Consider the following 57,671-nt stretch of genomic DNA (forward strand, 5'->3'; position numbering starts at 1 on the left):
TTACACAGTTATGCGGCTGTTGAGCAGGAGTGCGCTGATGCGTGGAAAGCGTTTTGGCTGAGCGGAGCGGCAGTAGACTTTGCCGGAAGTACTGATCCACGGGCGGCAGAGCTGGAACGGAGGGTCGTACTCTCCCAGTACCTCACCAAGGTGCAGTGTGGAGGCAGCAATCCACCGCAGGAAACTGGTCTGACATTTAACAGCTGGTATGGTAAGCCGCATACGGAAATGCATTGGTGGCACGGCGTGCATTATGCTTTGTGGGGGCGGTCTGAGATTATGGAGAACACGTTGGAATATTACTTTAAAACGTTCGAAAAAGCTAAAGCTTTGGCTGTAAGGCAGGGTTACAAGGGAGTGCGTTGGATCAAAATGTCGGACAACGACGGAAATGAAAGTCCCTCTTCCGTGGCAGCCTTCCTCATCTGGCAACAGCCACATGTAATCTACATGGCCGAACTGGCTTACCGGAATAGCAAGGACAAAGGCATTTTAGAGAAGTACAAAAAGCTTGTCTTCGCGACGGCCGAATTTATGGCCGATTACGCTTACTATGATAAGGAAAAAGACCGCTACAACCTAGGGCTGGGGGTTATACCCGCGCAGGAGGTGTTCCGTGCAGCGGAGACGCGGAATCCTACTTACGAAGTGGCTTATTGGGACTGGGCGTTGCGTATGGCCCAGACCTGGAAAGAGCGCCTCGGCGAGGAGCGGGATCCACACTGGGATCAAGTGATCGATAAACTAGCCCCTCTTCCGGTACAAGACGGGGTCTACCTGGCGACGGAAACAGCCACGGATTCTTATACGTTTCCGAAGTGGATGACGGATCACCCGGCTGTGTTAGGGGCACTAGGCATGGTCCCGGAGTCGGCCAAACTAGATAAGGCAATCATGAAGAACACGCTCGATACCGTGTGGAAGAAATGGTCGTGGGGCGACACGTGGGGCTGGGATTTTCCTATGACAGCGATGAATGCGGCGAGACTCAACTTGCCTGAGAGAGCACTGGACGCTCTATTTATGGATATACAGACCAACACCTATCTGAAGAACGGACACAACTATCAAGATGGTCGGTTGCGTATTTATCTACCCGGAAATGGGGGTGTGCTGACAGCGGTGGCCATGATGCTAGAAGGGTGGGATACCTCCACCGGCGATTGTCCCGGCTTTCCCAAAGATGGATCATGGAAGATAAAGAAAGAAGGATTTAAAAAAATGCCGTAATGCCATGAGAATTATAACTTTTATAGTGTGTGTGTTTTACGCTGTTGGCACCCTGCATGGACAACATTTTACAACGACAGGCGAAGTACTGGAACGTTTACGTCTGGCTAACGAATATTTTATGCGAAAATGGCCCGATCCAGGAAAAACGATCATCACGAACAAAGAGCGCCGCGCTAACATCTGGACACGGGGCGTTTACTACGAAGGGCTAATGGCGCTTTATGCCATTGACCCGCAAAAGCAATATTATGATTACGCGGTCGAATGGGCGGAAAAACACCACTGGAAGCCCGTACGGGGGGAGATCTACACGCGTCATGCCGACAACCAGAACTGCGGTATGACCTACATCGATTTATACCGCATAGATCCCCAGCCGGTACGGATAGCGGCGATCAAGGCAAATATTGATTCGGTTATCCGAAGCGGCCGCTTTGACGATTGGACATGGATTGACGCCATACAGATGGCTATGCCCATTTACGTCAAGCTGGGCGTCACCATGAAGGACAAGAAATATTTTGACTATATGTACAAGATGTATCATCATATCAAATATGTAGAAGGTGGACATGGATTGTACAACCCAGTAGACGGGTTATGGTGGCGCGATAAGGATTTTATTCCACCTTATAAAGAGCCCAATGGGGAAGATTGTTACTGGTCCAGGGGTAACGGCTGGGTGCTTGCAGCACTGGCGCTGGTGCTGCAGGAGCTTCCGCGGGAAGATCCGCATTATACGGAATATCTGGAGGATTATAGAAGCCTGGCAAACGCATTGCCCCCTCTGCAACGTGCCGACGGATTTTGGAACGTCAGCTTGCATGATCCTAACCATTTCGGAGGTAAAGAGGCCTCAGGTACGGCCCTGTTCGTTTATGGACTCACATGGGGCGTGAATAACGGACTGCTCGACCAACGAACTTTTTTGCCGACCATAAAAAAAGGTTGGGAAGCGATCAGCAAAGAAGCGATTCAACCTAACGGCTTTCTCGGGTACATACAGTCAACCGGAAAAGAACCCAAAGACGGACAGCCCGTAACGGCGGATAGAGTGCCCGATTTTGAGGACTACGGGTTAGGCTGCGTTTTACTGGCCGGCAGTGAAATTTATAAACTCGTTAAATAAAAATAGCTAACTGCTAAGGCAACCAACGTATTGCTTTAATTATAAACCAAATACTATGTTTACAATGGACGTATACAAAAAGGTAGGACGAACGAGCCTCGTCGCCTTATTATTTCTTGTCGCGATGATACCCCTGGCACGGGGACAGGCGCAGACAGTCAGAGGAAAGGTACTGGATGAAACCTCCAAGCCCATAAACGGCGCGAGCGTGCAGGTTAAAGGACAGCAGAAGAGTACCACGACTGACCAGCATGGCGACTTTTCAATAGAAGCGCAGCGTGGAGATGTACTGCAGATCAGTTTCGTAGGTTATCGTACGAGCGAACAGGAGGTCGTGGGAACACAACCTTTAACCATCGCGCTGGCAACGGCCAATAACGATTTGGACGAGGTTGTCGTGATCGGGTATGGAACGACGCGGAAGCGGGATCTGACCGGTGCCGTGGGGTCTGTAAAAGGTGCAGATATCCGCAATATTCCCGTGACAACGGCAGCGCAGGCGATTACCGGAAGGGTGGCAGGGGTAAATGTTGTTACACAAAGTGGAGCGCCGGGTGCAGGTGTAAATATTCTGGTACGCGGAGGGACTTCCATTACGGGATCCACCGCTCCACTTTATGTTGTAGACGGCTTTGTGATGGAGGATGCTTTAATGAAGATCGATATCAATGATATAGAGAATATCGACATCCTAAAGGATGCTTCGGCGACAGCCATATATGGTGCCCGGGGCGCGAATGGTGTCGTGTTGATTACGACCAAATCTGGCAAGGCCGGCCGGGCAACGGTAGACTATAACGCTTACGTGAGTTTCGAAAGATTGGGCCGTAAGCTCGATTTACTGCCGGTCGAAGAGTACGTAAAATACCAATACGAATTTCAGACACTCGCAGGCCGGTTGAACGATTTTGCGGGTATGTACGGTGGTAATCCGTCGGATCCCAACTTCTCGTCAGGAGCGTTCGCCCGGATCAATGCAGACTACGGAAGCCGCCCGGGTATCGATTGGCAGGGCGAAGTCTTCGGAGGGCAAGCTGTACTACAAAATCATAATGTTAACGTCTCGGGAGGAAGCGATAAGACAAAGATTATGCTGGCCTATAATAATACTAACCAGGACGGTATTTTGGCAAAATCGGGATTCCGGCGGAACTCCGTTCGCGCAAAGGTTAACCACGAACTGGCCAAGGGCATAAACGTCGACTTTAACTCCTTGTTTCAAGATGCTAATACGCAAGGTGGCGGTTCGTTGAACGGTATGCTCAAAATGGCCATCCTGCAACCGGCCACGGGGGGTGCCCGCTTTACAGATGAAGAGCTGCTGCACACGGATATTGCCGAAGAGCTTCAGGCTATCAATTCCCAGTACGATATTTACAATCCCATCATCATGAACGATGCGTTGAACCGTAGCAGGGCAGCACGGCTGGCAAATGTTAACCTGGGCCTTACCGCCAGGTTTTTGGACGACTTCACCTTTAGAACATCGGGATCGTATCAATGGGGCCAGACACGTACGGACTTTTGGGACGACGGACGTACGGTAAACGCCAGGAACAACCGCGGCCCCTATGGATCAATAAAAAATGCAGAGGGCTTTGAATGGCAATGGACCAACACTTTGTCCTGGATGAAACAGCTGGGACAGCACAATCTTAACCTCCTTGCAGGACACGAAGTACGCTATGAAGAAAGCCAGGGTCTAAGCCACGGTTACTACGAGTTTCCGGCGAGCAATTTCGGATTGAAGGACGTGAGCCTCGCGGGACGGACAGAACGAGGCGAATCCGAAGCCAACCGGTACGGGCTTGTGTCCGCCTTTTTTAGAGGGATATATAATTACGACGACCGTTATCTGTTGACCGCTACTATGCGTGCAGACGGAGTTTCCACGTTTCGTCAAGGAAACAAGTGGGGAGGTTTCCCATCAGCGTCGGCTGCATGGAACATACACAATGAGGGCTTTATGGAAGGTGTCCGTTTTGTCGACCAGCTAAAGCTTCGCGTCGGATATGGAACAACAGGGAACGACCGTATAGGAAGCACACGCTATGCAACATTATACGGTTCGACCGTTGTAGCGGTCGATAATAGCACGGTCGTTGGTGTGAAGCCGAGCTCTACGCTCGGAAATCCGGCGCTCGTTTGGGAGAAGACGCAGACGACCAACGTGGCGCTTGATGCGGCTTTCTTGAACAACCGTGTAAATTTAACCGTTGATTTCTATAACAACGAATCCAAAAACCTGTTGTTAGAAGTGAATATCCCGACATCGACTGGCTACAGTAAGCAATATCAAAATATAGCTGCGCTGCGCAATAGAGGTGTGGAGTTCTCTTTAAACACGCTAAATGTACGTAGCGAAAACTTCCAGTGGAGATCTGCACTCAATCTTACCTTTAACCGGTCGAAAGTGAAGAGCTTGTATGGGAGCAGCGGAAGCGACTATATGATTACGGCTTACGAGTCGCGGATTAACTTCTATACCAAGGTCGGCGGGCCGGTGAGCACGTTTTACGGATATAAGTATGACGGCGTATATACTACCGACGACTTCGTTCAGCAGCCGGATGGAACCTATGTGCTGAAAGACGGCGTGGCTTCTCTAAAAGGGAAAAATCGTGCGACAGTGAAACCCGGCGACGTGAAGTATTTACCCGTGGCAGGGGAAACCGATGCCAACGGCAACCCGGTTTGGTCTACTAACGACCGTACGGAAATCGGTAGCCCGGAGCCCAAATTCTTTGGCGGTTTTAACAACGAGTTTGTCTACAAAAACTTTGACCTGAGTATATTTCTCAATTTTAGCTACGGCAACAAAGCGTTCAACATGAACACCCAGCGATTTATGGGGCCCTACTTGCCCAATCAGAACTCACTAGGCCTGATGGCCGATCGGTTTACATTGATCGATCCGAATACGGGGTTGGAAACGACCGATTTAGCCCGCCTTGCAGCGCTAAACCCCAACCAGGCGAATAAGCGGCAGATATGGAGTTTAAATTCCAGCAACAACATTGCCATATCTGATCCATTGGATTACTATTTGGAAGACGCGTCCTTTCTACGTGTGAATAACATCACCTTGGGATACACGTTACCCTCGACGCTGAGCAGGAGAGCTTTTGTACAGAAACTACGTTTCTATCTTACACTCAACAATATACACACGTTTACCAACTATTCGGGCTATGACCCTGAAGTGTCTGCCACAGATGCAATCCTTACACGGGGAGTGGACAACTCTGCTTATCCCCGAACCAAGAGTGTTGTGGCTGGTATTAATTTAACTTTTTAATGTACGATAATAATGAAAAAGGTACTATATATCATCGCTATAGGAATCCTCCTGGGAGGAGCCTCCTGTAAGGACTGGCTGGAGCTTCCTTCGGAAAAAGACTTTGACAGTTCGACTATATTTGAGGATGTGGGGAAAGTTGAAATGGCTGTACTGGGGGCGTATACCAGTACGTTTAACGCTGAACTTTTTTATCAATTCGGCATGGGAACCGATGAATGTTTTTCCACGGAGGGAGAGACCAATTCCAAGAACCAAGTGTCAAACTATGTTTATAATCCGGCAACGAGTCCGTCTTCTACCTACACGACAATGTACGCTGGCGTGGAGCAGGCGAATGTATTGATCAAGAACATTCCGTTCATGACCGGGATCAGCGATGCGGAAAAGGCAAAACTCGACATGTTGCTGGGCGAAGCCTATGCCATTCGGGCCATGAACATGCTGAATGTCGTGCGATACTTCGGCGACGTGCCCTATCCGAGGATTCCGGTGGTCGACATGCCCAGCTTTTCTTCCTCCCGTGTGAGTAGGGATACCATTTTGGACGGTTGTGTCGACGATTTACAACAGGCCATCGCACTGCTGCCCTGGAAAGGTGAGTCGGGGATGCCGGTGGAACGCCTATCAAAAAATGCAGCCTACGGACTGTTGGCGCGCGTGGCGCTATATGCCGCTGGCTATTCCCTGCGTTGGGATCTACAAAGCTACTCGCCTGCCACGGTTCAGTTGGGAAGGAGAGCCAAGGGACAGCGGATCCGGCAGCTGTATGAAATCGCCCGCGACGCATGCAAGGCCGTGGTAGACCGGGGTGAAAACGACCTGATAGACTATGAAACGATATTCCGGGATCTCGTTAACGGACGATACAACAAAGAGTCCATGTTTGAATATGGACAGAAGGGGGGCGACCGGAACGAAGCAAGAATAGGATATACTAACGGTATCTTCGCCCATACAAATTCCTTTTATAATAAATCGCAACCCGCCATGGCCGTACTTCCGACGTACTATTTTGAGTTTGAAGACGGTGATAGTAGAAGGGATGTAGCTATTGCAAGCTATGCGATCTCTGCCAGCAGCCTGCATGAGATGAATACATATGCCAGCAACACGATTGGCAAATTCCGTGTCAACTGGAAGGGTGATGTTGGCGTGTCAGCGGCGCAACGCGACATTAACTGGATACATTTGCGGTATGCAGATGTACTGCTGATGTACGCCGAAGCAGAAAATGAACTTTCAAATGGACCTACACCGGTCGCCAAGGAGATGCTCGAAAAAGTACGCCTCCGTGCATTTAAGAATGACCGCACAAAGATAGGACCCACGCCTGCTAGCTACGCTGCATTTAGAGATGCCATCATCCAGGAACGTAAGCTAGAGCTCGGTTTCGAAGGATGGCGGAGAACAGATCTCATCCGTTGGGGAATCCTCTACGAAAAATTGACGGCAACAAAGCAGGAAATAATAGATTTGGCAAACCGTACGGGAAAGTATGCGCAAGTAGACCGCTTCCGCGCGTATAGGAAAACAGACGCAAAAACATTTAACGACCCTACGGTAGCATTGAGTTTCGTTTCCCTGAAAGATGCCCCTACGCCAGCGGAGCGTACCGCGTTAGAAGCTCAAGGTTATACCTTATTAGATATGTATAGCGGCAATTCGGCTTTCTTTGCAAATGCTTTTACCGCGGACGCTACGTGGGTGAAAAATATCTTCCGCGGACTCGAGAAGAATAAGGTTGAACTATTCCCTTTGAGTACGACGACCATCGATGCCAACCCCGGACTTCGTGGGCAGCAGCATCCATTATATTAACTCGACGGTCTATGCAGTCCTGTCGGAGCTTCCGACAGGCTGCTTCTGTTTTAGAAAACTTTAATAAAGTGAAACTGATGTTACATCGTACAATACGTATCTTCCTTCTGTTTTTTTCCGTGGGGACCGCCATTGTCCGTGGACAGGACAAAAAGTTATATCAGCAGTTTGCTGACTCCGAGATCAGTCGCTTTCCGGAGGCCTGGCAACTGGACCATGGAAAGCGTCTATATTTCGGATATTCCCAAGGCGTTGGCTGTCTGGCGATGCTCAAAGTATGGCAGAAAACCGGCGAGCAACGCTATTTTAATTATGTGGAGCAATGGGCCGACACGCTGATAAACGAAAGGGGCGAAATCCACTTATACAAGGTAGAAACATATAACATAGACTATATTAATGCTGGAAAGATCTTGTTTTCCCTCTACGAAGAGACGGGCAAAGAGAAGTATCGAATGGCTATAGAACGATTAATGGCGCAGCTAAAGCATCATCCAAGGACGCATGAAGGGGCCTTCTGGCACAAGCTGATTTATCCGCATCAAATATGGTTGGATGGACGCTATATGGGAGATCCTTTTGTCGCTGCCTACGGCAAGTTTACGGGCGAAAGTAGTTACTGGGACGATGTCATCAACCAAATTTTAGTGACGGCCAAACATACCCGCGACCCAAATACGGGGTTATATTACCATGGATGGGACGAAAGCCGGAACCAGCTGTGGGCTAATAAGATGACCGGACAATCGCCGAGTTTCTGGGGCAGAAGCGTGGGATGGTGGTTTATGGCGCTGGTTGATGTACTCGATTTTATACCGGAGGACTATCCAAGACGGGATAGTGTTCTCGTCCTGTTACAAGACCTGGCCCAAACCTTACCCAGTTATCAGGATAAAGACGGTTTATGGTGGCAGGTGCTCGATCAGCCTGGCCGGGAGAAGAACTATCAAGAGGCGTCTGTCAATTCGATGTTCCTCTATGCTTACGCAAAGGCTGTCAATAAAGGATATCTGCCACCGACCTACCGCGACGTAGCGGAGAAAGCACTGATAGGTATAAAAAACAACCTTCTGAAAAAGGAGGACAGCGGCCTGTGGACACTCATACAGTGCAATGCCGTATCCGGCTTGGGGGGCCATCCCTATAGGGATGGTAGCTATACATATTATGTTAACGAGCGTATCCGTGAGAATGACGCCAAGGCTACCGGACCATTTATCATGGCACTGCTCGAGTTAGATAGGTAAACAAGAACGGACCCGCCCCGCAGGGAAAGAAAGCACACATGCAAAGAAAGACATGTGTGCTTTTTTGCTGTCAGGGTAACCCCGTCGGGTCTAACTGTAACAGGCATATATTTCTATAAATATGCGAACCCGTCCGGTTGATGTATGTCGATTGATCTACGAGAGCACATCAATTTGGGCGCTGTTTATCGGCATAGAAGCAGGACAACGACGCCGGTGGAGGTTTTGAATACAGCTTGGTAATGTCTAAAATCGACGTCCTAGGCCTAATTGACATGATTTTATACCTTTTTGAACCTATTTTAGACATCTAGAGCAGCAGCTTCTGCTAGCTTTGTTTCAGCTAATACATTGGAAGCGGACCCACTGTGAGGTCCCACCATATAGACCAAAAAATAGCAGGCAGTACAGTAACACGGACTTATCCTTCTCATTTGGGGAAGCACGTGATAGCGGTACCCCTGTTCGCGTAAGATACAACCATTAGAACGAAAAATTAAAAAGCATGAAATGAATTGAATGTACCTAAGGAGTGATGTGTCATCCATCTGGTCTGCGGACATCGGTAGGATGACGAATGTGTTAACCAAGATTAAATAACCAAAAACTATGTTAGAACAAACTACAAATTTTTTTCGAAAGGCCTTTTTTGCGCTTTTTTGTGCCGTACTATGTACACTCTCCGTTATGGCGCAATCGGTAGAGCGCAGGGGGCGGATCACGGACGCCGCTACTGGTCAGGCGCTTCAGGGCGTCACGGTGTCTGTTAAAGGAAGTCGGGTGACGACACAAACCGCTGGCGACGGCTCGTTTACGATTGACGCGCCACAGGGCGCTGTGCTCGTGTTTACCTCGGTAGGTTACGCTGTCAGAGAAGTGACAGTCGGGGCGGGCAACACAGTCGATGTGGCGCTGGATGCCTCCGATAACGTGTTAGACGAACTCGTGGTAGTGGGCTACGGCTCACAGAGACGCTCCGATATAACGGGCTCTGTTGCCTCCGTGCCCAAAGAGCGTCTGTCTAAGCTTCCTGTCAACAACGTTTTGCAAGCCATTCAGGGAGCCGTGGCAAATGTGAATATCAATCAGACATCGTCCATTCCCGGAGATGTTCCATCCACCCAGGTAAGAGGTCTGAACTCGATGAGCGCTGGCACGGGACCTTACATTGTTGTAGACGGAATTCCCTTGACAAGAACCGACGGATCTATTAACGATATTAATCCAAATGATATCGAATCGGTCGAGATCCTGAAGGATCCATCGGCGGTCGCCATATATGGCGTAAACGGGTCAAACGGTGTTATTCTAATCACAACAAAACGGGGTACGTCCGGAATACCACAGATCCGGTATAGTGGTTATGCCGGGGTCGAAGAGCCGGCCCGTATGCTGGACCCTGTGTCCCCAGAGGAGTTGCTGAAGCGTTATGCGGAATACGCACGTATTACCAACACGACGCTATTTAATGGGGGGCCGGTGCGCAACGAGTATGAATGGGATAACTATCAAAATGGGGTGACAACCGATTGGCTGGATGCCGTCATGCAGACTGGTACTATTCAAAACCATAATGTCGGACTGTCGGGCGGCAGCGAGAACGCGAAATACTATGTGTCTGTCGATTACTTCGGACAAAAAGGGATCGTAAAGGGCTTTGACTATAAACGCTATTCGTTTAGGGCGAACACCGATTTTGATCCAACAAAGTATTTAACGGTGGGAACGTCGGCATTTGTCGCAGCACACGACAGGGATGGCGGACGGGCCAACCTAACGCAGGCGTTGGCTATGAGCCCGTATGCACGTATGTATAATGAAGATGGTAGCCTCACACAGTTTCCGATGTATTCCGAACAGCTTTGGGCAAATCCGCTGCTTCATACAACAACGAATCCCGAACGACGTGAGTTTAACGTGTCGCTAAACGGCTATGCGGAAATGAATTTTGGTAATATCTGGCAGCCTTTAGAAGGTTTGAAATTTAGATTAAATGGAGGTTATTCTTACATCCCCAGACGGACGAATGAGTACCATGGCCTGTCGGTCTATAATTTCAACGGCTGGGGGCGTATATATAATGCAGAGTCGCAAACATATACGCTGGAAAATATCCTGACATACGAAAAGACTATCGGCCGGCACCGTTTCGATTTTACGGGCCTGTATGCTGCGCGGAGCAAATATTGGCAGCAATCGGAAGCTATAGGGGAGATGTTTCCCAATGATGTGCTGGAATGGGGGAACCTTGGTGCTGCCTCCAATCAAAGGGTAACCGCTGGAGCAGATCTTTATCGCTCCTTATCACAGATGGCAAGAATCAATTATGGCTACGACAGCCGGTATATGCTGACGTTCACGGTCCGCAGAGATGGCGCATCTGTTTTTGCTAAAAACAACAAGTACGGGGTATTCCCTTCTGTGGCAGCGGCGTGGAACATACATAACGAGTCCTTCATGGCAGGAACGAAAAATGTGATCGACAATCTAAAACTGCGCGTATCTTACGGAGTTTCCGGTAATGAAGCCATTGGTGTCTATCAGACGTTGTCGCTGATGAATTCTAACTCCTTGGCCATGGGCGGGCTGTCAAATGCGGCATTACGTTACCGCACGCTGATGGGGAACGACGACCTTCGTTGGGAAAAGACCGCAGGCTTTAACACGGGCGTGGATTTTGGTCTGTGGGGCAACCGCGTGAGTGGTACAGTCGAGTTTTATCGGACAAATACACAGGACATGCTGCTTAGGCAACGTTTGCCGCAGCTCACCGGTTTCGCGGACGTATGGGCCAACCTGGGAAAGGTGGCTAATACCGGAGTCGACGTTACACTGAACACACGGAATATCGTGAAGGAGAACTTCAGTTGGTCGACCGCGATCGTATTTTCGCATAATAAGAACAAAATCGTCGATATATATGGCGACGGAAGAGATGATCTGGGAAATCGGTGGTTTATTGGACACCCCGTTGGCGTAATTTACGACTATACCAAGGTCGGTATCTGGCAGGAGGATGAAATTGCGGCCGGCGTCAATAAAGGGTGGGACGAGCAGGCCGAAGCGGGGGCCGTAAAACTTGCCGACCTCAATGGCGACGGCGTGATCAATGACGGAGACCGCCGTATTCTAGGCCAGACAGCACCTAAATGGAATGGAGGGCTCACCAACACCTTCACGTATAAAAATCTGTCGCTGAATATTTTCATTCAAACCGTACAGGGAGCTTTACGAAACAACCCGCAGATCGGCGGAGCTGCCGATGAATTAGGGCGCCGAAGTGCTCCAGCGGAACTTGGCTATTGGACGCCCGAAAACAGAAGCAACGAATGGCGTTCGTTGAGCAACCGCTCCAATATATACGGCTACGGATTCCCACAGAGTGCGAGCTTTACCCGCTTGAAAGATGTTACCTTGAGCTATACCTTACCATCCCCGATAGCAAGCAAAATCGGATTGGGAGCCGTTACACTCTATGCGAGCGGACGTAACTTGTACACCTGGACCGGATGGCTGGGTTGGGACCCCGAGGCACGGGATATACCGAGAGGGCACACGCAGGATAACGTGGGGGATAACACGAACTACCCGATGGTGCGCAACTATGTGTTCGGTTTAAATGTTACGTTTTAGGTAGCCCCTTATGAGAATCGGCGTGCAAACAGGTGGAGAGTATGTTAGATGCTGATGAAAATGAATAGCATCATCATACCTTCGGACATAGAGGAATGAATAAATGATTATCACCATTGAAATAGATTATACAGATGAAAATACTTAAACATACAAAGTTATATGCTGCGCTTGCGTTGCTATCTCTGGGAGTAGCCTCGTGCAGCGACAGCTTTTTGGATGAGAAGCCCTATTCACAATACGAAGCTGGAACGGGCGATCCGTCCATCGTGGAAAACCATTTAATTGGCTTACATTATATCTACGCGCAGCTGTGGGGTTACAGCGGGCGGCAGGGGTTTCTATCTTGCTGGCAGATCGGAATGGACATTACCAGCGCCGGATCCACCGAAGGTGTAGAAAACCCTTTTTATCAATATGCGGATCTGAACTCCGAAAATGCAGGCGTGAGTTATTTATGGCAAAAGAGTTATGAGTTTATCAATAACGCCAACACGATCATCCGGGATGCCGGCACCGATAATCTGGCAGCCGCGGCAGAAGCCCGCTTTTTCAGAGCCTACGCCTACAATATGCTCGTGACACTTTGGGGCGATGTGCCGTTGCTCGTCGAGTCAATCAGTGTGCCGACGTTTGATTATAAGAGAACGCCTGTGGCAGAGGTAGATCGCCAGATCGAAGAAGATCTCGAATTTGCAATAGCCAACCTTCCGGATGTCGGTCAGGCGAAAAGCGAGAGTCGTATCAACAAAGATATGGCCCGACAGCTGGCGGCAGAGGCCTATCTACGGATGGGGATGCGCGATGCATCTTACTTTGAAAAGGCGGAACAGGCGGCCACGGAAATCATCGACGGAGGGAAATACCGACTGATCGACGCCCGATATGGAAAGTACCTTTCCGAGGGAGGAGACTACTACAGGGATATGTTCCGGCAAGGCAATATGCGCCGGTCTGAGGGCAACACGGAGGCAATTTGGACATTTGAAGTAGAATACAACCGGGAGGTAAACGGAGGTACGATAGACAACCCACAGCACCGCCGGGTCTGGCAGCCGGCTTACCATAAGTGGGAAGGAATGGTCAATGCCGATTCCTTGGGCGGGCGAGGAAACGGACGGCTTCGCCTGAGTAATTTTATGAAATATACGGTATGGCGAGGATTAGACGGCGATATACGGAACAGTAATTATAATATCCGACGGACCACGAATTATAACAGGCCGAACTATGAGGCTGTTATTGGAATAGATGCTGACGGATATCGTGTTGCGCGAGATGCGGGCGTCCGGAATGTGACGGTGAGAACGGGAGACAAGGTTATTCCGTTCCGCACCGACAGTTTAGAGGTGTGGTATCCCTATCCAACGAAATGGGGAGGGTACGATCCGACAGATGATTTCGGTTATGCACTTATCAAAGATTGGCCGGTCATGCGTTTGGGCGAAACCTACCTGTTACGCGCCGAAGCTCGTTTTAGACAGAACAACTTAGCCGGCGCCGCAGCAGACATCAATACCCTAAGAGACCGTGCGTTTAAAGCCGCCCGTGAAGAAACAGGGAACGCCAGTTTAGGACGGGTCAATGCATCGGCCATAACGATCGACTTTATTCTCGACGAACGTGCCAGAGAACTGATTGCCGAGGAAAATAGACGAATGACACTGGTACGTACCGGAAAGTTAAAAGAACGCATCGCGTTAAATGGCGACGCCGGGCCGGCCAACAAAATCACAAGCGGTTTCCAGGACTATCATACACGTTTACCGATCCCGTTGTCTGAAATCCAACTTAACAATAAAGAAGAAGAGAACTTGGTTCAAAACCCAGGTTACACCCGATAAATTGTCTGCCAATAAAGCTTCAGTCTCTTTATAGTAGAGGAGCTTATCGGTGAAAAATCAGCTACGGTGTGTTGGAGCTACCCTAAACGAGGCTCCGACACACCGTAGCGTATTTACCTGAAATTGATTATTATCCGACTGATATATACCATTAGATGAAAGATAAACCCGAAGGAGCTAGATTTATAGTTACATATGCCTGCTATGCTTCGGCCCGACGGGTCGTATCCATCACAATACGACGGCCCATGAACATCAAGCCTCTACGAGGTCATTTTTTATCGACCACAGGTTATTAATCAATTGACCAACTTGGAAGGTAACGCAAAAAGGACATGATTTTTTCCTTATAGATGTCGGTATTCAGCCGGTAGAAAAAAGCTCCTTTCTTCGAATTTTCCTTGTCCTTTTCTTTCAATTTGATAATCAGTCCCGACGACAGCAGTTTGCGGCTGAAATTCCGCTTATCAAGCTCGATGCCATACACGCATTCATAGAGTGAAGCAATCTGGGGGATGGTAAACTTTTCGGGCAATAGTTCAAAAAGGATAGGATACAACGCCGCTTTGGTTCGTAATTCGCGTTTGGCTTTTTCGATCATCTGCTGGTGGTCGAAGATCAGGTCCGGATGTTCGTTAAGTGGAAACCAACGCGCTTCAAATTCGTCGCTGATGATGTGTTCGTATTGATGGGTGTCGATGAGAGCAAAATAAGCGATACTGACCACGCGGCCGTAACGCTCCCGATGGGGATCTCCGAAAATGCCGCAGTCTTCCATATATACATTTGCCAATCCGGTAAGTTTCTTTAATACGCGCGATGCAGCCCCTTCCGGCGTTTCATCCGGTTGAACAAAACCGCCCATAAGACTCCACTTGTTTCGTTCTGGTTCGAATCCGCGTTTAATTAACAGAATTTCCAGAGACTCCCCGTTAAACCCAAAGATAATACAGTCTACCGCAAGTAATACCTTGGGCTCACTCTTATAAAAATTCATAGTTGATCCGTATTGTCATAAATTATTACACACAAATGTCTTGTATCTATTTCAATTTCACAAATAGCGTATCCGTTTGCTTGCTGATGCTATCCATCTGATATCTGGCATGGTTAAAGTAAACCCCAAGGATTTGCCTATTTATGCCCGTTGCGCATTATTGAAACGCAAGGGTTTTAATGTCGAAGCGATATGTCTATACAATGTCGGGCTGAGCACTTCGGCGGGCTTAGCACAAGCACTGTCGAAGCCTCGGGCTTTCGTACGATAATGGACGCTATCATGCATAACGGGTTAGCATATATGCATGTGATGTTCTATCCCGACAGGGCCGTATAAACTGTGACCCTTATGAGATTTTAATACGAACTCCTACAGATGAAAATTAAAATTTTATTTCATTTTATTAAAAAATAAATGTTAATTTGACACTAATTGTTATGTGCGTATCGTTCAGGCAGGTCTTTGCAGAATGTTAACGTGCTAAGAATGTATAAATCAGTATTATAAACCAAAAGGTGTTAAAGGTAATGAGCAAATCTTATGTGATCGGAGTTGACTATGGAAGTGATTCAGTCCGGTCGGTATTAGTGGATGCAGGCAATGGGCAGGAAATATCTTCCTCGGTATTTTATTATCCCCGATGGAAGCGGGGAGAGTTTTGTGATCCAGCGTCCAGTCAGTTCCGCCAACATCCGTTGGACTATATAGAGGGGCTGGAGACGACAATTCGGGCTTGTTTAGAAAAAGCCGGAGACCCAGCTATCGCCAAGGCGGTAAAAGCAATATCGGTTGACACAACTGGTTCCACCCCCGTGGCCGTCGACGAACGCGGCGTTCCCTTGTCCTTAACGGAGAAATTTGCAGATAATCCCAATGCGATGTTCGTATTGTGGAAAGATCACACGGCAGTCAGGGAGGCGCAGGAAATTAATGACCATGCAAAAAAATTTGATACAGACTATTTACAATACGTAGGCGGTATTTATTCTTCAGAGTGGTTTTGGGCGAAGCTGCTGCATGTACTGCGGGTCGACGAAGACGTACGAGGCGCGTTGTATACTTGGGTAGAACACTGCGATTACATTCCATTCCTCCTCACGGGAGGAAGTCGGGCAACGGATATAAAACGAAGCGTATGTGCCGCCGGGCACAAATCGTTATGGGCGGAGACGTTTGGCGGACTCCCCCCTGATGGCTTTTTCAGCGCCTTAGATCCGTTACTTAGCGGCTTTGTCGATCGCTTATTCACGCAGACATACACCTCTGCGGAACAGGCCGGCACGCTATCCGAAGAGTGGGCTCACCGATTGGGCCTTTCTACGGAGGTGGTTGTAGGCGTAGGAGCCTTCGATTGCCATATGGGAGCGGTGGGAGGTCAAATCGAACCTTATTACCTAAGCAAAGTGATGGGAACCTCCACCTGCGATATGCTTGTGGCACCAAAAGATGACGTAAACAATACGTTGGTGCGCGGAATATGCGGGCAGGTCGACGGATCAATCATTCCTGGAATGATCGGGATGGAAGCGGGCCAGTCGGCATTTGGCGACGCCTATGCCTGGTTTAAACAGGTGCTCATGTGGCCTGTGGCTAATTTGCTCGCCGGCGCGCAGAACATCGCTGACGAAGATAAAGCGACTATTGCGGAGCTTATAGATACACAGCTGATTCCGCAGCTCAGCAAGCAAGCGGAAGCGTTACCCGTGACGGATTCTTCAGAGCTGGCGATAGACTGGTTTAATGGACGACGTACACCCGACGCTGACCAAACCCTAAAAGGCGCTTTATCTGGACTTCATTTAGGAACAGATGCCGTCAGAATTTTCCGTTCCATTGTCGAAGCAACCTGCTTTGGCGCCAAGCGTATTGTAGAGCGATTCGTTGAACAGGGGGTTCCTGTGAAAGGGCTTATCGGCCTGGGAGGGGTAGCAAAGAAAGCCCCCTTTATCATGCAGACAATGGCCGATGTCATAAATATGCCTATCAGGATCCATAAAACGGAACAAACCTGTGCCATAGGTGCAGCCATGTTTGCTGCAACAGCAGCTGGTATCTATCCGCGCGTGGAAGATGCTATGGCTGCCATGGGGCAAGGGTTCGAACAAACGTACGAGCCTCGCCCGGAAATGGTGGAAATCTACGCGCAGCGGTATGAACAGTATAAAAAGTTGGGCGGTTTTTTAGAAGCGAATAAATAAACATACAAAACAACATGTATACATCTATAAAAGAGGAAGCCTATCACTGTAACCTGCAGTTACCGAAGTTAGGTTTGGTACTTTTTACTTTCGGAAACGTCAGCGTTGCAGACCGGACACAGGGTGTGTTTGCGATCAAACCTAGTGGTGTTCCGTACGAAGAACTTACACCGGATCACATGGTGATCGTCGACTTTGACGGCCAGGTCGTGGAGGGGAACCTACGCCCTTCATCGGATACAAAAACCCATGCTGTCCTTTACAAGCACTGGGAAGGTATAGGCGGAATCACCCATACCCATTCGACGTATGCGACCGCTTGGGCGCAAAGTCAACGGGATATACCGATTTTTGGGACTACGCACGCCGACCACTTGACGACTGATATCCCATGTGCCCCGCCCATGAGCGACGAGATGATCGTGGGAAATTATGAATACGAAACAGGCTTTCAGATTATCAATCACTTTGAAGAGCAGCAGCTGGACTATAAAGAGGTGGAGATGATCCTGGTCGGAAACCATGCACCATTCGCCTGGGGAAAAACCGGAGCGAAGTCCGTCTATAACAGCGCCGTCCTGGAAACCGTGGCGCAGATGGCTTATCTGACAGAGCAGATCAATCCAGGGGCTCCACGTTTAAAAGATGCGCTGATCAGAAAACATTATGACCGGAAGCATGGCGGAGATGCCTATTACGGACAGGAATAAAATCGTTTTTTGCTAACATACAAATCACCGACAACAAATCAGGAATAACGAATCAAGAGATGAATATAACATTAAGCAAATTAGAAGTTTGGTTTATAACAGGTAGCCAGGATTTATACGGCGAAGAGACGTTGCGTCAGGTCGCCGTCCATGCCGAGGAGATTGCACGCTATTTTTCAGCGCACCCACAGATACCGGTGGACGTGGTATACAAACCGATTGTAAAGAACAGCGACGAAATTTATAATACGCTTGCAGCAGCCAATACAGCGGAAAACTGTATAGGGGTGATTGCGTGGATGCACACTTTTTCGCCTGCAAAAATGTGGATCAGAGGGTTAAAGGCATTGCAAAAGCCATTACTGCATCTTCATACCCAGTACAATAGGGATATTCCATGGGGCAGTATAGACATGGATTTCATGAATCTAAATCAAAGTGCCCATGGCGACCGCGAGTTTGGTCACATTGTAACCCGTCTGGATATCAGTCGAAAGGTAGTGACGGGTCACTGGCAAGACGACGAAGTTGCCGACCGTATTAATGTATGGGCGCGTGCTGCGGCGGCCTGGCACGATTGGCAGGGAGCTAAATTTGTACGTTTTGGCGACAATATGCGGTATGTGGCTGTTACCGACGGCGATAAAGTATCCGCTGAAACACAGTTTGGATTTTCTGTGAACACGTATGCTGTCGGCGATCTTGTCGAGCTTATTAATGCGGTTAACGAGTCTGAGGTGAAGACGTTGCTTACCGAGTATGAAGCGACTTATGACCTGGCCCCGAATGTTGTTGAAGGAGGAGAGCATCGACAGAGTCTGGTCGAAGCCGCCAAAATCGAAATCGGTTTAAGGAAATTTCTGGAAGCAGGCAACTATAAAGGGTTTACTGACACCTTCGAAGATCTCCATGGTATGGTGCAACTGCCGGGGCTGGCTGTTCAGCGTCTGATGGCGGAAGGCTATGGCTTTGCGGGCGAAGGCGACTGGAAGACTCCGGCTTTGGTTAGGGCATGTAAAGTGATGGGAGCAGGTCTGCCCGGGACGACCGCGTTCATGGAAGACTACACATATCACTTCGATCCGAACAATCCGATGGTGCTGGGATCGCACATGCTGGAAGTTGACGCTGCCCTGGCCGCCAGCAAGCCACGGATCGAAGTGCATCCTCTAGGTATCGGTGGCAAGGCGGATCCCGCAAGGCTCGTGTTTAACGGGGTCAGCGGGCCTGCACTGAACGCTTCATTAGTCGATATGGGAACGCGGTTCCGCTTGATTGTTAACAAAGTAGAAGGAGTGCCGGTTACAGAAGAGTTGCCGAAGCTACCAGTGGCACGTGTACTCTGGAAGCCGCTACCTGATATGAAGACCGGCTGCAGCGCATGGATCTACGCCGGCGGAGCGCACCATACTGCTTACAGCGTGAGCCTCACGCCGGAATATCTAGAAGATTTTGCACGTATCGCCGGTCTGGAGTACGTGGCTATCGACGAAAATACGACGCTTACCAATTTAGAGAATCAGCTGAAGTGGAATGAATTATACTACTTGCTGAAAAAATAAACCGGAAGGCCTTCTGGATGTGCCGAAAGGGAAACGGAAAGGAGGCCTTCACAATATAACCAGCACATAAAAACATGGAGAAATTTGCAACCGTAGACTACATTATCTTTGTAATCTACTTCTTTATCGTAGCCGGCTATGGCTACTGGATTTATCGTAAAAAAACAAGTGCTCAAAGTAGCAGTAAGGACTATTTTCTGGCCGAGGGTTCTCTGACCTGGTGGGCCATAGGCGCGTCGTTGATTGCTTCGAATATCTCTGCGGAGCAGTTTATCGGCATGAGCGGTAACGGCTTTGAAGTTGGTATAGCGGTCGCCGCCTATGAGCTTATCGCAGCCGTAGCGCTGATTATCGTTGCCGTATGGTTTATACCTGTCTATCTTAAAAATAAGATATTCACGATGCCGCAATTTTTGAATAACCGGTATAATGAAACCACCAGTCTTATTATGGCGGTGTTCTGGCTTTTCCTGTATGTCTTCGTCAACCTGACATCCATACTGTACTTGGGAGCCATTGCTATATCCAGTTTAGCCGGCGGAGGGGAAACTTTTCATATGATTATGGTTGCGCTGGCTGTGTTTGCGGTGGTTATTACGTTGGGTGGCATGCGGGTGATCGGCTTTACGGACGTCATACAGGTTGTTGTACTTATTATTGGCGGCATTGCAACAACCTACGTTGCGCTGACCATGGTGAGCGAACACTTCGGCTTAGGCAAGGATGTGCTCGCAGGATTTAATAAGCTAATGGAAGATTCTCCGAACCATTTCCATATGATTGTCGAAAAGCCAGGTCCCGGAGCTACGCAAGAAGAAATAAACAAGTACCTGATGCTTCCCGGAATAGGGATGTATCTAGCAGGTATCTGGATCGTGAATCTGAACTACTGGGGCTGTAATCAGTATATCACGCAGAGAGCACTTGGCGCAGACCTGAAGACGGCCCGGACGGGGATTCTGTTTGCAGGACTGCTTAAATTATTGATGCCTATCATCGTTATGCTACCCGGCATAGCGGCCTATGTACTCTATAAAAATGGAGCCTTGCAAAATGAGATGGCGCCAGGAGGCGTATTCCACGCTGATAATGCATACTCAGCCATTCTGGGGTATCTACCAAACGGGATGAAAGGATTAGCGCTGGCAGCCCTCACCGCAGCCATTGTTGCCGGCCTCGCGGGTAAGGCAAATAGTATCGCGACGATCTTTACCCTGGATATTTATAAAAAATATATCGGCAAATCCGCAAGCGAGGCCAAGATGGTTTGGATAGGTAAAATTACCATTGTCGTATCGATCGCCGTGGCTGTTCTTTTTACGTGGAACGACACGCTGGGCATCGGCGGAGCAGGCGGTTTCACCTTTATTCAAAAGTATACCGGATTTATTAGTCCCGGTGTGTTTGCCATGTTTTTACTAGGCATGTTTTGGAAGCGGACGACAGGCGCAGCGGCCATCACCGGGCTTATTACCGGCTTCGGTCTGTCGGTATTCTTCAACGAGTTTGCAACGAAGGTTTTTGGACCCGAAACATGGATTTATACCGCCTACTTAAATAAGAGCGGCTTATATGAAATTCCGTTTCAAATCTGCATGGGACTGGCTTTTGCCTTTACGTTGGCGCTGATGATCATCGTGAGCCTGTTCGGGCCTAAGGAAAATCCGAAAGCATTTGAACTGGATAAGAAGATGTTCAAAGTAGAACCTTCTGTTATGGTGCTGATCGTCATCACGTTGTTGTTGGTGACCGCTATCTATGTCCGTTTTTGGTAATTAAAAAAGTTAGGGATACAGCTGAAAGGACTTGGTAAACTGGTGCTTTTAGCGTCCCATTTCATTAACAATCATTTGCATGATGAAAGGATTCTTATCAATAGCCGCCCTACTTGTAGCCAGTGCTTCAGGCTTATGGGCACAACAGCCGGTCGATTTTCAGGTGGCCTTCGATAAACCGGCAGGGAAGATTTCGCCCCACATGTGGGGGATTTTTTTCGAAGACATCAACATGGGTGCCGATGGGGGCATTTATGCGGAGCTCGTGAAAAACCGTTCGTTCGAGTTTGACGAGCCGTGGATGGGCTGGAAGAGGTTAACGAAAGCTCCGGAGGGCACGCTGCTCATTGTGAACGACAGCAAGCGTAAAGGGAACGCGCGGTCTCTTAGGGTGCACAACCCTGACGGTCTTAAGCTGGGGCTACAGAATGAAGGTTTTCGGGGTATGGGAATCAGAAAGGGAGAGACTTACGAGTTTTCGCTGCTCTATAATCCGCTGGAAGCTGGTTTACGTATTCATGTGGAGCTCCTGAATGAAGAGGATAAGGTGATTGGCAGTGCAACAATGGCGCTGAGCGAGGCAGAGGGTTGGCAAAGCGCGAAGGCTGAACTTGTCGCTTCAGAGACCTCCGCTAAAGGTAAATTAAACGTCTGGATCGAAGGGAAGGGAACGTCCTCCTTTGATATGATTTCGCTCTTTCCCAAAGAGACGTGGAAAAACAGGCCAAAGGGTCTCCGGAAGGATATGGTGCAGTTACTGGCCGATATGAAACCGGGCTTCCTTCGCTTTCCGGGTGGATGTATTGTAGAAGGACGGGACCTTGCTACGCGATTTCAATGGAAAAAGACCGTCGGCCCTATCGAGCAGCGCGAACTTATCATCAATCGCTGGAACACCGAGTTTAAACATAGGCTCACGCCCGATTATTTTCAAACTTTCGGCCTGGGATTTTATGAATACTTCCAGCTGGCAGAAGATATAGGCGCCGAACCGGTGCCGATTCTAAACTGCGGAATGGCCTGCCAGTTTAATACAGGAGAAGTGGCACCGATGGACGAGCTGGAACCCTATATCCAGGATGCATTAGATCTTATCGCGTTTGCCAATGGCTCAACAGCGACAACATGGGGAAAGCTCCGCGCGGAGATGGGACATCCCGAACCCTTTCATCTAAAGATGCTGGGCGTTGGAAATGAAAACTGGGGCCCACAGTATATAGAACGGCTGGAGGCATTTAAAAAGGTGTTAAAAGAAAAACATCCCGAAATTGACATTATAGCGAGTTCGGGCACCGATCCAGAGGGAGAGCGCTTTGCATATCTTGATGGAGAGCTGCGGTCGATGGGGATTGATATTATCGACGAACATTACTATCGTCCACCCGCGTGGTTTCTGTCCAGCGCGGCCCGGTACGACGACTACGACCGGAGCGGTCCTAAAGTATTTGCGGGGGAGTATGCGTCTCATACCACCCGGCCGAACGGCCCCGGGAGAAGCACCTGGGAGGCAGCTCTTTCGGAAGCGGCGTTCCTGACCGGACTTGAACGAAATGCCGACGTGGTCACTATGGCATCGTATGCACCCCTGTTCGGGCATGTCGATGGTTGGCAGTGGTCGCCCGACCTCATTTGGGTAGACAACTTGAATGTGTACGGTACGCCCAGCTACCACGTACAGAAGCTATATTCCAGAAATAAGGGGACCGATATCATTCCTATTCAACGGAATGGACGGCCTGTGACAGGTCAAGACAGCTTGTATGCGTCTGCTGTATATGACGAAGGTCAGAAGCAGCTGATTATTAAGTTTGTAAACTATAATAGTGAGCCTGTTCAAGCCAATTTTAACGTACTGGCTAAAAGAAAGTGGAAGGGAGAAGCTACGAAGATTACACTCGCAAATGCCGATCTTCAGGTTTCAAACAGCTTAGAAGAACCATTAAAGATCCAGCCCGTTGAACAGCAGGTAAATTACAAAGGTAAATCGGTTGTCGAAACTTTTGCACCCTATTCGTTTACGGTGATTAAATTGACGCTTTAGAGGGGGGGGGGAGATGCGCTTTTTCGGGTGCGCCGGATGGCCGGTTTCTAAAAAGCCGGCCATCCGGCGACAAACATAAGTCATACATTAAGCTCCTCTGAGGTGTTTAATGAAGGTGACTTTAACCAATTCTTATATGAGAACCTTAGTTATAATCCTATGTAGCCTGCTGTTTTCTTTACGGTCGCTCGTGGCACAGGTCGCGGAGGCCGACCTTGCAGCGTACCTGTTGGTGTATTTTAAAGATGAAACGCATAGCGTGCACTTTGCCCTGAGCCATGATGGGTATTCTTTCACAGCACTGAACGGCGGACAGCCGGTCATTGCCGGTGATACGATAGCCGAACAGAAAGGAATACGCGACCCCTATATTATGCGGGGGCGAGACGGTGTCTTTTATATGGTGATGACGGACCTGCATATCTATGCTAAACAGCGTGGACTGCGGGACAGCGAATGGGAACGGGATGGAGCAGCATTTGGATGGGGGAACAACCGCGGAATTGTGTTGATGAAATCGACGGATCTTATTCACTGGACGCATAGCCGGCTACGGATAGATCAGATTTTTGACGGGTGGGACAACGTCGGCTCCTTTTGGGCACCACAAGTTATTTATGACGATGCCCGCGGCAAAATTATGCTTTACTTCACGATGCGGTTCGGCAATGGTTTGAACCAATTGTATTATGCGTATCTCAACGATAGCTTTACTGGGCTTGAAGCCGAGCCTCAATTGCTTTTTAGGTATCCTAAGGCCAACAAAAGCTATATCGACGGCGACATAACGAAGGTCAACGACAGTTACCACCTGTTTTATGTGGCACACGACGGAACCCCGGGGATCAAACAAGCTGTTTCGAAACAACCGGCGGGTCCTTACGAATATGATGACCGTTTCTATGATCCTGAAAAGGCGGCGTGCGAAGCGCCAAATATCTGGAAACGTATTGGAGAAAAGAAATGGGTGTTGATGTATGACATTTATGGGATTTCCCCACATAACTTCGGATTTAGTGAGACGGAAGATTTTAAACACTTTACGAACCTTGGACGGTTCAATGAGGGCGTGATGAAAACAACCAATTTCGAGTCGCCCAAGCACGGCGCAGTCATCCATCTCACCGAAGAAGAAGCGACACGGTTAGCGGAACATTGGAAATAAGGTATGGACGAAGCCAGTGAAACGAGCTCATCTATACAACTGAGATTTAACACTTATCGACAATTATACAGACGAAAATTTGATATGGTAAGAATACAGATATTATGGCTGCTGGCGATGCTGCTGGCGCTTTCACCCCCGCTTTCCGCCCAGCAGGACGGGAAGAAGCTTGAAGGAGACGGATACCTCTTCGCCTATTTTGAAGGAAAAGGCGACCGCCTGAAGCAAGAACAGTTGCGGTTTGCTGTCAGCGCCGATGCGATACATTGGTATGCGTTAAACGGCAACGAGCCTGTTATTCCGTCTGCCGGAATCTCGAAAACGGGCGGAATACGCGACCCGCATATTTTGCGGGGCGAGGAGGGCGCGTCCTACTATATGGTTGCAACCGACATGTTTACCGCAAAAGACGGATGGGGAAGTAATCCGGGGATCGTACTCATGCGGTCCGATGACCTGCTATCGTGGAAACACCGGGCCATTGATCTCGCGGAAACCTATCCTGAAAAATTTAATGATGTAAAGTGGGTATGGGCACCGCAAACCATATACGACCCGTCGGTCGGCAAACACCTGGTGTATTTTACGGTGCGCTTTCACAAAGATGAGCGGCTCGATTTCTATGCGGCGTATGCCAATGCTGAGTTTAACGGTTTCGAAGATGAGCCAAAATTATTATTTAGCCCCAAGTATGGTGGGATTGATGGCGACATTGTCTATAAAGACGGACTTTACCACCTTTTCTTCAAAGGGAACACGAAAGACGACAGCGGCAAAGAGATACAAAACGGTATTCAACAGGCGACGAGCAGATCATTATGGGGGCCTTGGAAGGAAGATTTTCGATATGTAGATGCGTATGCAGATACTTCGGTTGTTGTAGAGGGCTCCAGCGTATTTAAACTTAATGGAAAAGACGAGTATCTGCTGATGTACGATTTATATACCAACGGGCGGTATGAATTTCAGCGTACCACAGATCTGTTTCAGTTTACGGCTAAGCCTGAATCATTTCAGAAGAACTTCCGTCCGCGGCATGGAAGCGTGATCGCCATAAACAAGGAAGAAGCGCGCCGGTTACATGGGAAGTGGGGCGGCGTACCTCCTGCTCTGCTACAGCCTGCGGATGGAGACGATCGATATACCTTCCTCTCAAAAGGTAACCCCATTATTACACATCATTATACGGCCGATCCAGCGGCGCTGGTCCAAGGCGACACCCTGTGGCTCTATACCGGGCACGACGCGGCCGGCGGCCAGAAGGGATACAAGATGAAAGACTGGCTTGTGTTTTCGACGACAGACATGAAAACATGGACAGAATACCCAGTGCCGTTGAAAATTGAGGATTTCAAATGGGCAAAAAGTGGAGATGCTTATGCAGGACACGTCGTAGAAAGAAACGGAAAGTACTACTGGTATATCAGCACCAACTGGTCTGGCATAGGTGTCGCTGTGGCCGATCGTCCCGAAGGTCCGTTCCACGATGCGCTGGGCCGCCCGCTGCTGACGAATGACGATTGCTTTGACTCGTCGCACTCGTGGGCCTGCATTGACCCCGCAGTCTTTATCGATGACGATGGGCAGGCCTGGATATTCTGGGGTAACCGCGAATGTTACTACGCGAAACTAAAGGAGAATATGGTCGAACTGGATGGACCGGTAGCCCGGCTCAAATTTGATGATTTTGATTTTACGGAAGCCCCATGGATACATAAGCGGCAAGGGAAATATTATTTAAGTTACGCCACCGGTTTTCCAGAAAAAATTGCCTACGCTGTAGCCGATCGCATCGATGGGCCATACGTATACAAGGGCATATTAAATGAAATCGCCGGAAACAGCAACACAAATCATCAAGCCATTGTCGAATTCAAAGGTAATAGTTATTTCATTTATCATAATGGGGGCATTCAACCCGATGGAGGAAGCTATAGCAGGTCGGTATGTATTGATCGACTCTTCTATGAAGCAGATGGGACGCTGAAACGGGTGTTGATGACCTCGGAGGGAATTGAATAGCGAGACTCCTCAAATTAGAGGTGCGCAGATAACACATTTTAATCCCGATTACCGTTCGCTAGTACGGATTCTGGGTTTAATCATATAACAGGAGAATAATGAAGTACATTTATTTGATCATCTTATTTACGGGCCTATTTTTCCGTGGTCTTTGTCAAGATGTACAGGTTTCCAGCCCCGACGGCCGGCTCGTTGTACATATAGCCATCGAGGATGGCCGATTATATTACCAAGCCGTACTCGATAGGCAGGTGATGCTGGAAAAATCGCCGTTGGGCTTAAAAGGGGAGGCGGTGGACCTCGCGAGCAACTTACGTTTGGTGGATAAACAATTTAACAAAGTAGACCTGACCTATGAAGAGCCAAAAATAAAACGGCGTCATGTGCATTACGAAGCGAACGAAGTTATCTGCCAGCTGGAAAGCAAAGCCAATCAGCGGCTTAACGTTATCTTTCGCGTTAGTAACAACGATATTGCTTTTCGCTACCACGTGCCGCAGGTGGGCGAACAATCCAATCTGCTTATCCGTGAGGAGGTCAGCGGTTTCAGGTTTCCTTCCATAGCGACCACTTTTTTAACACCGCAGGCTCCGCCAATGTCCGGTTGGATGAAAACAAAGCCCAGTTACGAAGAGGAATACACGGTAGATCAGCCCATGGGCGTACCTTCAAAGTATGGACTTGGCTATACATTCCCAGCACTATTCCGGATAGCTGACCGTGGCTGGGTACTCGTATCCGAGACAGGCGTCAACGCATTATATTGCGGGTCGAAGTTGAACGAAGGCGGAAAAGATGGGCTATATCAGATAGCCTTTCCCGAACCGGGCGAAAACAACGGTATAGGTCTAGCGCATCCAGCGCTTTCGCTGCCCGGCTATACACCTTGGCGCACCTTAACCATAGGAAGCAGCTTAAAGCCCATCGTGGAAACGACGATTCCGTTCGATGTCGTAGAACCGCAATACAAGGCCTCTAAGGATTACGTATTTGGACGCGCCACCTGGAGCTGGCTCGAGTGGCAGGATGGCAGTATCAATTTCGAAGATCAAAAGAAATTTGTGGACCTGTCCGCCGCAATGGGCTACGAGTTCATTCTGGTCGACAACTGGTGGGACACCCGTATAGGGCGTGACAAGATCGAGGAACTCGTCCGCTATGGTAAAGATAAGGGAGTGGGAATCTGTTTATGGTATAACTCAAACGGCTATTGGAACGACGCGCCGCAAACACCTAAAAACAAGATGAATACAGCGGTAGAAAGAAAAAAGGAAATGGCTTGGATGCAGCATATCGGTATCAAGGGTATAAAGGTCGATTTTTTCGGCGGAGATAAGCAGGAAACATTAAAACTGTATGAAGACATCCTGTCGGATGCCAACGACTACGGCCTGACAGTGATTTTCCACGGCTGCACTTTGCCCCGCGGGTGGGAACGTATGTACCCTAACTTCGTTGGGAGTGAAGCGGTTCTTGCTTCAGAAAATCTTATTTTCACGCAACACGCCAATGATACCGAGGCTTTCCATGCGACCCTGCATCCGTTTATCCGAAATACGGTAGCTTCCATGGACTTCGGTCCCGTGTTATTGAATAAACGACATAATCGGACGAACGACGGCGGGACAGAGCGAAAAACCACGGAGACATTCCAGTTGGCCACAGCGATTTTGTTTCAGACCCCCGTACAGAATTTTGGACTCACACCCAACAATCTACAGGAGATGCCGAAGCACGTTATCGACTTTATGAAAGAGGTGCCGACAACCTGGGACGAGACCATGTTTATAGACGGTTATCCGGGGAGGTACGTTGTCTTAGCGAGGAGACACGGCACCCGCTGGTATATCGCAGGGATCAATGCAGAGGAAAAAGAGATCGTAGTGCCGGTGACACTATCCATGCTCCCCGACAACACCTGGGAGGTATATCGGGACACCAAAGATCGTACACCGCAGTATGACGTTGTCCGCCCCAAGAAAAATAAACAGATAGCGCTTACCATACAGCCGGGCGGCGGTATTATCATCACGGGGCGGTAGATATTTACAGTGTTTGGGGCAAGTTTTGGTGTTATGAGAGGTTTGTTTATTTTAATCGGTTACTTTCATGTCATTACGCTTTTGGCACAGCCCAACAGGGCAGTTTTCCTTGCCTTACAAGAAGGGCTATCAAACCAACAGGTATTAGATATAGCTCACGATGAAAGCGGATTCACTTGGGTAGCAACGGAACTGGGGCTGAATAGATTTGTCGGAAATACATTCCAACCGTATTATGCGTCAGAAAACCAGAATGGTCTATCTGTCAACAGTAACGAAATTAATACGCTACTTTATGATGACAAGAAGTTGTATGTCGGTACAAGATCCAATGGGCTGAATGTATTGGACATACAGACGAACCGTTTTTCCTATTATATACATGATCCGCGAGACCCAAAGTCAATCGCCACAAACGACGTGACCGATCTGATTAAAGGCGCGGAGGGGTATATATGGTTAGCAACATACCATCAGGGTATACAAAGGTTTGATCCGATACAGGAGAAATTTGACCGGTTCAATACTAGAAATACAAAAGGGCTGCCTGAAAACAGTATTTGGTCTATGGCCCAAGATGGAGAGGGCATGCTTTATATCGGCCACGTCAGGGAGGGACTCTCTATTTTTGATCCCAATAGGTCACAGGTAACTAGACGGTTTACGTCGTCGAACAGCGGGCTGCCCGATAACGAGGTCAAAGCGCTGTACTGCGATCGGAGAAATAACATATGGATTGGAACGCGTAAAGGGCTTGCTGTATACAATTCGGTATCTAAACGTTTGATCCCCATACCGCTATCCTCCGTTTCGAAAAATCGGGAGGAACCCTTCGTGTATACGATTAAAGAAGTCGGTAACACCGTTTGGATAGGTGCGGAATCGTCGCAGGTCTTTGTGTTTGAGCCTGTTTATGCGGAGAAGTATACACAGGCAGATACAGGTGGCCTGCGTATGTACGATCTTGGGCGAGGAAATAGCGCTTCCGTACAACAGATTACCGTCGATCGGTTTGGAAATGCGTGGTTGGCCGTATATGGCGGTGGGGTAGGGTTTGTTTCACATCTTGAACCTTTTTTTCAAGTCTTCCCTTCACAAAGCAAAGGCGCGGGCCAATTGTCTGCTGTAAGCAGCATTATCCCAGACCGCCAAGGGGGAGTCTGGTTGGCAACAGAAGGGACTGGCCTGGTACAATTACAACAAGAAGGAGTTGCGCGACAGATATTCAGAAAAGACGAACTTCCGGACAGTTATCTGTTAACGGCTTTTGTCGACAGCAGACAGAACGTGTGGATGGGGCTAAAGCGAGGCGGGGCAGCGACTTGGACGAACGAAAGGAGAAAGTGGGAAAAGATAGCGTTTGGAGAGCACGTAAGCGAGATACGTGCTTTTATTGAGGATACAAAGGGCCATCTCTGGATGGCTGCTCAACAAGGGGTATATATCTATGACCCGGTAAGAAAGCACATAGAAAGGATACTGATTAATCAGCCTATGTTGGGGGATTATGCACCTCGTACCTTGGTTGAGGATCGTGCCGGAAACGTCTGGGTCGGAACGTACGGCCAAGGCCTATACGTTTATGACCAGAACCGTAGGTTGATCCAACGGATGGCTAGTGGGCAAGGGTTGCAGAGTAACACCGTTAATCATCTTATACGTGACAGTCGTGACAATATATGGATCGCAACCAACGAAGGACTTGCTTTACAACGTGCTGATAGAGACCTTGGCCATATTGAAGTGTTTAAGCCGGAGGGGGGCGATGCATGGCTGTTTGTCAACGCGGTGTCCGAAGCTAAGAATGGAGATATCTGGTGTTCGACAAAACTAGGCCTTCTTCGGTATCGACCGGAGGAGCAGCGTTTTTTACATTACGACCAAGCTTTCGGACTTCCACTGGGGGGCTTCATCAACGGAAGTGTGTATCAAGACCGATCAGGGCATATGTTTTTCGGCATGCAGGAAGGTGTGTGCCATTTCCACCCAGAGCAGGTGCCGTTAAAACTTCCTGGCTCTCCAGTTCGGTTGATCCGTCTGTCCGTTTTTGGTTCGGGCGATCTGAACAGGCCTTCGCAACGATATCCGATGTTTGGGCAAGAGGTACATCTGGCTCCCAATGAAAATAGCTTTCGCGTAGAATTAGCAGTTATGGACCATGCGTTACACGGTTTGGTTGATTTTAGCTATAAGCTGGAAGGGGTAAGTAAGGACTGGATTTTTTTAGGTAGCGAGACGAATCTGGACTTTCGTGCTATCCCTTACGGAAAGCATGAACTACGCATTAGGACGCGGATGAAAAATGGGGATTGGTCAAAAGATGATCACTGTTTGTCCATTATCGTGAGCCCTCCATTTTACCTAAGTACAGCCGCACAGATGATTTACACGCTACTTGTTGGAAGCATTATCTTTGTATTGCTTTTTTTCTACAACAAGAAAATAAAAGTAGAAGCAGAACTTCGATTAAAAGAGAGGCAACATGCGCAAGATGAACAGCTTTATAGGGAAAGGCTGGACTTCTATACAAATATTACCCATGAACTCCGTACGCCGCTGACGTTAATCCTTGGTCCGTTAGACGACTTACTGCATTCGGGGACACTAGAGGCTAAACAGAAAGCCTCCATAGGCATGGTGCAAAAGAGCGCCAATCGTTTGTTCTCATTGGTGAACCAATTGCTGGAATTCCGAAAGGTCGAGTCGCAGTATAAATCATTGACTCTCGGAGAAGGCTATTTAAGTGAGATGCTGCGTGATATCGTTCAGAAATATGCCGAGTTAAATACCAAGAAGGGGCTTGATATTTCGCTGCACGTACCCGAAAATGAAGAAAAAATGAGGTTTGATGCAGGTATTATTCATCTGATAGTAGATAACTTGTTGTCTAATGCTTACAAGTATACGGAATCAGGACAAATCAAGGTTTCGTTGGGGTATGAAGCCGATCGCGGTGATAGTTGGGCGGTCATAGCGATCGAAGATACGGGGATTGGGATATCTGAAGAATTTCTGACGCGCATCTTCGACAAGTTTTACCGTATACCCTTCCAGAATGTTCCTGGCACAGGTGTGGGATTGGCGTTGGTTAAGGAGTTGGCCGTTATTCATCAGGGCCAGATAAACGTGGAAAGTAAGGAGGGGAGGGGAAGTACGTTTACATTCCGCTTCTTAGCCGAACCAGCCTCCGGCAAGCAGGAGCAGGTATCACAATACCCGGACAGCAATATGTATCTCGGACAGCGGCGCCTGATACTGCTTGTAGAAGATGATGCAGATTTACGCACGTATTTAACTGAAGCTTTGCAGGCTCACTACGACGTCGTGTCGGTAGATAATGGAAGACAGGCCTGCCAAACAGCAAGGGATAGGGTGCCAGACTTGATTGTAAGTGATATTATGATGTCCGGTATGGACGGCTTTCAACTGATCGAACAATTGAAGGAGGATCGACTGACCAGTCACATACCTTTGATCCTGCTCACAGCAAAAGATACGGAGTATGACAGGCTAAAAGGTTATGCGCTCGGAGTCGATTCTTACCTGACGAAACCCGTTAGTACACGCCTTCTCTATCAACGGATCGACAATGTGTTGGAGAAACGTAAACGAATATATGAGGAGGTCCTACGGCGTATGGGGAACAAGGAGAACGAAGTGCGCGCTACGGACAGTACAGAGGGCGACGAGTCGTGGCGCGAAAACCAATTTATACAAGACTTCGTCCGTATCGTCGAAGAACATATGCAGGATCAGATGCTCGATGCGACTATGTTGGCCGAAAAACTGAATATGAGTCAATCTACCCTCTATAGAAAATTGAAAGGCATTACCGGAAAAAATATCAACCAGCTTGTACGTAAAATACGGGTTCGAAAAGCCGCTGAGTTGCTAAAGACTGGAAAATATAATGTAACCGAGGTCTCGTTTATGGTTGGAATAAATAGTGCGATCTACTTTAGACAATGCTTCAAGGAAGAATTTGGAATGTTGCCTTCTACTTATCAAAAAAGCGAAAATCTTTCTTCCTAGCACTTTATGGGGGCTTTTGACCGAAATTTGTACCATATTTGACTGCTTTGTGTACGTCGCTATCGGTCTATTTAGGCTAAGTTTGAATCGTTATTCAATTATGAATCTAGGTAAAATCGAGAAGGCATAGCACGGGACCAATTATCATCTGCTGTGATCTTTCCATTCCTAGTACTTAAGTAAAAACCGGCCGAACCAATGCGTCCTGTTGTCTCGTGTATTTGAGCTAGGAGGCTTCTGTTTAATCCGGGTGTGTTAACAGAATTGAAGTAGAAAATCGAACGCTAACGATTATGAAAAACCTAAAAATTATTCTCTTGTATGTCCTACTTTGGACGGTTCCGATGCTGATCCAAGCGCAAAGTAAAATTTCAGGAAGGGTTCTTAATAAGGCTAATGAACCGATTACCGGCGCAAGTATAGTGGTAGAGGGAATGTCAAACCTCGTGACCAATACCGACAAGGATGGCCGATTTGAGTTGGTAGAGGCGAAGGGGTATTTACTTATATCTTATATAGGATACAAGACCCAACGTGTTGCTATCGAAGATCGGGCCGAGTTCGTAGTGATTATGGAGCCAGGCGAACAAACGTTAGAGGACGTGGTGGTCGTCGGCTATGGTACACAGTCAAAACGTAACATCACGGGAGCCGTAAGCAATATTAAATCAGAGGACATCGTGCGGACGTCATCTACAACCACGGCAGGAGCCCTGGCTGGCAAGGTGCAGGGGATCTCTGTCCGGGCCAAAGATGCTCGTCCTGGGAGAGGAGCGGCAATCGAAATACGTAATATGGGGAATCCGCTTTACGTGATTGATGGAGTCGCATATGGAGGGCAGACTGGAACAGATTGGGTAGGCACGCAGAACGGTTCGGGCGCGGATATCTTTAACTCTTTAAATTTAGAGGATATAGAAAGTATATCTATTTTAAAGGATGCAGCAGCGGCAGTGTACGGGTTTCGAGCTGCCCGCGGTGTTGTGTTGATCACGACCAAGAAGGGGCGCAAGGGCGAGAATGCGAAAATTAACATTAACGGTTATCAAGGCTGGCAGAACCTGACCCGTTTTCCCGAGATGGCAAATGCCGCCCAGTATACGAGGGGGTTGGTAGAGGCTGCACAAAATGAAGGGAGGGATCCATATGCTATTTACACGCCGGAAGAGCTGGCGAAATGGCAGGCTGGAACGGAGCCGGGATATGCCGGTTATAACTACCATGACATGGTGATTCGTAAAAACATTCCGCAAAGGTATATCAATGCGAATGTCACCGGTGGGGGAGATAAATCAAACTACTTCCTTTCTATAGGTCACTTGGATCAGGAGGCTATGATAAAAGACTTTAATTATAAGCGGACTAACCTGCAGGCAAACTTGGAAGCCAACCTACTGGAAGGCCTAACGGTAGGTACCCAAATTTCAGGAAGGCATGAGATGACGCAGGATGTAGGACTTCCTGGCGGGGATGGCTATTTCTCGTCGATATTGGCCATTTTCAAAAATAGGCCTACCGTAGCTCCTTATGTTAATGATAATCCGTCTTATCCTACCCATACACACGATCTGGCCTATAATCCGGCGTTGTTTCACCGCGACATCGTTGGCTACAAGGATAATCGTTATCTGGCAGGAAATGTCAATGTTTTTGCTTCTTATAAAACAAAATTTGGTCTGTCGGCAAAGGGAACAGTATCCTATAATTATACGAACAACAAATTTGACGGCTTCCAGTACACATATGATGTGTATCGCTTTGAGGATGGTGAATATAAGGCGACCGGGGGAAGCCCTGCTGGATGGCGCTACGATACGAATAGAGAGATCATTTCCCGGTTTGCACAGTTCCAATTGGACTATAACAAGCAGATCGGTGATCACACGATAGCGGCCATGCTGGGCTATGAGCGATCCGATTGGGATAGGACGCTGAAAGTGTTGGGCGCAAATCCATCTAATAACTATATTCCTTTGATGCGTCTCGCTGAGTTAAACGGCTTAGGAGATGAATGGGCGTATGAAGCGAGGGCGGGTTATATAGGACGGTTAAATTACAATTATAAAGGGAAATATCTGCTTGAGCTTTTGGGCCGTTATGATGGTTCTTACTTGTATTATGAGGGGCGGCGATGGGGCTTTTTTCCGGGCGCCTCTCTAGGATGGCGTATTTCCGATGAACCTTTTTTCGAACCATTGAAGCGGGTTGTCAGCGATTTGAAAATCCGGGGATCGCTTGGGCAGACTGGGCTTGAAGAAGGGGTAGGTATGCATGATTATCTTGCTGGTTATAATTGGGCTTCAGGCGATGCGATTTTGGACGGAGCATATGTGCCAGGTCTTCAGCCCAGAGGCCTGCCTGTGCGGAACCTATCGTGGGTGAAAAACACGAATTATAACCTAGGTGTCGATCTCGCAATGTGGGATAATAAATTGACTGTCAATGCAGACGTCTTTAAGGTTATCCGTTCAGGCGTCCCGGGCAAGCGTTACGATGTGCTCCTGCCCGTTGAGATCGGCTACGACCTGCCTAACGAGAACTTAGGAAAAAACGGTTACTACGGCGCCGAAGGTATGATTACCTACAACGATAATATTGGCGATCTTAACTATGTGATAAGCGGTAACATTACCTATTCGCGCTACAGAAATCTAGAGTCATATAAGCCTCGCTTTAGTAGCTCATGGAACGAATACCGGAACTCTGCTGAAGACCGATGGGGCGGAGTATGGTGGGGATATCAAGTGGTCGGGCGCTTTCAATCTGAAGAGGAAATCCGCAACCATCCTATTAACAACGACGGAGCAAACAACAGAACACAGCTGCCCGGCGATCTAATTTATAAAGATGTAAACGGAGACGGCGTTATCAACTGGATGGATGAACGACCTATCGGGTATCCCACAGGTTGGGCGCCTATGATGACTTTCGGTGGGCGGATAGGTTTGAATTGGCGGGGGATAGATTTGAATGCCGACTTCGCTGGGGGCGCAATACAGTCTTGGTTCCAGGATTATGAGCTGCGTAACGCCTTCCATGGCGGAGGAAATTCTCCAGCATATCTGCTCGAAGATCGGTGGCATCGGGCGGATCCATATGACCCGAACAGTGAGTGGGTTCCAGGGTATTATCCGGCGTTGCGTAACGGAAACACTGGGCCCAATAGCAGAAACAGCGATTTTTGGTTAACCAATGTACGCTATTTACGGATCCGAAATTTGGAACTAGGGTATCACTTACCGAAACATATTGTGGAGAGAATTAAAGCCGAGAAGGTCCGATTTTACGTGAATGGATCTAATCTGTTTTCTTTCGATAATGTGAAACGCTTTCAGATAGATCCAGAGATAGAGGCTCCAGCGGCGGTTGTTTATCCGCAGCAGCGCGTGTTTATGGTAGGATTCAACGTAACATTTTAAAGCAATTATCATGAAAAAACTATATATATGTTTAGCGATGTTCGCAGCCATTACCTTTGGCAGTTGTAATCACGACGAGTGGTTTGATCGGGACTCTAAAAGCCTCATTACAGATGAACAGCTTTGGAACGATCCTAAGTTGGTAACATCCCTGTTAGCGAACTACTATAACCGGTTGCCTTCCTTACACGGGGTTTTTAATACTGGAGGAATGACAGAACTGGATGATGCTATGTGGTCGGGACATCGGGACCAAAACTGGCGAAACGATTTCCAGTTTGGGGACGACTATGGCCGTTACTGGGATTATGGTTTGATAAGGGATATCAACCTATCCTTAGAGAATATGGAGACGCTCAGTGTCAGCCTTACTGACGCCGACAAGAGACTGTTTATAGCCGAGTTTAGGTTTATTCGGGCGTTCGTTTATTTCGAGATGGTAAAACGTATGGGAGGGGTTCCTTTAGTAACAACACAAATGGTCTATGACTTCAGTGGCGATCCTACCCCCCTGCAGGTCCCAAGGGCAAAAGAGCATGAAGTTTACGATTTCGTCTACTCGGAAATGGAAGCTATAAAAGAAGATCTGGCGGCAAACAACGCTAGTAAAACTAGAGCTAACAGTTATGCCGCCTTGGCGTTGGAAAGCCGAGCGATGCTCTATGCGGCGTCTCTAGCCAAGTATAACAACCTTATGGGAGAGCCGATTGCGACCCCTGGTGGCGAAGTCGGCATACCCGCGTCAATGGCAGACGAGTATTATCGCAAATCCCTCGCCGCTTCAAAAGCTATTCTAACGGGTTCTTATCAATTGTTTAACGAAAATCCTGATAAAGGAGCCAATTTTTACGATATGTTAAATAAGAAGACAGGAAACGAGGTGATTTTCGCCAAGGACTATGCTGTAGGCCTTAAAGTACACCGGTTTGCTTATGATAATATTGTGAAAAGCTTAACAGAAGATAACGAGTCGTCGTCTACGATATCGCCGTCATTAAGCTTAATAGAGAGCTTCGACTATCTCGACGGAACAAAAGGGACATTAAAAGATCGTGATGCTCTGGGTAACTATGTGCCATATTCCCGTATTGAAGAAATCTTCGAAAATAAGGATGCCCGGCTGTATGGAACGGTCATTTATCCTGGATCTACGTTTCGCAACCGACCGGTAAGCATTCAGGCTGGCGTGGCGACCTGGCAAAACGGGAATTATCGATTTCATACCGCACCTGAGCTAGGCCAGCAGCTGGAAAACCAGTTAGGAGAAGACTATGCCGGCGGTCTCTGGACAGGGTTCGATGGACCTAAAGATGATGCTCAGGATGTAAGTAATACTGGCTTTTATATACGGAAGTTTGTTAGCGACGCACCGGCAGCCAGTACTAGAGGGACGTCCGCGGCCAACTGGTGGCCTTGGTTCCGTCTCGGCGAGGTCTACCTGAACGCCGCAGAAGCTGCCTTTGAATTAGGACGGACCGATGAAGCGCGAGGTTATGTAAACATCCTTCGGGAACGGGCAGGATTTCCTCCGAACAGTATTTCTCTCCTATCGATGGAGATGATCCGCAACGAGCGCAGAGTTGAGTTGGCTTTTGAGGATCATCGTTTTTTCGATTTGAAAAGATGGCGGTTGGCCCATATAGTATGGAATGGAGCAGAAGACGACCCGAATGCTGTAGTCCGTGGACTATATGGCTATCGGATTGTCCGTCCGGGACATGCTGATCATGGGAAATTTATTTTTGAACGCGTAAGACCAAGCCGTTTTCGTAGAGCGAGGTTCTTCCGACTGGCAAACTACTATGCATCGATCGAACAGCGGGTACTAGATCACAATCCTAAAATTGTCAGAAACCCTTTCCATTAGCTTTCTGGATGTAGAAACGTGAGCATGTGAAATGTCCATGACAAACTGAACGGAGAGAGCTTATTGAAGGAATAAAATAAAAAATTAATAAATACTCTCACAAATGAAACAAATCGGGCTTAGAGCTCTCCGCAGGAATCTGGACATTCCATATTATTTAACAATAATAGATAACATAATCAGATGAAAAAGAAGATAACAGCTATACTAACTATAGCCTTAGGGCTTTTCGTCACAGGTTGCGAATATGATAACTTTGAAGCCCCTAGGGCCATATTGTCAGGGAAGGTGGTTTTTGATGGACAGCCGATCGGTGTACGCAACAACGGTCCCGAATTAGAACTTTGGCAAGACGGCTATCCGCTGCGGGCGCTGATTCCTGTATACATCAATCACGCCGGCGAATTCTCAGCAACACTGTTTGATGGTCAGTATAAATTGGTAAGAAAGGGAAATTCACCTTGGCTACACCAGTCCACGGATACAATCCTGGTGGATGTGCGCGGAAACACGACGTTAGATGTCCCCGTTGTTCCATATTTTAATATAACCAACGAAAGTTTTCAAATAGGAGGTGAGCAGATTGTTGCCAGTTTTGAGGTACAGCAGATTGTGGAATCTGCTCAACTGGATCAAGTACGGATTTACCTGCGTAAATCAATGTTAACGGATCACGTTGTATTCGACCAAGAGATAAACGTGGACCGAGGATCCGTCGAACTAGGTTCCGAGACCCGTATCACAGCAGCGATTTCTGAAAATCTGAAAAGTAGCGACTATCTATTCGTGCGGGTGGGAGTAAAATCGACGGCTTCGGGTGAATACTGTTATACACCCGTACAAAAAATATTTTTGAAATGAAACGCCGTCGACATATACATAGATTTTTATCCTGACAGTATACAGTGTCTTTACGGATACGTATCTTTAGAAAGGATGAGCGCGTAAATGACACCTTCATATATTTTTTGATTTTATACGTTAACAACTACAACAATTTAATCTTAGATGAGAAAAAGAAAACTGCGACGAGCCTATATGCTGATGGTGCTTTTAGCCCTTCACGTGTTTACAGAGGTTGCTGCCCAAGGTTACAAGTCTGGCCCCACAGACAAAGATTTTGCGGGCTACCTGTTTGCCTATTTCAAAGGTAACGCGGTTGAGGATGAGGCTGTGTGTTTTGCTGTGAGCACCGATGGCTACACGTTTCGGGCGCTCAACGGTAATCGACCGGTCCTTGATTCCAAAGCCATTAGCTCCACCGGAGGAGTCCGCGATCCGCATATACTAAGAGGAGAAGACGGCCGCTCGTATTATATGGTATTGACGGACATGACTTCGTCGAAGGGATGGGATTCAAATCGGGCGATGGTACTGCTAAAGTCTGCCGACCTGATTAACTGGACGCATACAGTCATTAACATCCAGAGCCGCTATCAAGGGCACGACGATTTGAAACGCGTATGGGCGCCTCAAACTATATTCGACCCGGCCGCAGGCAAATATATGATCTATTGGTCCATGCAGCATGGCGACGGGCCTGATATTATTTATTACGCATACGCAAACGACGACTTCACGGATTTAGAAGGTGAACCCCGTGTTTTGTTCAGGCCCAAAAATGGCCGATCCTGCATCGACGGTGATATAATTCATAAAAACGGACTGTTCTACCTCTTTTATAAGACGGAAGGCCATGGTAACGGCATTAAATTAGCCCTGACAGACTCCCTGACGTCGGGAACATGGATTGAGCAGCCCGGATATAAGCAGCAGACCCGTGACGCAGTGGAAGGATCCAGTGTTTTTAAACGTAACCAGTCAGACACGTACGTATTGATGTATGATGTATACGGCAAGGGGAAGTACCAGTTTTGTGAATCTGTGGATCTTGACCGCTTTAAGGTAATCGACCATGAAATCGATATGAACTTCCATCCACGGCACGGATCCATCGTTCCGCTGTCCCACTCGGAACTAAAAAGGCTGACCGACTTTTGGGGGCTTCCGGAAGGAATAGCACTTTCTTCCAGAAAGAACCCCGTACTCGACGGTTTTTATGCAGACCCGGATGTCCTTTACTCGAACAAGACGGGTAGATACTACATCTATCCTACCAGCGACGGTTTCGACGGCTGGGGAGGATACTATTTTAAGGCATTTTCCTCAAAGGATCTTAAAGAATGGAAAGATGAGGGCGTTATTCTTGACTTAAAAAAGGATGTACCTTGGGGAAGCCGTAATGCATGGGCGCCAACGATCACGGAAAAGAAGGTGAAAGGACACTACAAATATTATTATTATTTCACGGCGGCGCAAAAAATAGGTGTTGCGGTATCGGACGATCCTGCAGGGCCCTTCCGGGATTCGGGCAAGCCGCTGATAGATTTTAAACCGGAAGGCGTAAAGGGGGGGCAGGAAATCGATCCGGCGGTATTCAACGACCCTAAAAGCGGAAAAAGTTACCTCTACTGGGGCAACGGTTACCTCGCTGTTGCGGAGCTTAATAAGGATATGGTGTCTATCCGGAAGAACACCATTAGGGTGCTTACGCCTGACAATACGTTCCGGGAAGGAGTCTATGTTATTTACAGAAAAGGAACGTATTATTTTTTGTGGTCGGAGAACGATACACGGAGCCAGGACTATCGCGTCCGCTACGGAACGGCAAGCAGCCCGTACGGGCCTATACATGTTCCGGAGAACAATCTGATTTTGCAGAAAGATCCCTCCAAAGGAATTTACGGCACAGGGCATAACGCTGTTCTGCAGATTCCCGGCACGGATGAATGGCATATCGTATATCACCGTTTTAGTTATCCTCGTGGAATAGAGATGGGCGATGCCGCGGGCTTCCACCGGGAAGTATGTATCGACCCGCTGGTGTTCGACGCCGAGGGTAATATCTTACCCGTGGAACCGACACATTGAATGGCGGCAGATCCTATTTAGCAATAAGACAAAAACGAATAGCTTAACATGAATAACTTCTTAAAATGTGTAGCCGGTGTCCTATATGCCCTTCTGTATTCGGGCATGGTGATGGCACAGCCAGGTTTCGGACAGGCGGAAAAGATAAACGCAGACTGGCGGTTTCATCTAGGTGAGACGGAAGGGCTGTCTCCTAAAGGTAGCGACAGCCGTGGCTGGCGTACGGTACAGCTACCGCACGATTGGAGCGTCAAATATCCGTTAAGTCCGACGTTGGCGAGCGCAACGGGGTATCTTCCCGGCGGAATCGGCTGGTACCAGAAGGCAGTTAATATTCCTGCGACGGATCAGGGGAAGAAGCTGTACATCTACTTCGAGGGGGTGTATAATAGAAGCGAAGTTTTCGTAAACGGACAGTCTGTTGGGAAGCGGCCTAATGGCTATATTTCTTTTGCCTACGATATCACTCCCTATATACAATACGGAAAAGAAAACACGATATCGGTGCGCGTCGATCATAGTCGAAGTGCCGATTCGCGCTGGTATACCGGATCGGGAATCTACCGTGATGTTTGGCTGGTCAGGGCCAATGCTATCCATCTCGACCAGTGGGGCGTTTTCGCTTATCCCAGCGTCGAAGGGTCGAGGGGTACGCTGCAGACACAGGTATCCATAAAAAACACGTCGGCTGCGTCGGTCCCGCTGACGGTTGTTCAGGAGTTGCTGGACAGCGGGGGTAAATCCGTCGCGAAGGTCTCGCGGAAGCTTAAGGCAAATGCCGCCGGACAGACGGAGGCAACATTCCAGCTGCAGGTGAGAAACCCCCAGCAGTGGAGTGTAAAGCAACCGAACCTCTATATGTTGAGGACAATTGTCCTCCAAGGCGGAAAAGAACTAGATCGATCAGAAGTGAGAACAGGCTTCCGAACGTTTACGTTCGATCCTGATAAAGGGTTCGCATTAAACGGGCGTTGGATGAAAGTAAAAGGAGTATGCCTGCACCACGATGCAGGTGTCTTAGGGGCTGAGGTATATCCAGAAGTATGGAGACGTCGCCTGTTGACATTGAAGACGCTCGGCGTTAATGCGATCCGGACAAGTCACAATCCCCAAGCCACCTCGTTGTATGATCTTTGCGACGAATTAGGACTTTTGGTGCTGAATGAAGCTTTTGACGAATGGGAGTTTCCTAAACGCAAATGGCTGGTGGGCTGGAACGTAGGAACGCCGGGGTTCGAAGGTTCTTTTGATTTCTTTGAAGAGTGGGGCGAGCGTGATTTGGCCGACATGGTGAAAAGAGACCGGAATCACGTTTCTATATTCGCTTGGAGCATAGGAAACGAGGTCGATTATCCTAACGACCCTTACTCGCATCCCATTTTAGATGGAGAGAAGAAAGAAGGAGGCTTTACACAGGCTTCTTATGGGGGATATAAGAAAGACGCACCCGACGCGAGAAGGCTAGGCGACATTGCAAAACGGTTGGTTAGTGTTGTCAAGAAATACGATCCTAGCCGGGCGGTGACGGCAGGACTGGCCGGGGTTGCCATGTCTAACGAAACCGAATACCCCGGTGCCTTGGATATTGCGGGCTACAACTATACCGAAAGCAGGTATATTGAAGACCACAGACGCTATCCCGATCGCGTTATTTTCGGCAGTGAGAACAGACATGATCTATCCGCGTGGAAAGCCGTCCGGGACAACGACCATATTTTTGGACAGTTCCTATGGACCGGAATCGACTACCTCGGCGAGTCGGGCCGATGGCCATCACGGGGCTTCTATTCCGGATTGCTGGATTTCGGAGGTTTTATCAAGCCGAGAGGATATTTTAGACAGTCCTTGTGGTCGGAAGCCCCCATGGCTTATCTCGGAACCTACCTTTTGCAGGATGCTGGAGGGAGTGCTACCGATGTCTGGTCTGCATTAGAAAAAGAACAAGGAAGGCGGAAAAATGAAGCTCCTTCAATGGATGCTTGGCCGATCTGGAATTATAAAGAAGGACAGCTAATCCGCGTAGTGTGTTATACGAATACCGCACAGGCCCGGCTGGAACTGAACGGCAGCACTGTCGGAGAAAGCAAGCCGTATAGCGAAGACCACGGTATTATATATTGGGATATTCCCTATCGTCCCGGCAAACTGGAAGTTGTAGGAACAGACGGACAGGGAACGGAGATCGTCCGACGGGCTATTCAGTCGAGTGAGCGAGCTCATGCGCTGCAGATTGTTGCCGGTCTTCCCGCTGACGTAAAGGTCGGTGAGGTGCTACAAGTTGAGCTGAAGGTCGTGGACAGACAGGGAGTGCCGGTTATGTTGGCGGACGATGAAGTGACCTGTCGTCTATCGGGGCCTGTTCGTCTTCTAGGGCTGGAAGCGGGTAACAACGAAGATATGGGCGACTATACGGATAATAAGCAGCGGGTGCACCACGGCAGGCTGATAGCTTATCTTCAGGTAACGGAAGGCAGTCCTGGCCAGACCCTATCCGTGCAGTTCACCGCTCCATGGTTGGAGGCAGCGTCTTTTACAGCAAATGTAAAATAGTCGATAGTACATTAGAGGCAGAACCACTGACAGACCCCGGAGACAACCCTAAACATCATAGGTCTTACCATAACCTTTGGCTGATCTAAACCTCTGGGTATTCTGTCGTAAATGTTAGTGGTTGCCGCAGAAAATCCTACGCGGACGAATTAAACAAGGAACAAAAAGAACGAAGGGGCGAAGGACCACCGAGGGCCCCTTTTTAATCCAAATAATACATATTTTAACGCTCAGACACGGACGGCCCAGGACGGGTCTTTTGATGCTGTATAAAGGACGAAGGTCCTTTTTATTCATTTAATTTTATGAAGAAATTCCGGATTGTCACGACCTCTTTTCTACTATCTATTTGCCATCTTACATTGTATGGACAAACTATAACAGATACCAATGTTCATTTCGGTATGGCAGGCAACACACTGCACCGATTTCAGAGCGTAGACGGCGGGGGGAGTGGGGAAGACCGTTTATCGTACCTTGCCGGTGTGCAGGTGGGTTTTGGGCTAACCGAAAAATTGACGTTAGTGTCCGGAATTGACTATGCCAGGCATAACCTTACGGTGGTGAGTGCGCCTATGCCCGAGCAGCGCTCAACAGACGGCCACATCACTACATTGTCATTTCCTTTGGGGATAAAGTGGAACATTGGCCGCTGGTTTTTTATACAAGGCGGACCTTCCCTTGATGTACAGCCGACAAAATGGGAGGCTGTGGACAATCAGAATGGCATCGGTTTATATGCCGCTATCGGTGGCAGATATGCACTGGGCAAATGGTCACTGTCGCTTACGCCTTCTGTTAAGCAGTATGCGTTAATATCCTTCGGCGATGGGAGCTATCCCCAGCGGTTGCTGACGGCAGGAGCATTGCTCGCTGTTGGATACGAGTTTTAATGTTAAACAAAGCGATTTCCGGAGTTTTACGCACTTGATCCATATTGTGCAGAATGTACAATATTGATATAAACGTAAATATTTCTTAGTGTATAATTAACACGATATGTTCATTTTTGGGGATGGATGATACTTCACGAATGAATAATTTGTGCACGCTTCAGTACCGATATTAACGAACTAGATGAAAAAGAAAACAATAATAGCGCTATTCGGATTGTATGCAACATTGACAGTTGTGCCCACAACCGCACAAATCCGCCCTGTGGCATATATACCGAACGCGCACTCCCATAACGATTATACCCGTAATCACCCCTTTACGTTAGCATATAGCCTTGGTTTCGGATCTATCGAGGTAGATTTATTCCTTCGGGATGGCGAGCTGTACGTGGCGCACGAGGAAAAAGAAATTACGAAGGAACGGACCTTTGATAAACTGTATCTGCAGCCTATTCTGCAGGCTTTCAGGAATGCTGAGGACGGATACCTGTATCCAGATCAGGGCCAGTTACAGCTGCTCATCGATCCGAAAACGGATGGTGCAGCGGTGCTTCAGGTACTGACGAAAAAGCTGGCGCCCTACCGTGCTTATTTTGACAGTAAAAATAATCCTAAAGCCGTTAAACTGGTGATCAGTGGTAACCGTCCGGATGCGGCCGACTTTGCGAAATATGACGAGATATTCTTTTTCGATGGCGAGCTGCAGGTGCCGTATACCGCAGAACAGCTCGCGCGGATCGGTATGTTCAGTGCCCCTTTCCCGGCCGTTTCCAAGTGGAATGGCTTAGGCCGGCTAACTGAACCGGATTTAAAGAAGGTAAAAGCTATAGTCGACTCGGTGCACCGACTTGATCGGAAAATCCGGTTCTGGGCTAGCCCCGACACCAGAACAGCATGGTACGAGTGGGTGAAGCTCGGTATAGATTTCATCAATACGGACAATCCCACCGGCCTGTCAGATTTTCTGCGGACGTACGCGCAGCATAGCTATCAGGAGACCGCACCGTACGCTCCTTATCAACCGAAACAGACCGCTAAGCAAGGTGCGAGACCAAAAAACGTGATTTTGCTAATCAGTGATGGTGCTGGGCTGGAGCAATTATGGGCAGCAGCCATTGCAAATAGAGGGTTGTTGAATATTCTTAATATGCCTTATACAGGCTACTTAGATACACGGTCTGCCGACAATTACCACACCGATTCTGCAGCAGGCGGGAGCGCGTTGGCAACAGGTGTAAAAACCCGGAATCGTTACATCGGCGTCGACACCTCCGGCAATCATGTACCAAACATTCCCGACCGCCTGGCTACCAGCGGCATCGTCAGCGGTATTGTTTCGAACGACCGCGTTATCGGAGCTACACCATCTGCTTTTTTTGCACACGTAACGGAACGGGATGAGTCTGACAGTATCGCGCACGGGTTACTGCATTCAAAGCTGTCGCTGGTTGTTGGTGGCTTCCATCCTGCTTTCGCGAAAAATGACAGCACCTTGCTCCGTCAACTGCGCAATCAGGGCTTCGAGATTCAACAGGGCGTGGACAGGATCACGGAAGCCCGCAGCAATCGTATTTTAGCATTTGCGGAAGATCAGGTCAGTAGAGAATGGGATAAGCTGAGCCGGGAACAAGGGGCGATAAAGACAGACTACCGTATGATTGAAGATGCATTTGAACCAGCCGTCAGATTTTTGGAAAACAAGAGCCGCGGCAACGGTTTTTTTCTAATGATAGAAGGCGCGAAGATCGATGGTGGAGGGCATGGCAACTCCATGCCATTTACGGTCAGCGAATACCTGAGTTTTGACAGGGTTGTAGGCAAAGCACTGGCCTATGCCGACGCCGACGGCGAAACGCTGGTAATCGTGACTTCCGATCACGAAACAGGCGGCTTGGTCGTGCTCGACGGAAACGATAAAACAGGACAGGTCTTGGGAAGCTTTGCCACAAACGACCATACAGGAGTTCCTGTTCCGTTAGCTGCATATGGGCCGGGAGCCGAGTACTTCCAAGGGTTTGTAGACAACTCCGAAATAGCGCAACGCATTTATCAGCTGCTGGAACCGGAAAATTAAACTGCCGGTAGCTGTTTAGATGCCGAGAAGAGATCAGGAGTGTTCGTGCTTCAGCGGGTTTGCTTTGCTGCCTGAAGGCCTCTTCTGAAACTCCGAAGGTGTCATGCCAAACTCTGCCTTAAAGCAGGTTGAGAAATAGCGGGGGTCGGAAAAGCCGGTAGCGAATGCTACCTCGCTAACCGATATCGACTGGTCGTTTTCCATGATCTGACACGCATGTTTCAGCCGGATATTTTTGATAAACTCGCTTGGCGACTGGTTCAGCAAAACTTTGGTTTTGCGGTAGAGCGTCGATTTCGACAGGGCAAGCTTGTCGCCCAGGACCTGTACGTCGAATTGCGAGTCCGAGAGGTGCTCTTCGATAATGTGAATCATCTTTTTCAGAAACTGCTCATCTAATGGCGTGTGATCGAGAGAAGAAATATTGATCTGCGGATTCGTCTTAAAGTCTAGTTGCTTGGTACGCTTGTTTATGACAAAGCTGTGTATTTTCGCTTCAAGTACTTTCAGCTCAAAAGGCTTACTAATGTATCCGTCAGCTCCCGCCTGATAACATTCAATACGGTCCTCGATGCTATTTTTTGCTGTCAGCAGAATGATCGGAATGTGGTTAATGTCTTGATTGCTTTTGACATGCTTGCAAAACGTCAGCCCATCCATGACAGGCATCATAATATCGCTGATAATGATGTCGATGTCGTGCTGCTGCAATAACGCGAGGGCTTCATCCCCGTGTGTAGCCTCATGTATACGGTAGTTCCTCGACAGGACGCTGCTCATGGTCTGGCGCAGGTCTTCGTTATCTTCCACGAGCAGCAGGTGCAGTTGGGGAACGCCCTCCGGCAGATCGGGAGTAGGGGTGGAAGAATAATCGTCAATCGATGAAGAAAAGGAGAGACCGCGATGGAACGGTTGATCCGCACCTTTCCGCTCTTCATCGAGATAGGACTCCTTATCTAGCGGAATGCGGACGGAAAAGCAGGATCCCTGCTGTAGTACACTCTTTACACGTAGCTGTCCCCGGTGAATTTCAACCAGCTCTTTCGTCAATGCAAGGCCGATCCCATTGCTTTCCTGCTGTTTGGCATTGGTGTTGTTATAAAACGGAATAAATATCCGGTCAATCTCTTCCGGAGCAATGCCTAATCCAGAATCTTTTACTTCAATAAGCATGTAGGCTTTGCCGGCTTCCGTCACCCGCCGGTAGGACAGTTCTATACGGCCCCGGCTGGGGGTATATTTAAAGGCGTTCGATAGCAGGTTAAATAATATCTTGTCCAGCTTGTCCATGTCGAAATATCCCTCTATAGGGGCCTCCGGAGCTTCGACAACGAAGTCTATCTCTTTCCTTTTCGCCAGCGGACTGAAATAGATCGCGCAGAGTTCCTCGATAAACCTGTTGATCGAGCCATGGCTTACGCGAAGTATCATCTGCTTGTTTTCCACCCTGCGGAAATCCAGTATCTGTTGTAACAGCCTTTTTAGCCGGTCTAAATTGAACCGCATTTTTTCGAATTGCGAGAGATTTTTCCTGGTCGTGATCTGTATGTCGTCAATCAGACAGGATATGATGGTCAGAGGCGTCAATAAGTCGTGCGAAATACTGGTGAAATAGCTCAGTTTGGTCTGTATAAGCTCATTTGCTTTTTCCTTTTCTATCTGTGCGATCCGTAAGTCGCTTCGGAGCTTCAGCCGGTTCAACGCGAAACTTATCATAAAGTAGATAAGCCCGACGGCGGTAAGGAAATAAATAACGTAGGCCACGTTACTTTCATAAAAAGCCGGTTTTTTTTCGATGTATACTTCTGTGACAGACGAACTCCAGTTGTTATTCAGGTCAGTTGCTTTCAGTAGGAATCTGTATTTTCCTTTTCCGAGGTTGTTGTACGTTGCGAAGACACGGCCCCGGGGGGCATATACCCAGTTTTTGTCCACTCCTTCGAGCTTATAGGCATATCTTATTTTGTCCGGATCCGCATAGGCGAGCGATGTGAAGCTGATTTCTATATTTTGTTCGTCGGGGTTTAACGTCAGACGGAGGTCCCGGAAATCGAATTTACTGTTGCCGTCATGCTGGATGACAGAGCGATTATTGATCTTGATGTCAGCAATAAAAGCTCTGGACGCAGGTACTTGCTGAATAGGACTGTCATGGAAGACCACAAGCCCGTTATGGCCTGCAAAATAAATACGTTCACGTGAGGAGTCCACAACATGTGATTTCTTGTTAAACATGTTTACCTGAAATCCATCAGCTTGGCTAAACTCTATAATAGAGCCGCTTGTAGGATCGAGCTTATAAATATGCCTTGTCGTCGACAACCAGATGTTGTGCCTCAAGACGGCGATGTCAATCAGCCTTTCGTTGGAAAATAATAAGGCATTGGCATATTCTTTAAACGTACGCCGGCCTATGTCATAGGCAAGAAGTCTTTTATCCTTCGTCCCAATCCAGATCTGACCGATAGAATCCGCCGTCGCCGTTTCTATCTGATTCGTACGGAGGCTTCCTGTGTTTTTATCGAGACGGAGTACGGTTTGATCTGTGCGGGGATCTATACAATAAATTCCGCTGTTTTTTGTAGCGGCCCAAAGATGGCCGTGTTCGTCCAGGGTTAGATCGACGACATGATCCGTAACAGCAGCGACAGGGTAAAATAGATCATCGTCGCCTCGTTTTCGCATAAGCCCACGCGTCGTGGCCAGCCAGAGGGTGGTGCCCTTATCGACCAGGAAACTAAGTGGAAAGCCTGCGTCGGGCGACGAAAGCCGCAGATCCAACGACCGCAGTAACACCAGCTTTTTATCGTTCTTTCTGAAGACGTTAACCGTAGGTTCGTGGGCTGCACCAATCCATAGTTCATGGTTTAATTCGATAATCCCATTCACGGCGCGCAGCGAAATGATATCTTTAAAATCGCTGTTGCTGTACGTCCGTATTTCCCCGGTCGTCGCGTTAAAGACGCCTAACCCGATCCGTTCCTGGTTGAACCACATCTCGCCATCACTATCGCGATATAGAGCTGTCAGGTTGGGCGCAATACTGTAGCGGTCTTTTATAGCCCTTAGCGTATAATTGGCGATATCCGAATGATCGGTACGGATGTTTACCACACCCTCACCCGGGATGCACAGCCAAAGCATGCCGTGACGGTCCTGGAAGATATTGGAAAAGATATTCGCCGTATGGTCAAAGGTTCCCGAAAGGTCAACCTCCTCCAACTCGTTGGAAGCCGTGTATTGAAAGGCAGAGATGCCCGAGAAGGATAGGACCCATATATAATGTAATTTGTGATCTTCGATAATGTCGTAGTAGAGATATTCGTTGCCGGCTTTGCGGCGTTTATTTCGTACAGAAACATCCGTATAGGGCTGTTCGGCATCCGGATTCAGCAGAAAGAGCCCATCTCCCCATGTACACACCCAGTATTGTCCACGTTGATCTTGTAAAACTTTGTAAGGATTGTTCCTGTTGCCCATTTTGGGAAAGCTTGTCCAGGTATCTTTCTTTGTGTCCAGTTTGAAGAGTCCCGCCTCCCAGAAGCTGACCCATATCATGCCGTCTTTGTCTTCAAAAAAGGAGTTTACTCCCGCACGCGGTATCCCGCTTTTTTTCTCTGGATGGTGCTGGTACTGTCTATGAAGGCTAAAATCCGCGTTATAAACGTATATGGCACCTGATGTTCCCACCCAAAGGCGGTTTTGGCGATCCACCAACAAATCCGTAATTCTGCTGTTACTGAGCCGCTCATCCGGAAAGGGGACCGCTTTGTAGGTGTTTTTGTGGATAACGAAAAGCCCAGCATCGGCACCGATAAGGATCCTCCCATCCAGCTCATTGATTGTGACGATATTTTGCGTTAAGGAAGCGTTGTTGATAGCCTGGCTTAGCTTGAACGTACTTATTCCATAACCGTCATAACGGCATATTCCTTCGGTCGTGCCAAACCAAATGAAGCCCTCGCTGTCTTGAAATGTTTTGTTGATCGTGAGCGAAGGAAGTTCCTGACTGATCCGTAGACGGGCGATATGTAATGACTGCGTCCAACCTGGATAGGCATACAGAAAACCAAGGAGTAATATCGTACATACCTTCCATAGCTGTGGGACGTCTGTGGCCTTTTTCTTTTTTTGCCTGATGATGCGACAGCTGTTTTCAATGGGAACGGGGTTATTGGGTAGCGCACTTTTCAAAATCAGATCCAATAAAATTAGTCATATAAACATACTTAATTTGCTCGTGTATGGCAAATATCCGGACGAGTAAATTTTTGCACCCGGGGATAGAGAAGGCAGCGACGAAATGCTGCAGCCTATCCGCTGATTGTACGTATTTCCAGAATTTTATGACTGGTGGCGGGCGGTACCCCATTTATCTGCACCTCGATACGGTCGGCTTCCCGCACCTGATGCGGTAATCTCAGCCGGATGGTTTTGGGGGGCTGCTTTTCGCCGGTCGAAGGAAGTACCCCGATTGCGATGCCGTTTACGCGAACCTCTGTTTGCCGTGAACTGTCCTCCGCAAGATATCTGACATACAGCCACTGGTCGGCATGGGGTAGCTTTCTCATTGTATAGCGGAACCAGCCCGATGCCTCGCGCCAACGGGTATCTTCAAACGTACCAGCATTGCTGTTTTCCTCTTGAATGAAATGGTCCGACTCCGGCTGCTGCTCTCCGCATACTACCTTGTCGATGGTGACGGCAGCGAGCGCAAGACGCTCTTTTTCCTCTTCTGCCATTTTATTTTGCATCTCCTGCACCTGTTTTTCCGTTGCCTGCGGCCAATATAGGATGTAACGGGCATCGTGTATCTGATAGAACGGCTCGAGCTCCAGCTGTATCGCTGCTCCCTTCTGTTGGAGACCTGTCAATGTAAAATGGAGCGGTTTGGAGGGAACGGCCCGAATGCGCTTCGGGATGTCGTTCGGGTCGCTAACAAGAATAGGGAGGTCCTTCAGCGGAATCTGCCTGCCTTTAGCAACATGTCCCATACGGCTATCGTCCGCCCGCAAGCCTGATAGGTCTGCGGTATCGATACGTGCGCCCAGTACTATAGGACCGTAAAGAATGCTATAGTAGTTGCTACCGTCGGGTAGCTGTTCGGTCCGGATATCCATAGGGAGCCCGACCTCAACTACGTCGCCCCTTTTCCATCTTCGGTAGATGGAAAGGTAATTGGCTCCATCGTTCGTCAGCTCCGCAATACGGCCATTTATGCGGACAACAGGCGTCCCGGCCAGCCAGCTGGGCTTGCGTATGTGCAGGGTAAACGACGTAGGCTTTTTAGGCTCTATCGTTAGTTTCGTGCTCGCCTCCGAGGGAAAGTTGTTGTCCTGAATAACCTCCACCTGCTGCTCCGACCAGTTTACGCGCGAAGGAATGAACAAGTTAACAAAAAGCTCGTCCCGACGGTAGGCATAAATCATTTCGCCGTATTTAGCGTGGTTTTCCATCCCGGAGCCTACGCAACACCACATACTCGTATGCGGGCGCGAATAGACGCGATAGTGGCCTGGACGTATCTGCGTGAAATAAACCAGGCCCCCGTGTTCAGGATGTTGCGTCGACAAAATATGGTTAAATAGACCCCGTTCATAATAATCCATGTAGTCTGTCTGCGGATCGGTCTGGTAAAGCATTTTGGTCAGACGCAACATGTTATAGGTATTACAGGTCTCGGGCCCTTCAATACTATGTATCATCTTTGAAAAGTCGTCCACGGGGTTAAAATGTTCGCTGACGCTGTTTCCTCCGATCGAGATGGAACGTTGCCGCACGACATTATTCCAGAAAAACCGCGAGGCCTCTGCCCAGACTGTGTCCTCGGCCAGATCGGCTATTCGCTTAAATCCCAGGATCTTGGGGATCTGGGTATTAGCGTGCAGACCTGTTAGTTTATCGGTTTGCTGTATCAAAGACTCAAGGATGGCCTGGTGGCTGAAGCGACGGGCGAGTTGCAGATAAGCCGGGTTTTGCGTGATGGCGGCAACGTCGGCGAAAACTTCATTAAGTCCGCCATGTTCACTTCGCAGCATGTCCTGAAGTTGTGCATCTGATAATTGCTTTACCAACGTGTCGGCCCACTCCGCCATCCTGATCAGCATGGCTTTAGCGCGCTCGTCGCCCGTCAGCACGTAAGCGTCGCGGAGGCCGGCGTAGGTCTTGTGTATGTTATAAAGAGGAACCCATTTGCCGTTGAGGCTGAAGGTCCCCGCTTTGATATTGCCGGCCCGGATCTCGTCCCACATCGCCCGCCCCCCAGGCACGCCGCCGATATAGCCGTCTCCATTGGCTTCCTGGCAGCGCTGCAGTGCAGTTAGCATGTAGTCGAGGCGCTGTTTGATACGGGCATCGCCAGTGGCAGCGTACATAAGCGACAATGCCGAGATATAGTGCCCGCCAATATGCCCATCCAGCCCGGTATTTTCCCAGTTACCGTAAGACTCCTTGATAGGGGTAAGACCCGCTTCGCGTAAGAAGGGCGAAAGGAGACGATCGGGATCCATCTCCAACAGATAATGTAAGTCGGCCTGCTCTGCATGTTTGAAAATACTTGGCAATAACCTGACATCCTTCAAATCGAAATAGCTTATTCCTTTCATCGTCTGGCCGAGAACATTGTTGCACAACGCAACAAAAACGATGTAAATCAAAATATTTTTTAAAGACATATATAGTTTTTTCCTGAACAAGTCTGTTATGGTTAGCTGCTTCACGGAGCGACGGCGGTCAGCCAATCAAACATAGGAAAATTCATTTTTATTTACAAGATAAATATATGTATTTGTGACACTTAATATGGCAAGAGGTCTTTTTAGGAGACATATGTTGTCTGCCGGCCAAGCGCTGACACAATTTTAGGAGGTAAATAACCTAAAATTAAACATGGGGAACATATAGATGGGTTACTTTTGTTGTTGCTGACTATAGGCATCATAAACCAACGCTGCACATGCAGCCGCATTCGATGATCAACACAATAATTTAATTTGGATATTTATATAAACCAACCATAGCATGCGAATAAATCTGTTTGTTTTTTTCTTTCTGCTATGCGGACCTATCTTCGGTCAGCATACGACAAAAGAGGATGTTTTGAAAAAGTTGCATCTAGCCAATCGCTACTGGCAAACGCATCATAAACCTCAAGTGTGGGCTTTTTGGGACCAGGCTGCCTACCATACGGGTAATATGGAACTGTATAAGCTGACGGGAGAGAAAGATTATTTAGCTTATTCAGAGGCCTGGGCAAAGCATAATGAGTGGAAAGGAGCCAAGTCGGACGATAAGCGAAAATGGAAGTACAACTACGGGGAAACCGACGAACATGTACTGTTTGGCGACTGGCAGATTTGCTTTCAGACATACATAGATCTCTATAAACTGAATCCCAAGCCCCATAAGATTGCGCGGGCAAAAGAAGTTATGGAGTATCAGATGTCTACACCGAATACCGACTATTGGTGGTGGGCAGACGGCCTGTATATGGTCATGCCTGTCATGACCAAACTGTATACGGTGACGAAAGAGCGGCAGTACCTGGAAAAGTTGTACATTTATCTACAATATGCGGACAGCATCATGTACGACAAGGAGGAGGCACTGTACTATCGGGATGCGAAATATGTTTTTCCCAAACACAAAAGTGTCAACGGGAAGAAGGACTTTTGGTCGCGGGGTGATGGCTGGGTGTTCGCCGGACTGGCCAAAGTGCTGCAGGATCTGCCGAAAGATGCACCGCATTATACGTATTACGTAGACAGGTATAAAGAGATGGCCGACGCTATTGTTGCCTGCCAACAGAACGAAGGCTATTGGACACGTAGTTTGTTGGATCCGGACCATGCGCCCGGGCCGGAAACCAGCGGTACAGCCTTTTTTACCTACGGCTTATTATGGGGTATAAACCACGGTTTTTTTCAAGGACAACCGTACGAGGATGCTGCTAATAAAGGTTGGCAATACCTGAGTCGAACGGCGCTTCAGGCTGATGGAAGGGTAGGATTTGTGCAGCCGATAGGCGAGAAGGCTATTCCGGGCCAGGTGGTCGACACGAAATCGACCGCAAATTTTGGCGTTGGCGCCTTTTTGTTGGCGGGTGTCGAGATGTATAGGTATCTTAAGTAGCCGCAGAGGGGTAAAAAAACAACCTCGTAGAGGTCAAATGTTTATACGACCTATCGGGGTCGAACCATAGAACGCGTCTATTGCTATAATATGGGGCTGTTCAAAAAGCCTGACGTCGTCGTCATTGAGAGCCTGAACGGAGGTGACTGCCAAAGGCGGCTACGAAGCAACCAATCTAATGGTGTCAAAGTGCAGGTCGTTACGTCACTTTACGTTGGCATTGAAGCACTTTTTGAGGTTGCTACCTTTTTGGACAGCTTTTTTATGATATAATATCCAATAGATCGCACACTAGCTTAGCTTAAACAGATGAAAAGGATGATAAAATATTTTGTGTTATTGATAGCGCTTGCAGCTGGACACCCAGTGCTATCACAGCCGGCCTCCTTCCGGAAAGATGTTTCGGAGAGGCGTCTCTGGCTGGTTGAGATGGAACGGATGGCCACGCCGGTGCTACGGAGTCTGGCGCATGATAGCTTGCGTATCACGATGCCGCAGGTTACCTCCGAACAGGTGGACAACCGTGAACACCGGATAGCCGTGCAATATGTAGAGGTGTTGGGCCGCGTACTTTGTGGCATCGCTCCGTGGCTGGCGCTCGAAGAAGGAGACGCAGAAGAGCGGGCGCTTCGCCGGCGCTTGCGCGAATGGACGGTCCACGGACTGAAAAACGCTCTGGATACCAACGCCCGCGACTTTATGCGTTTCGATATCGGAGGACAGCAGCTCGTCGATGCATCATTTATTGCATTGGGTGTGGTGCGCTGTCCTTGGTTGTGGGAGCAGCTAGACGCAGGGACGCGGCGACGGCTCATAGAAGCCATTAAAACAACGCGACGCTTCCGTCCGGTTTATTCCAACTGGTTGTTGTTTTCCGCGATGAATGAAGCTTTCTTGGCCAAATTCAGCGACGATTGGGACGTGATGCGTGTAGATTATGCCTTGCGTCAGCTCGAGCTCTGGTACGTCGGCGACGGCATGTATAAAGATGGACCACATTTCGCTTACGATTATTACAACAGCTTTGTTATTCACCCTTTTTTGGCGGCGATTATGGACGTCATAGGCGAGAAGACCAAGATATACGATGACATGTTTGCAAAGATCAGAAAAAGGAACGAGCGATACGCCATTATTCTGGAACGTCTGATCCATACGGACGGCTCTTTTCCGCCTTCCGGACGTTCCGTTATTTATCGTGCGGCGGCCTTCCATCATCTGGCCGACATGGCATGGAAAAAGCGCCTGCCGGAACAGCTTCCTCCAGGACAGGTGAGAGCGGCGCTAACGGCCGTGTTGCAAAAGGTACTCCGTGCGCCTGGTACCTATCGCGAGGGGTGGCTGACAATAGGCTTGCATGGCGACCAGCCTGGATTAGGCGACTTTTATAACAATCAGGGAAGCCCTTATCTAACATCCGTAATATTCTTGCCGCTCGGACTTCCTCCGGGCGATGCCTTCTGGAGCGACGCGGCGCAGCCCTGGACGGCACAGCGTGTCTGGAGCGGCCAGGATGCTAAAAAAGACTATAGCATGTCCTTGCACTAAATCGAATCCCTATGGAAATGATCAGGAAAGCACCGAATCGTATGCTGCAGATTGTATGTAGTTTTTTCTTTTTTTTACCCCTTTTGGCACAGCGTCCGGTGGCTCCCGTTGTACGGGACATTGGACTGGGCTGGGCGAAGAACACGGTGAACACCGCCGTATTCCGTAAGAATGCGTTGGTAAGCAACGATTCGCTTCAGTTTGCAGCCTATTATGATCCTGACGGCTACGTCGTATTGGCTAGACGAAAACTGGATCGGGACGATTGGCAGATCGCCAGAACACACTACAAAGGAAATGCAAAAGACGCACATAATGTTATCAGCATCATGCTCGACGGCGCAGGTTTTCTGCATGTAGCCTGGGATCATCACAATAGCAGGCTACGGTACGCCAAAGGGCTGGCGCCGGGAAGCTTGGTCCTCGGGGAGGAGGAGATGATGGTCGGCACAGAGGAGGGAAGCGTAACCTATCCCGAGTTTTTCCGCATGCCGGACGGGGATATACTGTTTTTCTACCGTGATGGTGGGTCAGGAGCGGGAAATCTGGTGATCAACCGCTACGACGTAGAAGCAGGACGCTGGCGGCGCCTGCATTCCAATCTGATCGACGGAGAAAGGCAGCGGAATGCATACTGGCAGGCCTGCGTAGACCAGCACGGTACCATACATGTGTCCTGGGTATGGCGGGAGACTCCGGACGTTGCCAGCAACCACGACATGGCCTACGCCTGCTCCAAAGACGGGGGTACGACCTGGCAGCGAAGTAATGGTGAAATATATGCGTTACCAATTACAGCTGCGACAGCCGAGTATGCGGCGTATGTGCCCGAAAAAAGCGAATTGATTAATCAGACGGCGATGGCAGCGGACGAGGCCGGAAATCCCTATATCGCTACTTACTGGCGCGATCCCGGTGTCGCTGTGCCACAGTATAAAATCATTTACCATACGGGGAAGACGTGGCAACAGCGCTCTCTGGATTTTCGGAAATCGCCATTTTCTTTAAGTGGTGGCGGTACGAAGGAGATACCTATATCGCGGCCCCAGCTGCTGGTTAAAGGAAAAGGAAGACGCGCGGCGGCTCTTCTTGTCTTTAGGGATGAAGAGCGACAACGCGTCGTCACGGTCGCCCACCTGAAACGTATGCGCACTAAGCCGGTGCTACTGGACATCTACCCGCAGACACTGGGATCCTGGGAGCCGACGTTCGATAGCGAACAGTGGCGGACACGGCGTATGCTGTCGCTTTTCATCCAGCCAACCGGACAACAGGATGGAGAGGGACTCCTGGATGCGGCGCCGACGATGGTACGGGTGTTGGAATGGAAACCTAATCTTTAAGCGTGAAGTGAGTGGCTAATAGCTAATGGCAGATGGCAGATGGCTATAAGCCGTAAACTCGTTGATTTGTGAAGTCGTGAAGTGAGTGGCTGATGGCAGATAGCTAATGGCAGATGGCTATAGGCCGTAAAGTCGTTGATTTGTGAAGTCGTGAAGTGTGG

The 57,671-nt window shown here is 48.6% G+C and carries 30 protein-coding genes (1 of these 30 only partly in view); 27 read left to right on the plus strand and 3 right to left on the minus strand.

What is annotated here, in order from left to right:
- From BC792_RS00355 to BC792_RS00385, 7 genes are all read left to right on the plus strand, one after another.
- Positions 1 to 1,230: the 3' portion of a hypothetical protein gene (locus BC792_RS00355; RefSeq protein WP_148907000.1), read on the plus strand. The gene continues 921 nt to the left of window position 1, outside the view; 1,230 of the gene's 2,151 nt are visible here — the last part of the coding sequence; the start codon falls outside the window, past its left edge; its stop codon occupies positions 1,228 to 1,230.
- 4 nt (positions 1,231 to 1,234) lie between these two features.
- Entirely contained in the window at positions 1,235 to 2,362 is a 1,128-nt protein-coding gene (locus BC792_RS00360) for a glycoside hydrolase family 88/105 protein (protein WP_148907001.1), read from the plus strand.
- Positions 2,363 to 2,417: 55 nt separating this feature from the next.
- Entirely contained in the window at positions 2,418 to 5,660 is a 3,243-nt protein-coding gene (locus tag BC792_RS00365; RefSeq protein ID WP_246154725.1) for a SusC/RagA family TonB-linked outer membrane protein, read from the plus strand.
- A gap of 12 nt (positions 5,661 to 5,672) precedes the next feature.
- Positions 5,673 to 7,481, plus strand: coding sequence for a RagB/SusD family nutrient uptake outer membrane protein (locus BC792_RS00370; protein ID WP_148907002.1), 1,809 nt, complete (start codon positions 5,673 to 5,675; stop codon positions 7,479 to 7,481).
- A 77-nt stretch (positions 7,482 to 7,558) separates the two neighbouring features.
- Entirely contained in the window at positions 7,559 to 8,728 is a 1,170-nt protein-coding gene (locus BC792_RS00375; RefSeq protein WP_211357429.1) for a glycoside hydrolase family 88/105 protein, read from the plus strand.
- A gap of 609 nt (positions 8,729 to 9,337) precedes the next feature.
- On the plus strand, positions 9,338 to 12,361 hold the full coding sequence (locus BC792_RS00380) for a SusC/RagA family TonB-linked outer membrane protein (RefSeq protein WP_148907004.1): 3,024 nt from the start codon (positions 9,338 to 9,340) through the stop codon (positions 12,359 to 12,361).
- Positions 12,362 to 12,495: 134 nt separating this feature from the next.
- Positions 12,496 to 14,205 (plus strand): RagB/SusD family nutrient uptake outer membrane protein, encoded by a 1,710-nt coding sequence (locus BC792_RS00385; protein ID WP_148907005.1) that lies wholly within the window; start codon positions 12,496 to 12,498, stop codon positions 14,203 to 14,205.
- Positions 14,206 to 14,500: 295 nt separating this feature from the next.
- Here BC792_RS00385 and BC792_RS00390 read toward each other — a convergent pair whose 3' ends face one another.
- Positions 14,501 to 15,202, minus strand: a complete 702-nt coding sequence (locus tag BC792_RS00390) for an NUDIX hydrolase (protein ID WP_148907006.1) — start codon at positions 15,200 to 15,202, stop codon at positions 14,501 to 14,503.
- 530 nt (positions 15,203 to 15,732) lie between these two features.
- Between BC792_RS00390 and BC792_RS00395 the strand changes: the two genes are divergently transcribed.
- The 16 genes from BC792_RS00395 (at position 15,733) to BC792_RS00470 (ending at position 46,489) form a co-directional block, all read left to right on the plus strand.
- Positions 15,733 to 17,403: a ribulokinase gene (locus BC792_RS00395; RefSeq protein ID WP_148907007.1), complete on the plus strand. Its 1,671-nt coding sequence runs from the start codon at positions 15,733 to 15,735 to the stop codon at positions 17,401 to 17,403.
- Between the two features lie 14 nt (positions 17,404 to 17,417).
- Complete coding sequence (locus BC792_RS00400) at positions 17,418 to 18,113, plus strand: L-ribulose-5-phosphate 4-epimerase (protein ID WP_148907008.1); 696 nt, start codon at positions 17,418 to 17,420, stop codon at positions 18,111 to 18,113.
- A 59-nt stretch (positions 18,114 to 18,172) separates the two neighbouring features.
- Positions 18,173 to 19,675 carry an L-arabinose isomerase gene (araA, locus tag BC792_RS00405; RefSeq protein WP_148907009.1) on the plus strand — a complete coding sequence of 501 codons (1,503 nt, stop codon included), beginning with the start codon at positions 18,173 to 18,175 and terminating at the stop codon, positions 19,673 to 19,675.
- Positions 19,676 to 19,749: 74 nt separating this feature from the next.
- Positions 19,750 to 21,450, plus strand: coding sequence for a sodium:solute symporter family transporter (locus tag BC792_RS00410; RefSeq protein ID WP_148907010.1), 1,701 nt, complete (start codon positions 19,750 to 19,752; stop codon positions 21,448 to 21,450).
- A 79-nt stretch (positions 21,451 to 21,529) separates the two neighbouring features.
- Entirely contained in the window at positions 21,530 to 23,491 is a 1,962-nt protein-coding gene (locus BC792_RS00415) for an alpha-L-arabinofuranosidase C-terminal domain-containing protein (RefSeq protein WP_148907011.1), read from the plus strand.
- A gap of 136 nt (positions 23,492 to 23,627) precedes the next feature.
- Positions 23,628 to 24,656: a glycoside hydrolase family 43 protein gene (locus tag BC792_RS00420; protein ID WP_148907012.1), complete on the plus strand. Its 1,029-nt coding sequence runs from the start codon at positions 23,628 to 23,630 to the stop codon at positions 24,654 to 24,656.
- 84 nt (positions 24,657 to 24,740) lie between these two features.
- A complete protein-coding gene (locus BC792_RS00425) occupies positions 24,741 to 26,678 on the plus strand; it encodes a family 43 glycosylhydrolase (RefSeq protein WP_211357430.1) in 1,938 nt (645 codons plus the stop codon).
- Between the two features lie 98 nt (positions 26,679 to 26,776).
- Entirely contained in the window at positions 26,777 to 28,720 is a 1,944-nt protein-coding gene (locus BC792_RS00430) for a glycoside hydrolase family 97 protein (RefSeq protein WP_148907013.1), read from the plus strand.
- Between the two features lie 33 nt (positions 28,721 to 28,753).
- A complete protein-coding gene (locus tag BC792_RS00435; RefSeq protein WP_148907014.1) occupies positions 28,754 to 32,752 on the plus strand; it encodes a hybrid sensor histidine kinase/response regulator transcription factor in 3,999 nt (1,332 codons plus the stop codon).
- 293 nt (positions 32,753 to 33,045) lie between these two features.
- Positions 33,046 to 36,171 carry a SusC/RagA family TonB-linked outer membrane protein gene (locus BC792_RS00440; protein WP_148907015.1) on the plus strand — a complete coding sequence of 1,042 codons (3,126 nt, stop codon included), beginning with the start codon at positions 33,046 to 33,048 and terminating at the stop codon, positions 36,169 to 36,171.
- Between the two features lie 10 nt (positions 36,172 to 36,181).
- Entirely contained in the window at positions 36,182 to 38,038 is a 1,857-nt protein-coding gene (locus BC792_RS00445; protein WP_148907016.1) for a RagB/SusD family nutrient uptake outer membrane protein, read from the plus strand.
- A 183-nt stretch (positions 38,039 to 38,221) separates the two neighbouring features.
- Positions 38,222 to 38,899: a DUF3823 domain-containing protein gene (locus tag BC792_RS00450; protein WP_148907017.1), complete on the plus strand. Its 678-nt coding sequence runs from the start codon at positions 38,222 to 38,224 to the stop codon at positions 38,897 to 38,899.
- 147 nt (positions 38,900 to 39,046) lie between these two features.
- Positions 39,047 to 40,969 (plus strand): glycoside hydrolase family 43 protein, encoded by a 1,923-nt coding sequence (locus BC792_RS00455; protein ID WP_211357431.1) that lies wholly within the window; start codon positions 39,047 to 39,049, stop codon positions 40,967 to 40,969.
- A 48-nt stretch (positions 40,970 to 41,017) separates the two neighbouring features.
- On the plus strand, positions 41,018 to 43,519 hold the full coding sequence (locus tag BC792_RS00460) for a glycoside hydrolase family 2 TIM barrel-domain containing protein (protein ID WP_148907018.1): 2,502 nt from the start codon (positions 41,018 to 41,020) through the stop codon (positions 43,517 to 43,519).
- Positions 43,520 to 43,824: 305 nt separating this feature from the next.
- Positions 43,825 to 44,412 carry a hypothetical protein gene (locus tag BC792_RS00465; protein ID WP_148907019.1) on the plus strand — a complete coding sequence of 196 codons (588 nt, stop codon included), beginning with the start codon at positions 43,825 to 43,827 and terminating at the stop codon, positions 44,410 to 44,412.
- Between the two features lie 184 nt (positions 44,413 to 44,596).
- Positions 44,597 to 46,489 (plus strand): alkaline phosphatase, encoded by a 1,893-nt coding sequence (locus BC792_RS00470; RefSeq protein ID WP_148907020.1) that lies wholly within the window; start codon positions 44,597 to 44,599, stop codon positions 46,487 to 46,489.
- Between the two features lie 33 nt (positions 46,490 to 46,522).
- On the opposite strand, the gene BC792_RS00475 is transcribed toward BC792_RS00470, so the two are convergent.
- Together BC792_RS00475 and BC792_RS00480 are read right to left on the minus strand one after the other, a co-directional pair.
- The gene (locus BC792_RS00475) at positions 46,523 to 50,683 is read right to left on the minus strand and encodes a hybrid sensor histidine kinase/response regulator transcription factor (protein ID WP_148907021.1); all 4,161 of its coding nucleotides are present in this window, start codon (positions 50,681 to 50,683) and stop codon (positions 46,523 to 46,525) included.
- 119 nt (positions 50,684 to 50,802) lie between these two features.
- Positions 50,803 to 53,163 carry a glycoside hydrolase family 127 protein gene (locus BC792_RS00480; RefSeq protein WP_211357432.1) on the minus strand — a complete coding sequence of 787 codons (2,361 nt, stop codon included), beginning with the start codon at positions 53,161 to 53,163 and terminating at the stop codon, positions 50,803 to 50,805.
- Between the two features lie 346 nt (positions 53,164 to 53,509).
- Between BC792_RS00480 and BC792_RS00485 the strand changes: the two genes are divergently transcribed.
- The 4 genes from BC792_RS00485 to BC792_RS00500 all read left to right on the plus strand — a co-directional run bounded on the left by BC792_RS00485 (position 53,510) and on the right by BC792_RS00500 (position 57,510).
- On the plus strand, positions 53,510 to 54,619 hold the full coding sequence (locus BC792_RS00485) for a glycoside hydrolase family 88/105 protein (protein ID WP_148907022.1): 1,110 nt from the start codon (positions 53,510 to 53,512) through the stop codon (positions 54,617 to 54,619).
- Positions 54,620 to 54,709: 90 nt separating this feature from the next.
- A complete protein-coding gene (locus BC792_RS00490; RefSeq protein ID WP_148907023.1) occupies positions 54,710 to 54,892 on the plus strand; it encodes a hypothetical protein in 183 nt (60 codons plus the stop codon).
- Positions 54,893 to 54,928: 36 nt separating this feature from the next.
- Positions 54,929 to 56,167, plus strand: a complete 1,239-nt coding sequence (locus BC792_RS00495) for a DUF2264 domain-containing protein (RefSeq protein WP_211357433.1) — start codon at positions 54,929 to 54,931, stop codon at positions 56,165 to 56,167.
- 11 nt (positions 56,168 to 56,178) lie between these two features.
- Entirely contained in the window at positions 56,179 to 57,510 is a 1,332-nt protein-coding gene (locus tag BC792_RS00500) for a BNR repeat-containing protein (RefSeq protein ID WP_211357434.1), read from the plus strand.
- Positions 57,511 to 57,671: the final 161 nt, after the last annotated feature.

Source organism: Sphingobacterium allocomposti, from assembly GCF_008124885.1.
In the GTDB taxonomy this organism is placed as follows: Bacteria; Bacteroidota; Bacteroidia; order Sphingobacteriales; family Sphingobacteriaceae; genus Sphingobacterium; species Sphingobacterium allocomposti.

Coding starts and splice junctions, on each gene's coding strand:
- BC792_RS00480 (WP_211357432.1), bottom strand. CDS start 53,163: ATGTCTTTAAAAAATATTTTGATTTACATCGTTTTTGTTGCGTTGTGC.
- BC792_RS00420 (WP_148907012.1), top strand. CDS start 23,628: ATGAGAACCTTAGTTATAATCCTATGTAGCCTGCTGTTTTCTTTACGG.
- BC792_RS00360 (WP_148907001.1), top strand. CDS start 1,235: ATGAGAATTATAACTTTTATAGTGTGTGTGTTTTACGCTGTTGGCACC.
- BC792_RS00495 (WP_211357433.1), top strand. CDS start 54,929: ATGAAAAGGATGATAAAATATTTTGTGTTATTGATAGCGCTTGCAGCT.
- BC792_RS00500 (WP_211357434.1), top strand. CDS start 56,179: ATGGAAATGATCAGGAAAGCACCGAATCGTATGCTGCAGATTGTATGT.
- BC792_RS00425 (WP_211357430.1), top strand. CDS start 24,741: ATGGTAAGAATACAGATATTATGGCTGCTGGCGATGCTGCTGGCGCTT.
- BC792_RS00370 (WP_148907002.1), top strand. CDS start 5,673: ATGAAAAAGGTACTATATATCATCGCTATAGGAATCCTCCTGGGAGGA.
- BC792_RS00465 (WP_148907019.1), top strand. CDS start 43,825: ATGAAGAAATTCCGGATTGTCACGACCTCTTTTCTACTATCTATTTGC.
- BC792_RS00455 (WP_211357431.1), top strand. CDS start 39,047: ATGAGAAAAAGAAAACTGCGACGAGCCTATATGCTGATGGTGCTTTTA.
- BC792_RS00410 (WP_148907010.1), top strand. CDS start 19,750: ATGGAGAAATTTGCAACCGTAGACTACATTATCTTTGTAATCTACTTC.
- BC792_RS00415 (WP_148907011.1), top strand. CDS start 21,530: ATGATGAAAGGATTCTTATCAATAGCCGCCCTACTTGTAGCCAGTGCT.
- BC792_RS00430 (WP_148907013.1), top strand. CDS start 26,777: ATGAAGTACATTTATTTGATCATCTTATTTACGGGCCTATTTTTCCGT.
- BC792_RS00380 (WP_148907004.1), top strand. CDS start 9,338: ATGTTAGAACAAACTACAAATTTTTTTCGAAAGGCCTTTTTTGCGCTT.
- BC792_RS00435 (WP_148907014.1), top strand. CDS start 28,754: ATGAGAGGTTTGTTTATTTTAATCGGTTACTTTCATGTCATTACGCTT.
- BC792_RS00400 (WP_148907008.1), top strand. CDS start 17,418: ATGTATACATCTATAAAAGAGGAAGCCTATCACTGTAACCTGCAGTTA.
- BC792_RS00490 (WP_148907023.1), top strand. CDS start 54,710: ATGGGGCTGTTCAAAAAGCCTGACGTCGTCGTCATTGAGAGCCTGAAC.
- BC792_RS00395 (WP_148907007.1), top strand. CDS start 15,733: ATGAGCAAATCTTATGTGATCGGAGTTGACTATGGAAGTGATTCAGTC.
- BC792_RS00485 (WP_148907022.1), top strand. CDS start 53,510: ATGCGAATAAATCTGTTTGTTTTTTTCTTTCTGCTATGCGGACCTATC.
- BC792_RS00365 (WP_246154725.1), top strand. CDS start 2,418: ATGTTTACAATGGACGTATACAAAAAGGTAGGACGAACGAGCCTCGTC.
- BC792_RS00470 (WP_148907020.1), top strand. CDS start 44,597: ATGAAAAAGAAAACAATAATAGCGCTATTCGGATTGTATGCAACATTG.
- BC792_RS00375 (WP_211357429.1), top strand. CDS start 7,559: ATGTTACATCGTACAATACGTATCTTCCTTCTGTTTTTTTCCGTGGGG.
- BC792_RS00440 (WP_148907015.1), top strand. CDS start 33,046: ATGAAAAACCTAAAAATTATTCTCTTGTATGTCCTACTTTGGACGGTT.
- BC792_RS00450 (WP_148907017.1), top strand. CDS start 38,222: ATGAAAAAGAAGATAACAGCTATACTAACTATAGCCTTAGGGCTTTTC.
- BC792_RS00390 (WP_148907006.1), bottom strand. CDS start 15,202: ATGAATTTTTATAAGAGTGAGCCCAAGGTATTACTTGCGGTAGACTGT.
- araA (WP_148907009.1), top strand. CDS start 18,173: ATGAATATAACATTAAGCAAATTAGAAGTTTGGTTTATAACAGGTAGC.
- BC792_RS00460 (WP_148907018.1), top strand. CDS start 41,018: ATGAATAACTTCTTAAAATGTGTAGCCGGTGTCCTATATGCCCTTCTG.
- BC792_RS00385 (WP_148907005.1), top strand. CDS start 12,496: ATGAAAATACTTAAACATACAAAGTTATATGCTGCGCTTGCGTTGCTA.
- BC792_RS00445 (WP_148907016.1), top strand. CDS start 36,182: ATGAAAAAACTATATATATGTTTAGCGATGTTCGCAGCCATTACCTTT.